This window comes from Segatella copri (assembly GCF_009494835.1).
GTDB classification, from domain to species: Bacteria; Bacteroidota; Bacteroidia; order Bacteroidales; family Bacteroidaceae; genus Prevotella; species Prevotella copri_F.
The window spans coordinates 1-57,671 of record NZ_VZBE01000057.1 but is presented as its reverse complement, the minus strand read 5'-3'; the positions used below and the strand labels follow the sequence as shown (position 1 = coordinate 57,671).

Here is a 57,671-nt window from a genome sequence, read left to right as displayed (position 1 = left end):
ACCGTTGTTCATCTTCACTTCTCCGGCAGGAACATCATTCACGTTCTTGAGCATCTGAGCTATCTTTTTCTTCTTAAAGGTAGTCATCGGTTCCATTTCTTCCTTGATGCCGAAGTTGTCGGCACGGAGCTTAGTAAAAAGGTTGCGCTGAAGAAAATTCATATGCCTTGTTCTTATTAATAGTCAATAATAAAGTTTTGTTCTTCCTGTCAAGAAATCTCTAACGCAGAAGGAGACTCTCCTCTGATTTTTAGAAGTCTTCCTAACTGTATCTCTTAGGATAGCGCAAGAGGATGGCCAGCAGGGCTGCCACACCTATCGCCAGCGGATAGTAGAGATAAGGAAGAATGTCCATCGGACTGAGATTGGCCAGGCCGGCTGCCAGGAGCATCTGCACGCCATAAGGAATCAATCCCTGAACCATGCACGAGAAGGTGTCGAGAATGCTGGCTGCCTTGCGGTTGTCTACGCCAAACCGGTCGCCTATCTTTTTCGAAATATTTCCTACTGTCAGAATCGCTACCGTATTATTTGCCGTACAGATGTTTACCATCGAAACGAGGGCGGCGATAGAAAGTTCGGCTCCACGCTTGCTGTTTACGTGGGCTGTAATCTTGTTGATGATGAAATCGATTCCGCCGTTTTCGCGGATGATTTCGAGCATACCACCTGCCATCATGGCGATGATAATGAGTTCGCCCATGCCGATAATGCCGTTGCCCATGGCTGAGAACCAGCCAAAGAGGTCGTAGCTTCCGGAGGCACCCAGAAGATGACTGCCTATGCCGATGGCGCCACAGAGTAGGGCGCCCAGAGTGAGAACAGCCATTACATTCATGCCGGCAATAGCGGTAACGAGGACGGTGAGGTAAGGCAATACTTTCATGTATTCTACCTCGTTGATGTGGGTTGGGGCCTGAAGACCGACTCCCATGACAGAATAGGCGATGAGCACGAGTACGGCGGCCGGAACCACAATCATGGAGTTGACCTTGAACTTATCGCTCATCTTGCAGTTCTGCGTCTGCGTAGCAACAACCGTCGTATCGGAGATGAACGAGAGGTTGTCACCGAAATAAGCGCCACCTACGATGATGGCGGTCATCATGCCTACGTTAGCATCCATCGAGTGGGCCAGTCCGGCGGCTATCGGAACCAGAGCCACTACTGTTCCCACACTTGTTCCGATAGATACGGAGATAAAGCAGGCAGCCAGGAAGAGTCCTGGCAGAATCATGCTGGCTGGCAGGATGCTGAGCGCCAGGTTGACGGTTGCATCAACGGCTCCCATCGCCTTGGCTGATGCGGCAAACGAGCCAGCCAGCACGTAAATCCAGAGCATGAGCATCAGGTTGTTGGCGCCGGCACCCTTGCTGTATGTGTCCACTCGTTTCCTGACAGGCATTCCGCCGGAAATAGCCACGGCATAAATGCTAGAAATCATGAACGCTACTGTGAGCGAGAGGCTGGTGTCCTGATGGCTGCTGTCTACCGAATATACGGTAAAAGCCACGATGAGGACAATCAGTAAAAATAATGGCGACAACGCCAGCAAACCTTTTTTATTACTCATACTTCTTTTTTCTTTTTAATTAAAGAGTTACTCCATTTTTGAAGATGGAGATTTCACGATAGCCATTATACTCGTTGCGAGCCTCCTCGCCACTTGCTACGGCTATAATCTTATCAATAAACTTGCTTACCAAGTCTTTCATTTCTACACCTTCTACCAGAGCGCCGGCGTTGAAGTCAATCCAGTTTGGCTTGTTCTTTGCCAGATTGCTGTTGGTAGAAATCTTCATTGTTGGCACGAAGGTTCCGAATGGGGTTCCGCGACCTGTGGTGAAGAGAACGAGCTGGCAACCTGCTGAAGCCAGAGCTGTGGCTGCTACAAGGTCGTTACCCGGAGCTGAAAGCAGGTTCAAACCGGTTGTCTCCAGACGGTCGCCATACTGGAGCACGCCGCTTACCGGAGCACGGCCGCACTTCTGGGTGCAACCCAAAGCCTTATCTTCGAGGGTTGAGATACCACCTGCCTTGTTACCTGGAGAAGGGTTCTCGCCAACCGGTTCACCATGGCTCAGGAAGTACTCCTTGAAGTCGTTAATCAGGTGAACGGTCTTGTCGAAGAGTTCCTTATTTTCGCAACGGTTCATCAGAATGGTTTCTGCGCCAAACATTTCCGGTACCTCTGTCAGGATGCTTGTACCGCCCTGAGCTACGAGCCAGTCGCTGAATTCACCTACCAATGGGTTGGCTGTAATTCCGCTGAAGCCGTCAGAACCGCCACACTTCAAACCTACGCGCAGTTTGCTTACCGGAACTTCCTCGCGTTTGTCTTCCTTAGCCTGGGCATAGAGGTTGCGCAGAATCTTCATGCCTTCCTCGAGTTCGTCGCCTTCAACCTTCTGTGTTACAAGAAGTTTGATGCGGTCGTGGTCATAGTCGCCGAGCATCTTCATGAAATCATCTGGCTGGTTGTTCTCGCAGCCGAGCGAGAGAACGAGCACGGCACCTGCGTTTGGATGCAGACAGATATCGCGAAGCACCTTGCGGGTATTCTCATGGTCACCCGAGAGCTGTGAGCAACCGAAGTTGTGGTGCCATGCGTGGATGGCGTCGATGCCTTCGCAGCCTGTTTCTTTCTTGAGGAGTTCTACCAGTTTCTCAGCCACGCCGTTAACGCAGCCCACGGTAGGAACTACCCATACTTCGTTTCTTACGCCTACTTCGCCATTCTTGCGAACGTAGCCCATGAAGGTGCGGTTTTCCTTAGCGATGTTCAGCTGCTCGTTAACCGGGTTGTAGGTATATTCGAGCGTACCGGCAAGATTGGTCTTGAGGTTGTTCTCGTTTACCCATTCGCCCGCCTTGAGACCGGTCTTTGCATGACCGATAGGGTAGCCATACTTCAGGATATCTGTACCCTCGGCTGCATCGTTGATGAGCACCTTGTGTCCTGCAGGTGTATCCTGCAATAATGTGATGGTCTTGCCATCTACTTCAATCGTTTCACCCTTCTTCATAGGGCGCAAGCAAACCACTACCGAGTCGGCAGGGTTAATCTTGATAAAACTTGATTGTTCCATACGTAGTCTGTTTTTTATTTATTGTTTATAATTTATAATGTTCCTGTAAGAATATTCTTCCATGCGGAAACCCTGTTCTGCCCGATAGCCTTAGAGCTGGGTTCTGCGATAGAAATCTACGTTTTCCTTCATCAGCAGCTCGATAGGCATATAGTTTACCGGCGTAACTTTCTTCTTCAGTACGATGGCCTGGAAGAGCGTGTCTACGCAGGAGTAACCCTGCATGTAGGCGTGCTGGGCGATGAGGAAGGAGATGCTTCCTTCGCGCAGACAGCGGGCGTTTTTCTCCACCATATCATAGCCCATGATCTGAACGTCGCGGCGGTTGGTCTTCAGCAGGAAATCGCCCACGATGTGCGCCTTCGAAGTCATGGTGATGCAATGGTGGATGTTCGGATGCATGGCAAAGAACTTCTCCAGCATTTTGACGAATTCAGCACGTGTGCCGCTCAACGGCAGGTCGAGCAAGGTAATCTTCACGTTAGGGAAGTGGTCGTGCATGTAATGGCGGAATCCTACCTCTCGGTTATCCTGCTGCTTGCTGACCACTCTTCCGTCTTTGGTCTGCCTCATGAGCAGGATTTCATCTTCCTTTGCTGCAAGCATCATCAGCATCTTGGCTGCGAAGAAACCGGAACAGAACGAATCCTGGCCGAAGAAAGAGAGCGGACGGAGATCGGGCATGTAGGAGTCGAGCAGGATGAATGGGATGCTTTTGTGATGCAACGCCTCGGTAAACTCGCGGGTTACATCGAGCGATGAAGGCACCACGATGACTCCTTCCGGACTGGCCTCAAGAATCTTGTTGCCTTCTTCGCGGAACGATTCCTCGCTGGAACGCTCATAGAAACGAATCTCTACATCGATATGGAAGTCACGTCGGGTATCTTCACATTTTTTTGCGCCTTCCTCTATTTCCTCCCAGTAAGCCTCCGATTCATGTTTCGGAATCAGCAGGTAGAAGGTATAGGATTTGTTGTAAGCCAGAGCGCTGGCGTACACATTAGGCTGATAATTCATTTCCTTGAGGGCTTTCTCGACCTTGTCGCGTGCAGGTTTCGACACGTTTGGACGGTCGTGCAGAACTCGGTCTACGGTTCCAACGGATACGCCAGCTCTCTCGGCAATATCCTTGATTCTGATTTTTTCGGCCATTGTTTTTTAGCATTACGGGTCTGGTTGCTTCGCGTGTACTTATTATATAAGGAGCCTCTCCTGGGGGCTACGATAGATAAAACGTCGCAGGTACTTCCTAGCTGTGCACAGACCACAATTAGTATTAAGCAATTCTGTTGTGTGCGACCACAAGTACGAATTTTGCCGCAAATATACAACAATTTTTTGAATTGTGCGAAGACACAGCAACTTTTTTGCACGAAAAACAAAAAAAAATGCGATTTTATTTCGTTATTCGAGAAATTATGGTTATTTTTGCCCTCGAAATTGAACGACAACTGATAATTGAACTTCATTTCTCAACTAAAAAGTGGAATTTTAATTTGTTACTCATAACAAACAAAATAAAAACAAAAAAATTAAAACTATCAAACATGGCAAAAATTGTAACATTGGGCGAGATCATGCTTCGTTTATCACCAGAAGGCAATGATCGTTTCATTCAGAGTGAATCACTTCGTATCATCCCTGGTGGTGGTGAGGCTAACGTAGCTGTAAGCTTGGCTAACTATGGTCACGATGCTTACTTCGTATCTAAGCTCCCTAAGCACGAGATCGGTCAGATTGCTGTCAACGGCCTCCGTCGTTACGGCGTTAACACAGAGTTCATCGCTCGTGGTGGTGACCGCGTAGGTCTCTACTATGCCGAGACTGGTGCTTCTATGCGCCCATCCAAGGTAATCTACGACCGTGCACACAGCGCAATTGCTGAGGCTGACCCATCTGATTTCGATTTCGACAAGATTATGGAGGGTGCCCAGTGGTTCCATTGGAGCGGTATTACTCCAGCTATTAGCGACAAGGCTGCTGAACTTACCAAGTTGGCTTGTGAGGCTGCTAAGCGTCACGGCGTAACAGTTTCTGTTGACCTCAACTTCCGCAAGAAGCTCTGGACTTCTGAGAAGGCTATCTCTGTTATGCGTCCTCTGATGAAGTATGTTGATGTTTGCATCGGTAATGAGGAAGATGCTCAGCTCTGCCTGGGCTTCAAGCCAGATGCTGACGTAGAGGGCGGTAAGACTGATGCTGAGGGTTACTACGGAATCTTCAAGGGCATGATGGAGGAGTTCGGCTTCAAGTATGTTGTTTCTACTCTCCGCGAATCTCTCTCTGCTACACACAACGGCTGGAAGGCTCTTATCTATGATGGTAAGGAGTTCTATCAGAGCAAGCACTATGACATCAACCCTATTATCGACCGCGTTGGTGGTGGCGACTCTTTCTCTGGTGGTCTGATCCACGGCCTTCTTACTAAGGAGACTCAGGGCGAGGCTCTTGAGTTTGCGGTAGCTGCTTCTGCTTTGAAGCATACTATCCCTGGCGACTTCAACCTGGTATCTGCTGACGAGGTAGAGAGCCTGGCTGGCGGTAACGCTAATGGTCGCGTTCAGAGATAATTTAAGTGAAGAGGGAAGAGTGAAGAAACATCGTTCGGCTACCGAAGGGAAAGCCAATTCATTTGCTCTTCCTAATTTAACATTTAACATTTAAAATTTAACATTATAATAAGGTAATGGCAAAGTTTAGCAAAATGCAGGTTATGGCAGCCATGAAAGAGACTGGTATGGTACCTGTTTTCTTCAACAAGGATGTTGAAATCTGCAAGAACGTCATCAAGGCTTGTTACGAGGGTGGCGTACGTGTTTTCGAGTTTACTAACCGTGGTGACTTCGCTCACGAGATTTTCGGAGAGTTGGTAAAGTGGGCCGACAAGGCTTGCCCTGAGATGATTTTAGGTGCAGGTACAGTTGTTGATGCCGGTACAGCTTCTCTGTATCTCCAGCTCGGCGCTAACTTCATCGTAGGTCCTAACTTCAACCCAGATATTGCTCCAGTTTGCAACCGTCGTCTGGTTCCTTATTCACCAGGTTGCGGTTCTGTAACAGAAATCAATAATGCTCAGGCTGCCGGTTGCGACGTAACCAAGGTATTCCCAGCAGGTAACGTAGGCGGTCCTTCATTCGTTAAGAACGTAATGGCACCTTTGCGTTGGAGCAACATCATGGTAACAGGTGCCGTAGAGCCAACAGAGGAGAATCTTACTCCTTGGATCAAGGCTGGCGTTCTCTGCGTAGGTATGGGCTCTAAGCTCTTCCCTAAGGAGACTGTTGCTGCTGGCGACTGGGCTGCCATCACAGCCAAGTGTCAGGAGGCTCTCGGTTACATCGCGAAGGCTCGCGCTTAATTTAGACTATTTTTCATCGAGATGCAGATTTCAGCATCCTTTTTTTCCATGTCGCCATCATCAATTCTGGTGGTGGCGGCTTTTTTTCTTTCAGCTTGTTCTCCTGCGAATAAGGCAAGGGTAGATGAGCTGAACGAGCAATCCTATGCTTATCATTATAGCAATCTCGATTCTACTAAAGTGCTGGCTGAGAGAGCTTTGAAGCTCTCAGAAGATTATCCCTCAGGCCGTGCCGAAGCCTATAACAACCTTGCCTTCGTCTGTATAGCCAAGATGGATTACAAGGGAGCCAAGGGATGGCTGAGGAAAGTTGAAAAGGAGAGCGATAATCAGATAGAACTCGCCATTGCCGATGTTCAGAACATGCGACTCTGCCAGAGAGAATCGCACAATAAAGATTTTTATGCTTATCGCGAAAAAGCGATGAGGCGTTTGCGCAGAATTCGCGAAGAGGTGAATTCCATGCCCCCGAGGGAAAGCAAACGTGTGATTTATGCGAAATCTGAATTCTATATTGTGGCCGCCACCTATTTTTATTATGTGGGCTTAGACGAGCCGATGCTTCAGGAGCTTAACCGTCTGGACCCAGATGAGCTGGAACAGGATTCGGCACAATACCTCAACTATCTTTATAATATAGGTTCGGGCGGAGCTATCGTCAAGGAAACCGAAAACGAAATCAATCAGGCGGAATTCGACCGGCTGATCAGCTGCTACATGTTGGCTAGCGACCCTGCCCATCCTTATCCTTACTGGCAGGCTAACGCCCTGCAGTCTATTAGCGAGCACCTCAGAAAAGGAGAGGTGAGCGATTTCCTCATACGCAACAACCTGCCTGCCTTCCAGTATCTCAACATCGAGCAGATGCCAAACAATCTGCTGGCAGGCAACTTTGCCCAGCGTGCCCTCAACCTCTTTTCGAGCTACGGAGATGTTTATCAGACTGCCGGAGCCAATCGTACGCTGGCAGAATGTTTCTGGGATATCCATGATTATTCTTCGTCGCTCGACTGCCTGAATCATGCCCTGAACGACAACAAGGCCATCGAGCAGGCACCCGACCTCGTAGCGTCGATACGTGAAAGACTCTGCCTGGTTTATTCGGCTATAGATGATAAGCAGCAGAGCGATTACAACCGCAATATCTATCTGGATTTGCAGGACCGTTCGCGACAGGACCGCCAGCTGGAGGCACGTGCCGCAGCACTCGACGAGAACGCCCAGCAGCTCAACCTGATGATTGCTGCCGTGGTGGCGATGATTGTGCTCGTGGTGGTTCTGCTCTACGTTTTCGACCACATGAAGCGCAAGAAGATGAAGAACCAGTCGATGGATGAACTGCTTGCACCTTTGCGTGAGTGGAGCGAGAATAACACTAAGAAAATCAACGAATTAAAAGATAAGCAGGAGGAGGTTCACGATGAGCTGAACGTAACCCGACTGCATATAGAAGAAAACAAGAAACGCAATCTGGAACAAAGGGCTAAGATTTCGCTCGTAAACAGCATTACGCCTTTCATCGACCGCATGATTCACGAGGTAAACCGACTCTCCGAAGGGGGCGAAAGCGATGAGGTGCGGCAGGAACGTTACCAGTATATCGCCGAACTCACGGATAAGATTAACCAATATAACAACGTGCTTACGGAGTGGATTCAGATGCGCCAGGGCTCACTCAGCCTGCGTATCGAAAGTTTCCCGCTCCAGCAGCTTTTCGATATTGTAAGCAAGGGAAAGATGAGCTTCCAGATGCAGGGCGTGAAACTCGATGTAGAACCTACCGATGCCGTGGTCAAGGCCGACCGCATCCTTACGCTCTTCATGATCAATACCATAGCCGATAATGCCCGCAAGTTTACACCCGAAGGCGGAAAGGTAACCATTAGCGCCAAGGTTTCTGACTTCGTGGAAATCAGCATCTCAGATACCGGAAAGGGTATGGACGAGGAGCAGCTGGCGCATGTCTTCGACCGGACCTATACGGGCGGTCACGGCTTCGGACTGCTCAACTGCAAGGGCATCATAGAGAAATATAAGAAGGTGAGTTCGCTCTTTGCCGGCTGCCAGATTAAGGCAGAAAGCCAGTTGGGCGAGGGGAGCCGCTTCAGTTTCCGTCTGCCTAAGGGCATCGCCCGCCGAACCCATCAGCTGCTGGGCATCATCATCATGCTCTTCGTGCTGCTGTCGGCTTCGGTCCAGCCTTGTGAGGCTAAGAAGACCAACGACATCCGCCAGCGCCACAATCATCACAAGACGAACGTAGATGCCAATCTCCAGCGTGCCGACGATTTTGCAGATAGCGCCTACTTCAGCAATATCAACGGCACCTACCAGCGCACCCTGGCCTTTGCCGATTCTTCGCGCCATTATCTCAACGCGTTCTATCTGTCGAAATATCCCGACGGCAAGTATCTCATGGTGGCTCATCCGGATGTGGGAATGGCGGCAGAACTCTCCTGGATGCGCTCCGGGCTGCCAACCAATTATCACGTCATCCTGGACCTGAGAAACGAGTGTGCCGTGGCTGCCCTGGCGTTGCACCAATGGTCGCTCTACCAGAGCAACAACAAGGTTTATACCCAGCTGTTCCGCGAGATAAGTGCCGATAATACGCTCGATAATTACGTGCACACGATGCAGCAGAGCGAGAACTCGAAGACCGTGGCCGTGGTGCTGCTCATCCTGTTGCTGCTGCAGTTGCCGCTGGCTTATTATCTGCTCTATTACCGCCACGTGCTGAGCTACCGGTTTGCCATGATTGAGCAGACCAAGGCAAAGCGTACCGACGAGGCTGAGCAGGAATCCCTGAAACTGGAGCTGATGACCGATGAGCTGCATAGGGCTGAATATGAGAATGATAAGCTTCATATCTCCAATTCCGTGCTCGACAACTGTCTGTCTACGCTCAAGCACGAAACGATGTATTATCCGTCGCGCATCCGCCAGCTCATCGATTCGCAGCCCAATGATGTAGATTCGCTCAAGGAACTGGTAGCTTATTATAAATCGCTCTATTCTCTGCTCAGCGCCCAGGCGATGGAGCAGGTAGAAGGCAACATCAAGGCAGATGATTTCCTGAACCGCTATCTTGTTTCTCTGATGCGCAGCAATTCCAAGAATTACCATACCGGAGTGGCTGAGATTCCGGGTTCTGCCTACGTGAGATATTGGATTGACCAGCAGGATGTGGCCTATGATGCTGCGCTCCACGCCCAGCTCTTCACCCCTCTGACGGGCGATTTGCGCTATCTCCTGTGCCGGCAGATTGTGAGGGAACTGGGAGAGATTACCAATCTGCGCGGCTGCGGCATCAAGGCTTGCCAGGGCGATAAGGGTTGCCTCAGGATAGAGGCCGTGCTGCCGGCACGCATCAAATGGAAAATTTTAAAATCATAAGAAAATAAAAATATCAGAAAATGGAAAATTTTAAAGTCATCATAGTAGAAGACGTGCCCCTGGAACTGAAGGGCACAGAGGGTATCTTCAAGAATGATATTCCAGAGGCTGAAATCATTGGTACTGCCGAGAGCGAAATAGCCTATTGGAAACTCATCAAGCAGCAGTTGCCTGATCTGGTTCTGCTTGACCTCGGACTGGGCGGTTCCACCACGGTAGGCGTAGAAATCTGCCGCCAGACCAAGGAGCAGTATCCTGACGTGAAGGTGCTCATCTTTACAGGAGAAATTCTGAACGAAAAACTCTGGGTAGATGTGCTCGATGCGGGCTGCGACGGCATCATTCTGAAGAGTGGCGAACTCCTTACGCGTGGCGATGTGGCGAGCTGCATGGGAGGTAAGAAACTGGTGTTCAACCAGCCTATCCTTCAGAAGATAGTAGACCGTTTCAAGCGGAGCGTAAACAGCCAGCTGATGCGTCAGGAGGCTCTGGTGAATTATGAGATTGATGAGTATGACGAGCGTTTCCTGCGCCATCTTGCGCTGGGTTACACCAAGGAGCAGATTACCAACCTGCGCGGAATGCCTTTCGGCGTAAAGAGTCTGGAGAAGCGACAGGCAGAACTGGTTCAGAAACTCTTCCCTGACGGCAACCACGGCATGGGCATCAACGCCACCCGCCTGGTGGTAAAAGCCTGCGAGCTCCGCATCCTCGATATCGACCATCTGCAGGCAGATGAAGAATAACTCGTTTCAATAAGTGCTTTTTAAAGAATGTATAAGAAAGTATTGGCCTATCTGGCATTATCGTTGGGAATAGCCGAAGTAGTGGTGATTCTGGTTTCGTGGCTGCTTACAGCTGCGATGCCCGAGTCGTTCACCCATTCGCTTACCAGCCCCGAGGGCATCCGCTGGTTTACGGGCCATTTTGTAGACCATCTCACCTCAGTATGGCTCGTATGGCTGGTGCTCATCAGCATCACCATCGGGGTGGTAAAGCAGAGTAGGGTGCTCCATTTCGACCATACCCAGTATCGCCAGCGCACGGCCTTGCGCCTGATGCTCATCGAGTTGTGCATCTCTGCAGGTATCATGCTGGCGCTCACACTCTTGCCCCATGCCATTCTGCTGAATGCCGTTGGAACCCTCTTTCCGGGTCCGTTCACGCATAGTCTCATTCCGTACATCTGTTTCTCGGTCATGGTGATGAGCATGAGTTACGGCATCATGAGCGAGAGCATCAAGGGCATCAGTCAGGTTTATGATGCGATGAATCAAGGCATCCGCCTCCTGTCGCCCTGCTTTCTTTTCTACATTCTCGTGATGCAGCTCTATACATCCATCCTCTATGTAATGGAGTAAAATAAAAGCCCCCGATGCTCGTTTCCTAGCATCAGGGGCTCTTTTCTTATTGTGGTAAAATCAGGGATTCCTGTTCGGTTTTTCGGGGAGTTCGCTTACTCCAAACCGTCTCCTTCATTACCGCCGGTGGTTCCGCCGCCTTCGGTATTTCCGCCGCCCGGGGTGTTATCCGAACCGCCACCACCACCTGGGGTGTTGTCAGGGTCTTCCACATCGCCCTTATCGTCGGAGGTAACGTTCTTCACCACCTTTCCGTTGCGGTCGTAACAGGTAATCTGGATGGAGGTTTCCTGCAGCTCGCGCTTGATGTCAACGCTTGGGGTGAAGATTACACGGCGGTTGGTAATCAGACTGGTAGCCACTTCGCCTACGGTAGGCACACTCTTGGCTCTTACGCCGAATCGCATGGTTCCCAATCCTGGAACGGCTACGGAATGGCCTTCGGTACACCACGCCTTGATAACCTCGCCTGCTGCATCCCAGCAAACCTGCATCACGCCCACGCTAACGCCGCTTCTGATAGCAGCCTCCTTGATAACCTTGCTCTCTGAGAGCTTGTTGTAAAGTTCGGTACCGAGGATGAATCTGTACTGACCCTTCATTTCGCCTACTTGGATAAGGGTCTCCTTTGCTTTCAAATTAATTGCCATAATCTTTTGAATTTTAAATTGTTATAAACTATCAACTCTAAAACTACCTGATGGTGATGGTTGGCACGTAGTAGGTAGAATCTACTTTGGTGGAGATGTTGTTCTCCTGATGTTGCCGCTGGTTCTTTCCGATTACGAGTCCTGCCGTGCAGGAGCTGGATAGGAAGGTGACGATGGCTGAGCAAATCGCCACGATGAGATACCGGATGAATGCCTTCATGTTCTGGTTCATGATTTTTTTCTGCCCCCTGTTAAGTTTCGCTTTTTCCTCTTTCCTCAGATTTCTCTTAGAAGAAGTACTTTGCGAAACGACTCGTTTCGAGGCTTGGAGTCTTGGTTTCATTTTCTTTTTTATTTTCCCAATTAGGGAAATATTTTTCTCCAACTGGGCAAGTGATTTTGCGCGCTTTCTGAATCACGATGCAAAGATACGAAATCCCGATTTATCAGGTGTGCGATAGCGTGCGATACCATGCGATATCGGAACATTTTCTGAATAAACACTCAACATTCAACATTCAACATTAAAAAAGCCTCCGTTCCCAGCGATTCTATCGCTGGTCCGTCACCCGCCAAGTCACCACTCACCATTAAAAACTATCCCGGTTCCCCGAGGTTATCGATAATAGCCTTTACCTGCTTGGGCGTGAACGACTTGCAAGTCTTTTCATACCCCATCTCCTGCAATTCATCCCAGAGCGGTTGGCAACGGCGAATCCAACTCATGAGATGATTTACGGCTGTGCGTGGCATACTCTCAGGAAAGTACATCAGTCCCAGTTCCTTCTTTGTATACGAACGGTTTATAAAATCTTCCATAATCTTAATTTTTTAATCATTTGTTTATCGGCTCCTTGCTCCCGGAAGTTGCAGCAACCCCTAAAAGATAGTATTCGCTGAAATCCTTGCAGCCCGGTGGCAACTGGTGGTGAACCAGCTGGGGGAGCATCTCCCTGAGTTGCATGAAGAGGCTTTCGCCCGGCACATCCTGATCGGGAAACATGTGGAATTCCACCTGATACAGTCTTCCGATATCCGTCAGCAGCTGCTTATCCTCGGGTTTGAGAAGCGTGGCAGAAGGGATGGCAATCGCCTTATGTCCGGCAGAAAGCATCGCCCAGCAATCGCTACATCCCTCCGTAATAAACAGCCTATCGCCCGGTTTCAGTCTCTTCACAACCGGCAGATTATAGATGCTGCATCTTGCGCCGTAAGGGAACCGGAAGCGGGGAGCATCCTGCTCCTTTTCTTCGCCCGGCCTTTTTTCTTCAGAAGAAACATTCTCCTCAGAAGAACCACCTCCCGATGAAGATTTTTTCTTCGTGTAATCCAGGTTCCTGTTCTGGATTCCTATAAGCCGCCCATCGGTATCGAAGTAAGGAATCTGCAACCAGTTGATGCCCTTCTTATCCGTCCATGAAGTCAGTCGGCACCAGTTCACCACTCTCCAGTCAATCTTCCTCTCCTCGAAGAGAAATCTCCGAGCTGCCTGGTTGAGCCAGGGATGTTCGAAGAACCTAACATACCTGCTTGCATCGAAGGAAGATTTCCCCGAATTATCACCCGAAGAAGAATCACCGGATGAAGAGCCTGAGGAAGAATCCTCCTCCAGCTGAATCTGATGTTCCCCAGCGAGCCATCGGCAAGCCGACGGGAAATCCTTCCCCAGGTATCGCATCACCAGGTCGATGGTGCCGATGGAACTCCTCATGCAGACATAGCATCTGCAGCTGTTCTTGGTCTTGCTGAACGTAAGGCTGGCGTGGTGGTCGTCATGGAAGGGGCAGAGCGCCTTATGGTGCTCTACCTTCATCCCCATCTCTTTCGCAACCTTCTCTATCGGAAGTTCGCGCAGTTTCTGTATCTCATATTTCTCCATTCATTTTTCTTTTTATAGAATTATGTTTATTTCTTCTCCTTCGCCTCCGGCGTGCCCGTAAGATACTCCTGCGTCTTCGTGTAAAGCCCCGTCTGGCTGCAATAGGTGATGAACTTGCGATGCACCCACTTGTAAAGTTGGTTTTTCGTGCCCTCCTTTGTCTTTCCTTGCGAAATGCGGAGTGCTTCAAGCTGCGCCTCGTTAAATGGATTAGGCAGATTATCGAGCAGATTCTTCGGCCCTCTTCTCTGAGCCTCGCTCACCGAGTCAGCATCCTGGTTCAGCAAATCTGAGAAAAGCTGCGCCTTGCTCCAAAGATCGTGATACACCAGCCACTCCACCAGCTCGCCCATCGACTTCGTCCAAGTCTGGTTATTCAGCACCCAGAGCAGGCAACCCGCCTTCCACGCAGATACGATGGAACGCTTCGAAATGTCCCAAAATACATCGTCGTCTGTCAGGTCGGCAAGTGTAGCCATATCCTGAGCTAGCTGGTCAGTAAGTTTATTCAGCGGCTTGATGATGAACCTGCCCTTGCAGATGCTTAGCTTCACAATATACTCATCCAGCTTCTTATAGAATGCCTCATCATATTTTCCCTGTCTCGGAATTCTGCCGTCACGTCCCATTCTCGCCTTATACGAGAACACCATTCGCCCGAATGTACCATTGAAGAGCTCGTTCTTATAGAACTTGCGGGTTGCATACGGAGTGGAGGAGATGGTGAGGTTGGCACGAAGCACCGGATTACCGGTCACGCCATCGGCTGTAGCTCTTAATGCTCCCGATCGCTGGCGGTCGTAGATATTGCGCAGCATCTGCGAAATCTGCTTGTGCCCGCCGCACATCCTGTCGGCCATCTCCACCTCGGGCAGATTGAGGTATTGTGTTCTGTTACCCAACTTCTCGCATCCCATGGCGTTCAGAATAAAGGCCGCATTGGTTACATCAGCAGGTGGAAACCAGAAACTCACGTCGGGTCTTATAGGCTTTTCCTTGTTTGCCGACTTGGATTTTATCTGTTTCTGCCACTCCACGAGTTTCTCCAATTCCTTTTCATCGTGTTCTCGGAAGTTTCGGCAGATGGCTTCCACTAAGTTTCCCAATTGTCCTTTATTGCAGCCAGAATCGGCAACGAGATTGGCCATCATGCCACATGATTCCTTCCAACTGAGGTCGGGATACTGAAATTCCGTGCCGCTGACCTGCGCTCCAAGAATAGGAAAGAGCATCGGAACAAGGGGTTCGTGCATGTCTTTTGATACCTGAGAGAGCAAAAGTTGCACACATTCCGTTCCTTTTCCCAGCTTTGGCATCTTCGGAGCGGTACTTTTTGTAATGTCGTACTTTAAATTTGTCTTCTTCATTTTTCATTAATGTTTTGATAATGAGCCTTTTAGGGAAAATGAGGGCTTCTAGAATCTTCCAATTCCAGTTCTTCCAATTAATTTTTCGAGGATTCCATTTCCTTATATTATATATATAACTATCTATATATTAAGTAGTTATAGAATTTATAAAAAGGGAATTTGTCTTAAAACACCCTTTTTGGAATATTGGAAGAACTGGAATATTGGAAGATTTTAGTTGAGCCTGTTACCGGCACCCCCGAAGTCCCCATTTCCTCTAGAAAGCCTCGACTCCGTTTATCTGTCATCACTCTTGCCGCTAATGATACGCAGCTCGTTGGCGGCACCCTGGCAGAAATCCTGGAAGGTGAATCGCTCTGAGAACTGCGGGCGGTTGAAGGTAGGGTAGAGCGTACCGTCTTTCTTCCGGTTTACGTTGATGTACTTTCCTTCATACACGTGCGGATTTCTCTGCACCACCTTCTGCAGTTTCTTCTCCTGGTCATTCTGCACAAAGGTGAAGTGGTCTTCTCCATCGTGCGTAATAGCTCCATCCAGATACTCGCCAACGGCCATGCGCCCTGGCTCCTTAGTCATCAACTTGAGGTCGATACCCAATTCTGTGTTTGGGTAGAATCCCTTTCCGGCCTTACCTGAACTTTCGTTCATATTGTCATTTAATACTATATTCATTTTTACTTGAGTATTAAATAAGCCTCTCTGGTACGATGACGTTCGAAGAGGTTTCCCAGTCATCTTTTCTAGTACCATCATTCCCCATTTTGTGATTTGCAACTCGCCTGATGGGTAGTCATCTTGTTATCAGATGACGGGTGCAAAGATAGGAAAAAAAGGAAATGCTCATGGCCGAAAAAATCTTCTTTCGCCAGGCTGAGGAATGAAAAGGAATGAAAAGGAATGGAAAAGGAAAGAATCAAGGAAAATAAGGGGAATGAACTCTGATGAATTTGTGTTTTTCAGTTTTTATAGGAGAAAACATCGTTTTTCCGCTCAGATTTTCTATCTTATCGAGGAAAATGAGCGGAAAAACGGGGAAATTGTGCGGAAAATCGGGAGATTTTGGCGGAAATACTTGGAATATAATCGGCTCCAACAAGGAAGATGAAAGGTTATAGTTTCATAGCATTGTTTATTGCCTTGTTCCAATTGTCTTTCTTGGTCTTATACAATTCATGTTCGTGAAGTATCTCCCACAGAGGACCTTTGAAAGATTTATCATAGTCAGAAATCTTTTTTTCATGAATGTATTTTGCTGTAATCTTGGCTATTGTAGAATCAGAACTGGTGGCTTTTACCTCTTTTATATAGGCAATGATATGAGCCAGTTGGTCTTCGCCTGTATAGAAAAATGGTTTCAAGTCTTGGATGAGTTTTCTGTTCATACCCTCATACTTAATGGTATCTTCAATCAGTTGCGACAACCATTTGTCGGGGTTATCTATATAGCCCAGTATGTAGATTTTGATTTCTTCGTGCTGATGTTCTGGAAGTTTTGAATTAATATCTTCGAGAATCTGACGATAATTTATATCATGTGATTTAAGATTCCCAGTCAGACGATGTGCCCAATGGTCGTAGTCGTCTTTTTTGTCATAACATAGGAAAAGCAGATAGGCTACCCATGTTATACTTACACTCGTGGCTATTTTTGCATCGGCATTATTTGCGCTAGAGTCGTATTCACGTAGGCGACAGAAAAGATTGTCGAAAGCATTCTCAAAGTCATAATCTACAGAGTGCTCCCTGATATCGTCTATCATATTTACTACTTCTACGAAAAATTCGATGGTTGAGAACCGCATGGTATTCATGCGGCTCTCATATTGCTTACAACTCTTCTCAATCACTTTTAAGATGATATGATCCCTGAACGAATTACTTACGAGGTCTTGAGAGTTTTTTAGGAGGCGTTGTTGCATCTGTAGTTCTCTTTATGTCATTTATACTATTCTTGAGCCATTCTTCTAGAGTGGATACATCTTCGGTTTCACTTATAGAAGAACCTATCTGGAAATTCTCTATAGCTCTCTCTGGGAGAAAGTACATAGGCACTACTTCTTCGTTGAGGCATATGATACCGCTTTTGCTCAACTTTACTTTTATCTCACACTCATTGTTTTCTATAAACTGATTGATATAGAACACTTTATCTATAGTATTTCTTATGCTCTGGTCGCTAGCATTTTTATCGTATTTGTATCCGGCAAACACCTCTTTTGCATCATTCTCCATGCCATCTTCTATAAAGCCATTGATATTGCTGTTGCGGGTATAATCTGAATGATTAGTGTTTTCTTTATCACGTTTAGCCGTCAGGCAAACCTGGATTACATAGTCGTTGTTTTCTCTGCATTTTCTTTTTACAACATCCCATGCTTTTGCTTGCATATATATTTCTTCAAAGTTGACCATATAGCCAAGATGCTTGATCATACGATCGAAGTTCTGCTTTAAAATCTTGGTTATCTTGTCTATTTTTCCATAGAACGCACCTGCTTTTTTCTCAATGGCTACATAATGCAATCCTGGCTGATTGATAAAGATGATTAGGCAATGGGGAAATGATTGTTCTATAGTTTCAGCATAGTCATCAACAGCGTTGGTTGTGGTACCTGTAGGCAAGGTTCTTTTCAGATCTTTGTCATCGTTGAGTCTAAACACGATAATATCTTTGCATACGGCAAAGGTATCATTCCGCAAACTGACGTCAGCCTTACCTTTTTTCATATACATGGTTAACTTCTCTCCGACATGAAATAGGTTACCAAAATGTGTGCTGATTTTTTCTTCAGCTACTCTCTTTTCAGGTATAGTATCAGGATCTTCCTGGAAGCTATATCTATAAAAAACAAATTTCTGTTGCTTCATTTTTGTTATTATTTTATAGTTAGCAAGGGTAAACGATGCTTTACAGATACAAAAGTAATAAAAACATCTTAATTAACAAAATATTATTGTAAAATAATAAGGAATGGATATAAAAAAGAGAGAGATTTTGTTTTTATTTGGTGAAAAATAAAAAAAACATTTTATTTCTTGTCAGTTTCTTCGTATTTTTTACGTCTGGTTTAGCCTAAGTCGCATCCTGATTCCCCCTCTCGCCCCCGTTCCAAGCGATTCCATCGCTTGTCCCTTATCCCTTCTCCCTCCACCCAGCCTCCTCTCCAAGCGCCTCCATTTTCCCTATCTCCATTCCGCAATCCTTTCCGCCATCTCATTCAGTTCCAGGCATTGTTCCCTGGTAATAGTCTTCTTCTCCATATGGTAATTCCAGGGGCTAATCTGAAGCAGCAGCCCCTCAGAGCAGGCATAAAAACTCTCCCCGCAAGGCTTATACAACCTTGGGAACCCGTTCTCCCTCAAGAGTACAATACGGTACCCCCGGTTCATAGCCTCGCGCAAAACCTCCTTCTCCTTAGTCGAGATAGCAGCACTCACCAGCACGCCACCACGTTCTCCGCAAGCCAGCCATTCCTCGCGCAAGCGCCTCAAATCCTCCTCAGAATACCGGCGATGTACAACGACCGCCACCTTATCAGGAATATCGAGCAAGAAACAGTTGCCCACCATCTGGCATCTGCGACCCGCCACCTCTTTATTCTGCATCACGGTAAAAAGCCCCGGGTTCATCCTCTTCACCATCAGTCTTCTCGGGTTATCATCCAAGTATTTCTTCCATCCCTCCAGTTGTCTCTCATGTAGCAGAACCTTGTCATTATACCCCAATTCAAAGAGCCCCTTCCTTGGTGCCCTATTCATCCCATAAATCCTCCAGTAAGCCTTGTTGCATCCCATCTTAAACCCCTTTATCACCATTCCCAGCGACCCCATCTCTTTCTCTCTTTTCGCCGTCATCCCAATCGAGCCCGCCTCATTCTCTCCAATTTGAGCCTGGTTAGCCCCTCCAGCCGAAGCCAAGTTAGCCCCTTCTGTTTGAGCCTGGTTAGCCCCTTTAGTTTGAGCTAAGTTAGCTCCTTTGGTCAAAGCCGAAGCCTGTCCCCCTCGAGCCTCCGTTCCAAGCGATTCCATCGCTTGTCCCCCTCTCAAGTCCTCCTTCACCCTCACAATCAGGTGAATATGATCAGGCATGATGCAAACCCTCCAAACCTCCACCTGAGGGTAATATTTATGAATCTTCGGAATCTCTTCCTTCGCGATGGCAATCCCCAGTTCAGAAAGCATCACTTTCGGCGCATCACTATCCCCAGGACGGGCATCCACCCGTCCCCACAGTTTCCCCAGCAGAGGCATGCGTCCCTCCACCACAAGCGTCAGCATATAAGTACCCCTTCCATGGTAATCATGCCATGGGCTTCTGCGTTTCATGGAGTGCTGGGTTTCATGCACCCTCAATCCTCTAGCTATAGCTTCATCTCTATCCATAATAAAATAAGTAAAAAGTAAATAATTAAAGCTCCCGCCCCCCCCCGTTTCTCCTGCAAGCCCGCCCCTTCAGCAAAGAAGCAAAGAAGGGAGCAGTCCCCCTCTCACCCCCATTCCAAGCGATTCCATCGCTTGTCCCTCATCGCTTGTCCTTCATCGCCAATCTTCACCATTCATCCCTGCCTTCTCTCTTCACTATCTCCTTCACCCGTTCCTCTATTTTCCTCCAAGGTTGCCCCAGGTTTACCGTCCTCACAAAGATGCGATGCCCCGTCTCCTTATACCTATAAGAAAAGTCGAAATCCTCATCCACGGTAGGGTAGACCAAAGCTCCGCAAGCATTCATAGTATGCGGCTTGCTCCGGTCTTCCTGGTTCATCACGTAAGAAAGAATCTGCGAGAGATGATCCTTGCGAACCTTCTCCCTGCCGCCAAACTTCGAAACCAGCGCCTCGCGGTAAAACTTGGCATCAAGAATAAGCTTCTCCTGCGTATTCGGATTAAAAAGCGTCACGTCGGTTTCCATCATCGGTAGAGCCTCGCCAGCCTCCTTAAACATCATCCCGAAAGGTGAAAGCTGGAAATCAATATATTCCCGATGCACCTCAGGATACTCATCCCGGCAATTCTGCTTGCAGAAATTCATGAGGAATCGCTCAAAGATGCAGTTCATCCGGAAATCATCCTCCGTGAAATCCAAAAACTCCAGTCTGCCATCCTTATCCTTGCAGGGAAGGGTAGAGTCCCAAATCAACCGGCAGATATTAAGAACCAGCTTATAAAACCCGCTAAGCCTATGCTGAAGAAGCCGCCCCAGTAAACCTTCTGTAACCCGAATCTCCTCAATATGAGGAAATTTTGCCAAAGTCTTTCGCAACCTGGCTCTGATATCCTCATCAATTCCCTCTATCCTCATCAGTCTTTTCAAGGTAGAAAAGATAACCCGGTTGATGACTACATCCTGCGTAAGCTCATCTACCTGGCAGATGGTTCTGCCGTTCAGATGCTTACCGCTTTTCAAAGTCTCAGCAAGATTCAGCTTGCCACGAACGCCCTCCACTTCCTGCTCCTCAAACCGATACGCTCTCAAAAGTCCTTGGCGCAAAAGCCTATCGCAGGCGTTGAGCAAAACAGTTGACAATAGGTTCTCCAGCGAATGGCATTTCTCGCCATCCACCTTTACCTTGTCAAGCTGGTCGCTTACGCCCCAGGCATAACAGAGCAGATAATACAGATTTTCAATTGGAATTTTCTGTTGCATTTCAGAACTTCAGTTTGTTGCAGATTAACTCATATTTATCCTCATCATCAAAGCAGATTTCACGAAGATACGGAAACAATTCATACTCACAGATATCGTTCCACCAGACAGAAAAATCTTCACAACCCTCTGCCTGACAGAAATAACTGTGCCCGATTTCCAGCCCTCGGTCGATGGTAGAAATCACCTTGTTGGCAGATTTTACCTTGCTCACTACCAGCTCCGCATTCTTCTGACTGATGCCTTTTTCTTCCAAAAAATTGATGAAGGCTTCGTTGAATTCCGGCTTGATAGGGCAGAAGCGGAACCGGCGCCGCAGGGCGTAATCTACGATGGCTAGCGAGCGGTCGGCCGTGTTCATGCAGCCTATCAAATAAACATTCTCGGGTACAAAGAAACGCTCATCATCCTCGTTGCTGTAGGTCAGCTTAATGGCGTATTGCTTCTTGCGTTTGTCGGCCTCTATCAGCATCATCAGCTCACCCAGAATCTTGCTGATGTTTCCTCGGTTTATCTCGTCGATGATGAAGACAAACTGCTGGTCGGGCGAACGTCTTGCCTTGCTGCAGAAGTCAAAGAAAATGCCATTCCTCCGTTCAAAGCCGCCCTCCTCAGAAGGACGGATGCCCTGCACGAAATCCTCATAGCTGTAGGATTGATGAAACTGCACCATCTCGATATTCTCATCCTTCACAAAGCCAATCAGCTGATAGGCTATCTTTCTAGCCAGAAAGGTTTTGCCCACACCAGGTGCTCCCTCTAGGATGATGTTCTTCTTTGCCTTCAGCAAGGAAACAATCTTCTTGAATTGGCTGGCGCCGATGAATGGCTTATCTGGGTCTTTATCAAACTCGTAAACAGGTTTGCCTTTCAGACCTTCGCAGAAGTTCAGAAATTCGATGTATTTTCTTACGTGGCATCTCAGGCTTGTCATTTGGTGCCTCTTGCCGTAGTCCAGTTCTTCGTCTATTCTGCTTGTCAGGAGTTTGCTCACTTCTGTGGCATCCTCTGCTTTCTTGATTTCCAATACCGAGTTTACCCCGCAAGCCTCTTTCGCTACCTTGCAGATAACCTTGTTTGAGCCTACGCTGGCATAGCCACCGGGCTTGGTTTTGTCTATTTTCAGAAATTCCAGAAAGGCTTCCTTTACCTGTTCCTGGCTTTTCCCTTCTAATTTAAAAATATTCTTGTCTGCCATATTTATTGTCTTATTTATAAGTTGTTTTGTAATTATATTTTTAGTTGGATCTAAGAAGATCTAAATCCCATGGGTATCGATCTAAGAAGATCTAATTGATTTGTTCATTTCGATAGGAACTTCTATCTTTGCAACGTGTTTGATAATTATATTGTAGAATTTAACAACGAAAATTATGGAAAAACAATGGATTTCAACTATTGAGCTGCTTAACTATCTGAAGGAACATCCTAATAAGGAGAAAGAATGCAGACTCAGTTTGGGCTATGGTCTAGGTTCCACCCATTATTGGTATTGGGACCCCGAGACAAACATGTTCATGCACTCCCGCGACTGGGATTTTGAGCCTTATACCGCAAGTCAAGTGGTTAAATGGTACGGGGAAGGCAAATGGAAGATTGAACAATGAATCATCCCGTAACCATGGCGTTGCTTCTTGTTGGGGAGCTTCGCAAGCGGGATTTATTGGAAGACGTAATTCTAGCAAATGACATTGGTAATCTTCGGGTTTGCACGCATTGCGGGAAGTTGATGAATGAGGGATGGACGTGTGTAGATTCTCCTTATTGTTCGGATAAGTGCTTGCTGGCTGATAATCCAGACCTTGATTTGGATAATCTGGCAAAAATGACAGAACAGGAACTGGATGCGTCTGAAATTTTCTGGACAGCATGGGAAGGCTGATAGTCTTCTCGAATTCTATTAGAGTGGGGGTGAACAAAAAGTTCATCCCCTTATTTGTTTTTTCTGCCATAAATCCTGATTTTACATTGCCCTTTCTCTTTATTCTACCTCCTCGCACATCGCCATCTCTGCGCCACGATAAATAACAACGAGCTGATGAAGCTTCGTTCTCTTTACTGATTCGCGCACGATGTCGCTATCGGCGTAGCGCCTTACCTGAGCAGAGGCTTCCTCGAAGAGATGGTTCAACTGCTCATCGCTGGTGCCCGGCTTACAATATTTCAGCTCCACGATGTAGGAATCTTCCATGTCCTTATAAATGTCGCAGAGGGGTAGGAGGAATATGTCGGCATAACCGCCATCGTTGTCCAGTTCCGAGATTGGACGGTAGAACTTGCATTGGCTCGTCATCGCCAGGGTGAAACCATGAACGTAGGCCTCGCCCTTCTGCTTGTCGCGCTGGGAAGAGAAGCGCTTCAGGCAATCGGCTATGTAGGCGAAGTAGGGCTTGAATGCGCCTTCGTAGGCAAGCTTGCTCTCCAGTTGGGTCTTGTCGTATTGCTCAAATGTGAGGTCATTCTCCTTATAGGTATCCAGCAGATAGGTGTACATCTGGTCTCGTACCACCTCGTTGGGAACCACAAAGCGGGTGTTGCCCTGGTAGGTGCCGCCTATCGTTACCATGCCGAAATAGAAGAGCAGACTCAGAAAATTGTCCGGGTCGTTGATGCGCTCGGCGGGGAAATTCTCCATCAGGGTTCCCGTGGTGAATCCCTTGGTTACAATATCCTGTATGATGCAGGCATCGTGGGCAAACTCCTTATCGTGGCGGATGAGCATGCGGATCTTGTCGTAATCGATGCGGATGTTGGTTTCCAACATGCTATCAGGAATATCATAATCGTTGCGAATGTAATTGTCCACAAAATTGAGCACCATCACGGAGTTGTACATGGTTGTCTTGCCATATCTTCTGATGCTGAAACAATAATTATCATACCATGGTTTCATCACTTCTATAAGCTCATCCACGCTATGGCGGAATGGCAGCACGCTAGAGTAATAAGCCAGCATTTCACGTACTTCATCCTCGGTAAATCCTACCATCTCGTTGAACTCAGGAGATAGGGAATAGTTGGTTCCAATGTTGAAACCGCTGGTCAGATCATCCATGGTTACGGGGCTTACTCCTGTAACGAAGACTCTACCCAACGAATCTCCTGCAGCTCCCTTGATTGTGTCGAAGAAATGGCGCAAATATCCCTCGCCGTGAGTCTGCTCGCGGTATCGGGTTTCATGCTCTTTGTGGGCAAGAATCTGATTGGTAAAATGATCGTACTCATCGATGAAGAGATAAATCTTCAAGCCTGTTTCTGCACATTTGTCGCATAGAAATCCCAATTGGGCAACGGCATCTTCCTTCTGGTTCATCTCTTCCTTTATGCCCGGTGGCAACAGGTGGGCGTATCTGCTGCAGAAGGAATTGAACTTGTTGTTGCAATGGGCATCAAGTCCCTTTTTATAATTATCCAATCCTGCTGAAATCATGGCAAAATTCAGATGCAGGATAAGATAACTGTTGCGTTCGGGGGTAGGATTTTCTCCGATGTAAAGTTTCCCGAAGAGGCTTTCGAACTGATCTTTCTTATTGATGTCGTAATAGTTTTCGAGCATGGAGATTGTAAGGCTCTTTCCGAAACGGCGAGGGCGTATGAAGAAGAAATATTTGTTTGATTCTTCTATATTCTCAATGAAAGGAGTCTTGTCAACAAAGTAGCAATCTTCCTTGATAACATCCTCGAAATTCTGCATTCCATAAGGGATGCGCTTGCGATAGATTCGCTTTTGTCTTTCTATTTTTGCCATAATCGAAACCAACTTTTTGTTTTATGCCGCAAAGTTAAGATTATTATTTGGAATAAGCAAAGTTTTTTGAGCATTTTTCTTGGTGGTTTATCAAAAATGTGTTATTTAGCGCAGGAAAACTGAAGGAACCTGAATGACATGTGTAACAGACGTGTTTTGACCTCCTTTTTTTACTTTCCTCTTTTTAATTCTAACCGGTATTATGGTAAATAGGCGTTATGAGAAAAAGAGGTGAAATTCGGAACCTGAAAATGGAAACGGTTCACCCCTTTCTGAGTATATCTTTTTTGAGTAACTCTTTTCTGAGCATTTCTTTCTGATCTTTTCTTTTTATTCTGAGATGAATCCTGATTTCAATATTATGAAAGCTTGGGGTTCATCTCAGAACAGAATCCTACATCATGCCCGTAAGACGCTGGATGGCGATGACTGCCTGATTGTATTCATTAATCGCATCGGCATGCTTCATCAGAACATCGATGGTTTCCTCGATGACATTCACATATTCTACATACGAAATTTCGCCATTTTCATATTCTATCGCACTCAACTTCGAAATTTGCGCAGAATGAGCCTGATTGTTCTGCTCGTAATATTTCAGACGGTTGGATGCTGCCTGGAGACGCTTCGTACAAAGACGGAAATCGCGCTCTTTTTCTGTCTGCTCCTGGCGCATTTCGATTTCAGCCAATTCGCGGTCTTTCTGGGCTGCCTTTACTTTTGCCTTCGTAGAACCGTAAAATAAAGGGATGCCTACGCCAATCTCGAAACCGAAGAAATTGCCCTCGGCAAATCTCGAACGGTCTATGTTGTATGGATTCCAACTGGAAATGACACATTGGGTGCGCAAAGATAAGGATAAACTTGGAGCAAAACCTGATTTGGCTGCCTTGATTTCCTTATCGAGAGCGATGAGCTTGTCCTGCTGGTAAATGCCGTCGGCAGACTGCTGATAATTATAGGAATTGAGATTCTGGGCTGCGATGGCCGAGAGATTCTCTTCTGCCGGTTTTATGGGCTCCTGCGTGTTGAGCTGCGTCATGAGGTCGATTTGCAGGCGCTCGATTTCGCTCTTTACATCTGCCATTTCCAGACGGTTTTCGTTGCATTTGCGGTCGGCTGAGAGATATTCCAGCTGGCGGCTCTCTCCTGCCTTGTAACGCATTTCTGCAATCTGGCTGTAACGCTCTAATACTGAGTCGATTCGCTCCAATATCTGGAGTCTGTGAGTCTGATAAAGCATCTGATAATAGGTGTTGGCGATTTCAGCCTTCAGTTGCTGGCTAACCACGTTCAGGCGACTCTTTTCTGCCTGGGTTTCAGCCTTCAGCTGGTTGCGGCGTGAGGCGTAGACGGTAGGAAAATCGAGGCTCTGGGTAAAGGTAAAGCCGTTGTCCGATTCGCCACCCGTAGCAGGGTTTTGAGAGAAAGCAACCCCGGTTTTATCCAGTTCCCAAGCCGTGCCTTGCATCACCTGCGCACGCTCTACCGACTTCTTTCCTGCCTGCATCTGAAGGTTCTGCCTGGCAGCCAAATCGAAACATTCCTGCAGGGTAACTTTCCTGCCCGCAATATGAGCATCAAAATGCTGGGCTCCGACTGTGGCTGGCAGCAGGAGCAGGATGGCGGCAAAGCAAGCCACCACCCTATTCTTTGTTATCTTTATTCTGTTCATTATTTTCATATCTTGAAATCTTACTTTTTCGTAAACATCTTATAGATGGCTGGCAGAACCAGAAGCGTAAGGAGCGTGCTGGTAATGAGACCGCCTATTACAACCGTAGCTAAAGGACGCTGGACTTCTGCTCCGTCGCCATGGGATAATGCCATCGGGAGGAAACCCATAGAAGCTACCAGGGCCGTCATCAGAACCGGACGGAGACGAATCATACAACTGTCAATAATTCTGTTCTGAATAATAGCCGCCAAACTTGCGTCATTCTCCTCAGGAACCGCTGCCGCCTGCTTCTGTATCTGGTTCATCTGACCTATCAGCACGATGCCGTTGAGAACCGCCACGCCAAAGAGGGCGATGAAACCTACGCCCGCCGAAATGCTGAAAGGCATTCCGCGCAACCAGAGCGCCCAGACGCCACCTATCGCAGCAAGCGGAATGGCGGAGAACACGAAGAGGGATTCGCGCAGATTCTTAACCGTAGCGTAGAGCAGCAGCAGAATGATGATGAGCGCTACCGGAACCACGATTATCAGGCGCTGGGTGGCACTCTGAAGATTCTGAAACTCGCCACCATAATTATAATAGTAGCCCTCAGGCAGCTTCAGCTTCTCATCAAGGATGGACTGAATATCCTTCACGGTACTCTGCACGTCCCTACCCTTCACGTTGAAACCTACGTAGATGCGGCGGGCACCATTCTCATGAGAAACCTGAGCAGGAGCCGGTTCGTAAACCACATCAGCCAACTGAGAAAGCGGAATACTCTCGCCACCAGCCAGCGGAATACGGAGCGACTGAAGCGACTGGAAGTTGCGCTCCTTAGGGTCAAGACGCAGAACGATGTCAAACTTTTTATCGCCTTCGTACACAGCTCCAGCCGTAGCGCCCGCAAAGGTGGTTTCAAGAATGCGGTTGATTTCGTCAACAGTTACCCCATAAGCCGCCATGCGTTCATGGTTATATTTTACCTGAATCTGAGGCAATCCGGAAACCTCTTCCACGAAGATTCCACTCACGCCCGGCACATTCTTTATCATTCTTGAAACCTTATCAGCCTGCTGGGTAAGCACATCGAGATTGTCGCCAAAAATCTTAACCGCTACATCCTGCTTGATGCCCGTAAGCAACTCGTTGTTACGCATCTGGATAGGCTGCGAAATCTCAGCTTCCAAGCCCGGAATCGTCTTCAGGGTTTCTTCCATCTTCTCCATCAGTTCGGCGGTAGTTTCTGCCGAAGTCCATTCAGCTTTCGGCTTGAGCGCCACCATGATGTCGGCCCTTTCTACCGGCATCGGATCGGTAGGAATCTCGGCGCTACCTATGCGGCTCACCACCTGCTTGATTTCAGGATATTCAGCCTTCAGAAGTTTCTCAGCCTTGGAGCAGCTCTCTACCATCTGCGAGAGCGAAGTGCCCTGCGACATGCTCATTTCTACCGCAAAATCGCCCTCTTCCAGACTCGGAATGAATTCGCCACCCAGGAAATGGAAGGCTACTGCGCTCATGCAGAAGAGCGAAACGGCGCCGGTAATCACATCCTTATATCGCGCCAAGACCCATTCCAGAACCGGTCGATACCAGCCCTGAAGTTTCTCTATCATTCTGTCGCTAAAGGTTTTACGCACATGTCCCTTCTTGCTCAGGAAGAGCGCACTCGCCATCGGAACATAGGTGAGCGAGAGGATGAAGGCACCCAGGATGGCGAAGAAAACGGTAAGCGCCATCGGACGGAACATCTTGCCCTCGATGCCCACAAGCGTCATCAGCGGAATGTAAACTATCATGATGATGATTTCGCCAAATGCCGCACTCTTGCGGATGCGCGAAGCGGAATCATGAACCTCCTCATCCATCTCTGCCTGAGAAAAACGGATGGGAGTATCGGCAGAATTTCTCGCCTTCCGCTCAATACTCTTCACGCCCAGATGGGCCACAACAGCCTCTACGATAATGACGGCAGAATCGACTATCATACCGAAATCGATGGCTCCGAGCGACATCAGATTGCCGTCGATTCCGAAGGTCTTCATCATGCCGAAAGCAAAGAGCATGCTGAGCGGAATGACGCTCGCCACAACCAGTCCGGCACGCCAGTTGCCCAGGAAAATAATCAGCACGAAGATGACGATGAGTCCGCCTTCAGTCAGGTTTCGGGCGATGGTTCCCTCTACTCGGTCAACCAGGTGGGTTCGGTCGATAAACGGCTCGATAACCACGCCCTCGGGCAGAGATTTCTGAATCTGCTCTATGCGCAGCTTCACATTCCTGATAACCTCCTGAAAGTTTTCGCCCTTCAGCATGATGGCTATTCCGGCAACCACTTCGCCCTCGCCATTTCGGGTAACGGCTCCGAAACGGGTGGCATGACCCAGCTGAACCTTCGCCACATCACCTATCTTAATAGGAGTGCCGTTTACGGTCTTCACGGCGATATTTGCCACATCTTCCAGACTCTTCACCACGCCTATGCCGCGGATGAAATACTGGTTGGAATTTTCCTCTATGTAACTTCCGCCCGTGTTGGCGTTATTCTTTTCGAGCGCATCAAACACCTCGCTCACAGTCAGATTGCTGGCGTTGAGCTTATCCGTATTGATGGCCACCTCATATTGCTTCACATAGCCTCCCCAGCCGCTCACTTCCGCTACGCCCGGGGTTCCCGAGAGCTGTTTTCTCACAATCCAGTCCTGGATGGTTCGCAGCTGGGTGAGCGAATATTTGTGCTCGTAGCCCTTCTCGGCGCGCACGGTATAATGGTAAATCTCGCCCAGTCCGGTAGCAATCGGTCCCATCTCGGTTTCCACATTTTTGGGCAAATCTTTCTCCACCTGGGTCAGCATCTGGCTCACCTGCGAACGTACCCAGTAGATATCTGCATCATCATCAAAAACGAGGGTGATGACCGAGAGTCCGCTTCGCGAGATGCTTCTGCGCTCCTTGAGTTCGGGGATGTTGGCGAGCGCCATTTCTACCGGAGTAGTTACGTATTGCTCCACCTCCTGCGCTCCGAGCGAAGGCGCCTGGGTGATAACCTGCACCTGATTGTCGGTAATATCCGGCGTGGAATCGAAAGGAAGATGGATGAGCGAAACGATGCCCCAGATGACGAGGGCTATCGTGAAAACTCCCACCACCAGCTGGTGGCGGATGGAGTAAGTAATCAGTTTCTGAAACATAATCTGTTTTTCTTTAAAAAGCTCTTTATTGATGAAAAGCTCACCTTATATTAATGCTCATCCGCATGTTCGCCCGTGAGCGAAGCCAGATAATATGCATTTTCTGTCACAATCTTCTTGCCCTCCTGCTTCAGATGTTTGCAGAGTTTTACCTCGGTATAAGTTCCATCTGAAACGCCCGTAATAACCTCGTGGCGGGAGAAACTGTACTCGCCCTTCTCTGGCTTGCCGTTCAGAGCGAAGACAAACTGCTTGCCGTCGGTACTGACGATGGCCTTGGAAGGAAGGGCGATGCACGACTGGCTGCCCGTAGCTATCTTGCCGCTTACGTACATTCCGTCGAAGAGTCGGGCTGAGCCGTGAACGCCGCTGGTTTTAAGAGACTGTGCATCTATTTTTACATGAACAGCAACTGATTTCGAATTATCGTTAAAGTATTGGTTTAAACCATAGATATGGCCGACGAGCTTGATGCCCGGCTGATTGGTAAGCGAGAGATAAACCTTATTGCCCGGCTTTACCTTCTGCAAATCTTTCTCAAAAATGTTCAAATCGCACTCTATCGCCTGGTTGTTCTGAATCTTCATGAGCGGAGTCTGCATGTCGGCAAAGCTGCCCAAGCTGGCTGTAATCTGCGAAACCGTACCCGCAATCGGAGCACGCAAAGGGAAGGCTGTGGTAAACTTGCCCCTGGCTACGGCGGCGGTAGAAATGCCCATCTGGGCAAGCTGCTTGCCGATGCCGATGAGGTTGGCGTGGGCCACATGATACTCCTTAGCTGCCTGCTGCGCATTCTTCTTGACGCCAGCTCCGGCCTTGTTCAGCAGTTTCTGTCGCTCCAGGTCGGCAAGTGCCAGTTCGCACTCCTTGCTGGCAGAAAAATATTCGCGTTGCAGACTGACCACATCTGTATTTTCGACCAGCGCCACCACCTGTCCGCGCTTCACATTCTGTCCTTCCTTCACGTAGATAGCCTTCACCACGCCACCCATGAGCGAAGCCACATCGCCCTTGTTCTGGGCGCGCAAAACGAGCTGACCGTTGGCTGCAATCGTAGCATCCATCACGCGGTCAACCGCCTCGCCCATCTTCAGATCTACAGCATCTACCTGTTTCTGAGAGAGCGGAATATTGTCAAAATCCACCTCTTCATGTTCATGCTCATGTCCGTGTTCGGCAGCATGAGCCTCTGCTCCGGCGTGGTTTGAGAAAAAGGTGAAACCACCCCAGGCTAAGATTGCCGCAACGGCAACCACCAATATTCTTTTCATTTTTTCTTCTTTTTATTGATTAATAATTTCGGGTGAAAAAGTACGCACTTTTCCCTGCAACCCGGTTGCAAAAGCTGCATCCTGGTTGCTCTAACTGCAGAAAATCAACAAAAAGAAGGAGGTCCTCGCCTACTGATGGCCGTTTCATCAACACAAGGAAGGCTGGCTGCAAACTGCTGCCAACGCACGCAAATAATCGACGAGGTAGGGATAAACAAATACTCAGAAGAAAGTACGGAAAGAAGATGGTTACCATCTAAAAGCTGCTTCTGGATGTTCTTCACAATCTTGCCGTTGGTTACAAAATGGTGCATCTGATGCACGCGGCAACCATCGTTTTCATTCTCATGATGCTCAGTATGCTCATCGTTGAGCTTACCATCCTGCTGGCAACGTTCTACAACCATACATATACGCCCCATGTGATGATGATGCATCACCACCGTAGAGAGCAGCACACTCATCGTGGCCACCAGGAGGCTGAATAAGTATAGTTTCTTCTTTGCCATTTTATTCTGTTTCCAAATTTTAGGATTGCTTTATTCTGTCGGCAAAAATACATTAAAAGTACGAAATAGCCAAGTAAAACTGAGAAAATTAGCATTTTTTCTTAAAAAAATTAAAACCGAGTACCCTTAAAGCCCTTTGAATACGTAATATGATTAGTTTTTAGTAACTTTGCAACATAAAATTAAAAAATAGAAATGAAAAAAGTATTTTTAATCTTTCAATTACTCCTTGTAGTAATGCTGGCTCAGGCGCAGATGATGAACCCTGTGAAGTTCACCAGCTCGCTGAAAACAGACGGAAGTGCTGTGGCCGAAATCGTGTTTAGCGGAAAAATCCAACCGGGATGGCACGTCTACTCTACCGGTTTGGGTGGCGATGGTCCGATTTCCGCTTCGTTCAACGTAAACAAGCTTGAAGGTGTTGAGCTCGTAGGAAAACTTCAGCCACGCGGCAGAGAGATTGCAAAGTTCGACCCTCTCTTCGAGATGAAACTCCGTTATTTTGAAGGTAGCGTTACCTTTGTACAGAAGGTGAAGTTTACCCAACCAAATTATCATATTGATGCCTATCTGGAGTATGGCGCCTGCAACGACCAGAACTGTATGCCACCAAGCGAGGCTGGTTTTAAGAAGAGTGGCAAATCGCCAGCCGTTGATGCTCCTGCAGCTGGAGCAAAAGATGCTCTGAATGCAAAGGCGATTGATCCTGCTCTTGCTGCCAAGATGAAGGCCGATTCGCTGGCAAAGGTTGCAGCCCTGGCTCAGACCGACAGCGCTACTCAGCCCGTAGATTCTGCAGCTTTGGCATCAACTATGGAAAATCTGAACGTCAAGGACTTATGGAAACCGGTTGTTAAAGAACTTCAGGCATTTGGCGGAGCTAATGATATCGCCAACCATTCGCTCTTCTATATCTTCTTCATCGGTTTTGTGGGCGGTCTGCTTGCGCTCGTCATGCCTTGCATCTGGCCTATCATCCCGATGACCGTAAGTTTCTTCCTGAAGCGTGCTAAGAACGATAAGAAGAAAGGTATCCGCGATGCGATTACTTATGGTTTGAGCATCGTAGTCATCTATCTGGTTTTGGGTCTTGCCGTAACAGCCATCGCAGGTCCTAGCACCCTGAATGCGCTCAGCACAAGTGCCGTTTTCAACATCATCCTCTTCCTCCTGCTTGCCGTTTTCGCCTTCTCGTTCTTCGGTTGGTTCGAAATCAAATTGCCTGACAGTTGGGGAAATGCTGTAGACAACAAGGCTTCCAGCACCACGGGTATGATTTCTATCTTCCTGATGGCTTTCACCCTGGTATTGGTCAGCTTCTCATGTACAGCTCCTATCATCGGTTTGCTGCTGGTTCAGACCGTAACATCCGGCGACTGGCTCGCTCCTACCGTGGGAATGTTCGGTTTTGCGCTTGCTCTGGCGCTCCCATTCACCCTCTTCGCCCTCTTCCCATCATGGTTGAAGTCGGCTCCTAAGTCGGGTTCGTGGATGGAGACCATCAAGATTGTGCTCGGCTTCGTCGAGCTTGCCTTCTCTCTGAAGTTCCTCTCTGTAGCCGATCTGGCTTACGGCTGGCACATCATGGACCGCGAGGTATTCCTCTCTCTCTGGATTGTCATCTTCGGTCTGTTGGGTCTCTATCTCATCGGCAAGCTGAAGTTCCAGGTTGATGCAATCGGGGGCGATATCAACAAGCCTATGCCTGTAGCCTGCATCATGTTGGGCCTCTGCTCTTTGGCATTCTCGGTTTACATGATTCCAGGTCTCTGGGGTGCTCCTTGCAAGGCTGTGAGCGCATTTGCTCCACCTATTAATACACAGGACTTCAACCTCAACACCAAGACCGTAGAGCCTGCTTACAAGGATTATGAGTTGGGAATGGCTGCTGCCAAGGCTTCCGGAAAACCGGTATTGCTTGATTTCACGGGTTATGGTTGTGTAAACTGCCGCAAGATGGAGGCTTCTGTCTGGACAGATCCATCGGTTGCCGATAAGCTGACAAAGGATTATGTTCTCATCTCACTTTATGTAGATGACAAGACTCCTCTTCCTAAGCCTATGGAGGTAACGTTTAATGGCGAGAAGCGCACCCTGCGAACCGTTGGCGACAAGTGGAGTTATCTGCAGACAAGCAAGTTTGGAGCTAATGCCCAGCCATTCTATGTGGCTATTGACAACGATGGCAATCCTCTTGCAGCAGCCTTCAGTTTCAAAGAAGATGTTAGTGCTTATCTTGACTTCCTGAATAAGGGTCTGGATAATTACAGAAACAAATAATGTTTTTGATTTAATAGTTCAAATAAGGCCGGTATTAGTTCTTTAAGTAGATTTATGAAGGATAATTTCATTAGGTTAGTTAATTGAAGGTAGATTTATTTAGGATTAATACTTTCCCCCGACAGGTAATGGTTTCCAAGCCTTCCTGTTGGGGGATTTTTTTGTATAGGCACCAAAAAATAAAGGCACAAAAAAAATAGGGCCTGTTTCACAACAGACCCTAAACATACTTACTAAAACTAAATTAACCACTAAAAAAACTAATATTTTTTAATCCTAGAAAATAAGGTGAATAACACCTTTAATCTAAAAACCTAATCTATGACACGAAATCATCCCGATTTCTTGATTGCAAAGATAGGGCTTTTATATGAAACCGCCAAACTTTTTCCCAACTTTTTTTCTAAGAGTGGGCTTTTTTATCGGGATTTCACATTATTTAATCAATAACTCCCCTACCTTCACATTTTAGAACTTGTAGCCAACTGTCATCAGCAACTGATGGCGCTTGTTGTCAACCTTGGTTGCATTAACAGAACAGCCCATATCCTCAAAACTTTCGAATGGATAGAAATCTCCCTTCTGGGTAGAATACTGATAAGCCACATCAATAGCCAAATTCTGGTAATTGAAACCAATACCTAAAGTAAAACGGTTTGTTGCCTTCCAGTTGGTATAATCAGCAGAAGAAGCGATGTAAACGCCATTACTATCAAATGTCTGATCGCGCAAAGCATTATCCTTGTACATTGGCGATACATAATTATAACCTAATCGGATTGACAATATGTCAACAGGCTTAATCTCTGCACCTAACTTCAAGGTACTTACACCTTGCAGGTTCAATTGAGTATCGTGATTCATAGCCTCATCACTACTACTGCTCTCATAATAGTCTCCCCAATAGGAATCATAATAACCACCATCCTTCACACGGTTGTCCATATGATCGTACCAGGCATATTCATAAGTTGCACCAAGTGCCAGATAATTTCCTATAGTATGACCCAAGCTGGCGCCCACCTTCCATGGTGTATTGAGACGGAAATCATAATCTATACTCTGTCCCTTACTACCCTTGACATAACAAGGCTGCTGACTTCCATCTTTTTCCTCATAGGTAGCAGGATCATTATTTCCCGAAATAGTAATATCATTATCGCCACTAACTGTGAGATCATAGAAGATAGGACTATTAAAATAAGCACCTATACGGAAAGGAGAATCCTTGACTGGACGGAAGATAACACCCGCCTTCACATCAAATCCTGTTCCAGTAATCTTCAACTGCTCAAATGAATCCATTATATTGCCATCAACGAAGTCTTCAGAATAAAGAGAATTACTATTGTAATGAACATCATGAAGTCCGACTGTCAAACCAAGCCAAACCTGATTATTAAGCGAGCCACTAATGTTGAAATCATAGGTGCCAATATAACCATGCTGATACTGACCAAACAAATACTTATTAGCCTCAGCATAAGCCAAACCACCATCAGTAGGAACAGTAAACAAACCAGGCTGATAGTTTCCGGAATTATCCTTGTATCCACCAAGGTTAGCATCCTGGCTGGTCCAACCCGCATACTCCTTGAAATTCTTAGCTGCAGTTATCTTGTTAAGAGAAACATTCTTTAAAGCTCCAGCAGCATTCAGAATCTGTCCAAAGTCGGCACTCTTTTGATAATTGAAAGCCAGATTCATCCAATTGGTGCCTTTGTTTTTCGGACTCCATACGATACCAACCTGGTCGAAGGTTGGATGACTCTTTTTACCATTAAAAGTAATACGAGCATCATTATACTCCGTATAATTCTCTGCATCTGTCTGGGCGATAACTCCTGCTGTAAGAGTTATTTGGCTTTTACGGAAAAGACCAATACCAGCAGGGTTACTGCTGATAGTGGAAATATCGGCGCCCAAAGCTTCCATAGCACCACCCATACCCACATAGCGGGCAGTACCAGTAAGCTGGGGTGCAGCCAACTTAGCGTCCTGATAAGTTTCTTGCGCAGCAGCCGTCATGCTAGCCATGAGCATACTGGCAAAGAATATATGTTTTAAATTATTCATAATCTTCTCAAATACTAATTATTGTTATCAATTTATCTTTTTCCTCCGAAGCTGCCGCCACCAGAGCGACCACCACCGCCTCCGAAGCTACCGCCACCGGAACGGCCGCCACCTCCGAAGCTACCACCTCCGAAATTACCGCTACTGTTACTAAAGCCAGAATTACTACGACTACCCCAAGAAGAGTTATTATTAAAGTTGCCGATATTCTGACGCTGGCCAAAACTACGGTTAGAACCACTACGACGTGAATAAGTATTACGATTATTACCGCCAACACCTGTATACTGGTGATTAGAACCATCAATACGACCTGGGTTGTTGTAGCGAATGTTGCCTGCAAAGCCACCATAGCTAACATGCCCGATTACCGGACCTCCCCAATACCAAGGATTGTAGTAGCCGCCCCAGCCATAATACCAAGGGTCGTACCAGCCACCATACCAGCCGCAGTAACCATAATACCATGGATCATACCAAGGGTCGAACCAAGGATCATACCAGCCGGCATAATAGCCGTAGCGCCAAGGATTGTGCCAGCCCCACATGCGGCTGCGCCAGTAGTAAGGACCGTAACCATAATAATCGTAGAACCACGGATCATAGAATCCGTCCCATCGGCTCATCTCGCGTGTGCGTACGAAATCCTCATCCCTGTCAGCATACTTCTGGGCGAAGTAAGCATCATCATAAATGCTGTCTGGCGCCACACCCTTGCCCACATGGAACTGGATAATGTCGTTGCCAAGGGAATCTTTCCCTACATTCTCATAATGGCTGAAGATTCTGCCGCCTCGATTGTATTCATCAACCGAACGGTCGCTTCCGCTCCAAAACAGCCGATAAACACTATCTCTACGTGCCCGCTGCTCAGCATACTGGCGCTGGAGCAGAGCCCGTCTTTCAGCCTTTTCTTTGGCCTCCTTCTTCGGATTGAAGTAGAGGTCATCGTCCTGTGCCATCGAAGTGAGTGGCATCGCAGCTGCGATAAGGACTGCAAGAAGATACTTTCTTTTCATATTCTGTTCTCCTATTTATTTTTTTCCATTTTTCTCTTTCCAGATCCATCATAAACCATCAGGAAAAATACTCCAGAAAGAGCCATTTCCTGATTATATAATAATCTGGATGCAAAAATATTGCTTATCTTTATGCAAAAATACAGAATTTCCCTAAATAATTGTAGGTTTTCCCCTATTTTTTTATAATTTTGCAGAAGATTTAAAACAAATCTAGCTTTTTTGAACATTCGAAGGCGTTTTTAGACAAGAAATTAATACAAATTAAATATGAAATATTTAGTAGCAACATTCACTATTGAAACGACTGCCGACTTGATGCAGGCCACTCAGGATCTGCTTGCCGATGGTGCAGCCGAAGCCGGATTTGAATCTTTTGAAGAAACAGAAACCGGACTGGAAGCGTATGTGCAGAAAGAACTCTTCGACAAGGAGATGCTGGATGCCTATATTGCTGATTTCCCTATCGGGGATGCGAAAATTACCTACGAGGTGAAAGATGCAGAAGACAAGGATTGGAACCAGGAATGGGAAGAACAGGGATTCGAACCAATTTATGTGGACAACCAGGTGGTGATTTACGATGCGAAACATCCCGAACTCTATCCCGATACGAGCAACAGACCCGACATGATAGAAATTGGTATTGAGGCGAAACTGGCGTTCGGAACAGGAAACCACGAAACCACACGCATGATCATTTCGCAGCTGCTCCATATGCCTATCAGAACCAAGCGCATCCTGGATTGCGGAACGGGTACGGGAATCCTTGCCCTCACCTGCTCAAAACTCGGAGCGAAAGACGTGGTAGGCTACGATATTGACGAGTGGAGCGTGGAAAATGCCAAGCATAATGCCGTGCTCAACGGCGTAACTAACATGGAAGTACTCTTTGGCAACAGTCAGGTAATCAACCACATCAGCGGCGTTTTCGACCTGGTTCTAGCCAACATCAACCGCAACATTCTGCTCGACGACATGCGTGCATTCCGAAGCGTGATGAACATCGGCGGAACCCTGGTTCTGAGCGGCTTCTACGAAGAAGATATTCCTGTACTCCTGGAGAAAGCAGAAGAACTGGGAATGCATGAAATAAACAGACAGATTGACAACAATTGGGCCTGCCTTGTCTTAGGTTCATAAAGATTCTTTTCTGATTCTAAACATTCAGAACGAAAAATCTGAAATCAGAAATATCAGATTAAAACATACGAATAAAGGTTGGATTTTCGCATATTGCCAAAAGTCCAACCTTTATTCCATGAATTTCTTTTCATTATTATTGCTTCCTATGCAGAGCTGCTTGAGCTCATAATAACTGCCGTTGTAAATATTGAAATCTACGTAGCCTTTAATGCCCGGCAACTTGCCCACATCCGTATGCTGCCAGAACTTCCATTTGCCCTTATACTGAACCTTGTCAACATAATAGTGGGCTATCCAGTAAGGATAATCTTCGAAGACAGGCGCACTCAGATATTGCTCCTTGAATTTATAATAGGTGTAGATGATAGGTTTAACATGATACTTATCCTCTACAATATGCAGCCAGGTAAGCACATCACGCTGGAAATCCTCCACACTCTTATCTGCCGGCTTATGTTCAATATCCAGTACCGGAGGCAAATCGCCATCCGTAAGATGAACCTGGTCTAGGAAATAATAAGCCTGTTCTCGGGCTGTCGACTTATTGCTCCAGAAATGATAAACACCCCGGATGAAACCGAAATCGCGAGCCTGATTAAAGTTCTCGCGGAAATTCTCATCGAGCCGTGAAGAACCTTCCGTACTCTTGATGATGACGAAGCGCACAGGACAACCCTTGATCATCGCATTCTTGAGCTGTTCCCAGTCTATCTTGCCCTGATAATGAGAAATGTCGATTCCATGAATCTCGTAACCTTCAGGATATTCTGCATCGCCATAAAGCGCACGCCATCGGAAACCAGTTGGACCTACAAAGAAATGATAGAACAGAAAGACATAGAGCACGATAACCGCCATTCCGCCTATCCACCACGCCCAACGGGGATAGCGTTGCAAAAAAGAAGACGAACGCCTTCTACCACGGGAGCCGCCACGCCGAGGAGTTTTCTTTCTCGCCATGGCACTCTTTTTCTGTGAAGAAGCCGTTCGTCTTGTTGACATATAAAAAAATATTTATTCTATTTTTTACTTAGCCTGCTCCAACTGGAGAGTCTTTGTGGTCTGGTCGCAAACCTCAGAAGGACCCCAGTACTGGATAGGACCTGGATAAACGTAAGCTGTTTCCTTAGCCCACTCATCGCGCTTAGAAGCGAAGAACTTGAATGGAGCACCATCCAGCTCAACGAGAGCCTTGCGGATAACTGGCTTGTTAGCACCATTACGACGCTCGATGTTCATCATCATAGTGATTGGCACACCACCTGCAATCCACTCTGCTGCAGGAGCAGTTGTGTTCTTGATGATTGACATGTAACCGGTCTTGCCGTTAGCGATAAGGCGTGAAGCGTTGAAACCGAGTGAGTAGCAGTAGTCAGCATCGTAGTTAGAAGGAGCTGCGCAACGTCCCTCGTAACCGAAGAAGTGGTGCTGTGCAGAGAACTTACCAACAAACTTGCCTTCCTTCTTCCATGCAGCCAACTTCTCAGCTACCATGCGAGAAAGCAACTTCTCTGTCTCGATGAGAGAAACCTGTACGTTTCCGTGAGGGTCGCGGTCGAGGCAAAGCTGGCGAGCTACGTCAGCTGGCAAAGACTCCAATACTGCGAGGTTGTCCTTAGCGATGGCACCCTTAACGAATGCAATCTGCTCCTCAGCACTTGCAAACTCACGGCTCTCGCCTGTTGCAGGGTCTGTAAGAACCTCGTTCAATTCTGCGATGAGCTTCTTGATAGCTGGGATGAACTCGATCAGGCCCTCTGGGATGAGAACAGTACCGAAGTTGTTGCCCTCAGCAGCACGGTTAGCTACTGCAGTTGCAATATAAGTAACCACATCATCGAGTGACATTTCCTTAGCCTCTACCTCCTCTGAAATCAAGCAGATGTTTGGCTGAGTCTGGAGAGCGCACTCAAGAGCGATGTGAGATGCTGAACGACCCATCAGCTTGATGAAGTGCCAGTACTTACGTGCTGAGTTACAGTCGCGCTCGATGTTACCGATGAGCTCAGAATATGTCTTGCAGGCTGTATCGAAACCGAAAGAAGTCTCAATCTGCTCGTTCTTCAAGTCGCCGTCGATTGTCTTAGGGCAACCGATTACCTGTACGCCATACTTCTTAGCAGCATAGTATTCTGCGAGAACGCAAGCGTTGGTATTTGAGTCGTCACCACCGATGATGACAAGTGCCTTGATGCCGAGTTCACGAAGAATCTCAATACCCTTCTCAAACTGGTCTTCCTTCTCAAGCTTGGTACGTCCGGAACCGATGATGTCGAAACCACCAGTATTGCGGTATTCGTCCATGATTTCAGAAGTAATCTCCATGTACTTATGGTCAACGAGACCACCAGGACCGAGGATGAAACCATAGAGCTTGTTAGCTGGGTTGAGAGACTTCACACCGTCGAAGAGACCAGAAATCACGTTGTGACCGCCAGGAGCCTGACCACCTGAGAGGATAACACCTACGTTGAAAGCAGGAAGTTCCTTAGCCTCACCTGCCTCGAATGTAATAACAGGCATTCCATAAGTGTTAGGGAACAACGCCTTGATTTCATCCTGATTACCTACTGACTGTGTTGCTGCACCTTCAACTGCCTTTACTGGGCCCTGGAGAGCCTTAGGCAATTTTGGCTGATAAGCAGCTCTTGCAATCTGCAATGCACTTTTTTCCATAATTCGTTTTTTATTTTAATTAGTTGAAACTTCAAAAACATCTGCAAAAATAACTCTTTTCTGCGAGATACGGAAAGAAAAATGCTAAAAATGCGTTAATAGATACATTTTTTCCCAAAAAATGATGTTATTTCAAAGAAAATGATTATCTTTGAGCGATATTTTTAATTATTCATTAATTAGGAGAAAAGAATTATGGCTAATAAAAGAGATTTAAAGCGCACGATCAACTACATTACAAGCGAACTTTTCGCCGAAACAGTAGCTGCATCTTTGTATAATGGTAAGCCTACACAGGAAGATGTGGATGGCATTCTTTCAGCTATCGTCATGATCAACGGCGATTACATCAGCCGCGTGTCTCACCCGGAACCGGGAATCACGAAGGGTGAATATTATAAGAAACTCACAGTCGACTTCAACAAGCAGGTGAGCGAAATCATCGACCAGATTTCAAACCTGGCATAATCCTTTCATCATCAGAATCAGGAAATACACCTATTTAAATATATGGTAAAAGGAATTTGTCAATGGATATTGTATAAGCGCTTGGGCTATAAGAAAATCATCACCCAGGAGCTTCCTGAAAAGTATATTATCTGCATGGCTCCGCACACCAGCAACTGGGATCTGATCCTAGGCCAGCTCTTTGCCCATGCTGAGGGAATCAAATGTAATTTCCTCATGAAAAAGGAATGGTTCTTCTGGCCGCTAGGTCCTATCTTCAGAAAGATGGGAGGTATTCCTGTGTGGAGAAGCAAACATACCAGCATGACGGATAATCTGGCTGCAGAAGCGGATAAGCGCAAGGCTTTCGGACTGTGCATTACGCCCGAAGGTACCCGCTCGCTCAACCCGGAATGGAAAAAGGGATTCTATTTCATAGCCCTCAAGGCGCATCTGCCTATCCATCTCTATGGGCTTGACTATGAGAAGAAGGTCATCCAATGCACCAGGCAGATTATCCCGTCAGGAGATGTTGACAAAGACATGCGTGAAATCAAGTTGTACTTCAAGGATTTCAAAGGAAAGAAACCGGAGAAGTTCACAATCGGAAATATTGATTAAACCTTAGAAGATAACGGTTTAGTCAGCTATTAAAGAAGGAGTATTCGTAAAGTGAAACACCAAAACATAACATATTGTTTGATAAGCAGTTTGCTGTTAGCCGCTGGAGCTTCGCTTCAGGCTAACGGCAAATCGTTTTTTCCTATCTACGACGAGGCTAACAGCGGCGCATGGCAAGGCATAGATTATGATGGCGACCCATGGGTCTTTAATGTTTCCCGCCCTTATTTCGTTACGGCAGGACTACAGAACAGGCACCTTTCGCTATGGGCCTCGCACGGACGGTATTATTATGCCGACAGAGATGTATGGAAATGGCAACGCCCTAACCTGTTTTGCACAAACGAAGATCTTTTTACCCAAACCATCGTCGTGCCCTACCTCATCCCGATGCTCCAGAATGCGGGAGCCATCGTCTTCACACCCCGTGAAAGAGACTGGCAGAGGAACGAAATCGTCATCGATAATGATGATGCTGTCAAGTCGGTTTATTATTTCGAAAAGGAGGCGAGCAAGCGATGGAAAAAATGCGATTCGCTCGGTTTTGCCAACCGCTACCGACTGAAAGATGGGGAAAATCCGTTCCGCATGGGAACCGTGAGACAGGCGAAGGCTACCAAGCGCAAGAAAACTAGCCAGGTAAGCTACCAGCCCCGTTTCAAGGAAGCCGGCAAATACGCAGTCTACGTAAGCTACCAGTCGCTCCCCAAGAGCGTGAGCGATGCAAAATACATCGTTTATCACAAGGGCGAAGCCACGGAGTTTTCCGTTAACCAGCGCATGGGCGGAGGTACCTGGGTTTACCTGGGCACCTTCGATTTCGACAAGGGCTGCAACGAGTTCAACCGGGTAGTCTGCACCAACAAGGCTTCACGCCGTGGAGTAGTAACTACAGATGCTGTCCGCTTTGGCGGCGGCATGGGAAACATAGAGCGTGGCGGTTACACCAGCGGATTGCCCCGTTGCCTGGAAGGAGCCAGATACTACGCCCAATGGGCTGGCGCTCCTTATAAGGTTTATGGAGGCCGAAAGGGAGAAAATGATTACGCCGACGACATCAACACCCGTTCGCTGATGACCAATTGGCTGGGCGGCGGTTCGGTTTACATGCCTGCCAAAAATGGCAAGCATGTGCCTATAGAACTCTCGCTGGCACTTCATAGTGATGCGGGTTACAATAAGGACGGAAAATCTACCGTTGGAGCCCTTGCTATCTGCACTACAGATTATAACGACGGAATACTGAACAGCGGAATCTCCAGATTCACATCCAAGGATTTCGCCAGGGCTTTGCGCGATAATCTCGTTACGGATCTGACGGCTCAGTTCGGAGAATTCGGCAAACGCTACCTATGGGACAGAAACTATTCTGAAACCCGTCTGCCGGAAGTTCCGTCGGCTATTCTCGAGATGCTTTCGCATCAGAATTTCCCTGACATGAGAATTGCTCAGGATCCGCTCGGAAAATTCTATATCGCACGCTCCATCTACAAAACTATCCTGCGCTTCGTAAACAGCAATCATGGAACCCGATACGTGGTCCAGCCGCTGGCTCCGCAGAACTTCAGCGTTACGCAGAACCAAGGCGTTGCCCTACTCTCATGGACTGCCCAGCTGGACAAGACGGAACCATCTGCCCGCCCTACTTCTTACATTATTTATAAGGCTGAGGGACAAGGCGGTTTTGACAACGGAACCATCGTGAACACCACCCGCTGCCAGATGCAGCTGGAACCGGGCAAGCTTTACCATTTTAAGGTGGCTGCGGTTAATGCAGGAGGAGAAAGTTTCACCACCGAAACCCTCTCTGTGCTCTATAATCCTGCTGCCAGCAAGTCTGTGCTCATCGTAAACAATTTCCATCGCCTTGCCTCTCCGCAGGTCGTGGATGATGAGGAAAAGCAGGGATTTGACCTCAATCAGGATCCGGGCGTAAGCTACGGACTGACGGCGGGATGGAGCGGCAAGCAACAGGTGTTCGACAGAAGCAGAATGGGCAACGAAACCAGTTTCGGACTCGGTTTCAGCGGCAACGAAATGATTGGTAAGTTTGTGGCAGGCAATGACTTCAACTACGTTCAGGCGCATGCTACAAGTATTGCGGCTTCGGGCAAATATAATATTTCCAGCTGTTCGAGCGAAGTCATCACCAGCGGCAGGGTTCAGATGAAGAACTATCAGGCAGTTGACCTCATCAACGGACTGGAGCGCCATGACGGCTATACTCACGCCTTCTTCAAGTCGTTCACGCCTGCCCTGCAGAACAGCATCAGGCAATACGCCAGCCAAGGCGGCAGAATCCTGATAAGCGGTTCTTACACCGGAAGCGACATGCAGACTGAAGAGGAACAGGCGTTCCTGAGCGATATTCTGAAACTCAGCTATGAGCCTACAGGTTCTACGGCCATCACCAGGGACATCAATCCCGAAGATTCAACCGTAACAGAACGAGACAGTATTGTCTACACTTCGCCTAACGTCAAGGGTTTAGGTCTGCAGTTCAGCTATTATAACGAGCTGAATGCTCAGCATTATGCGGCAACCCATCCCGAGATATTGAAACCGGTTGGCAATTACGCCTTCACGGCGATGCAATACGATACGGGAACGAGTGCGGCGGTTGCCTACAAGAGCTCTACTTACCGCAGCTTCGTCATGGGATTCCCGCTGGAATGCATCATCGACGAAAGAACCCGCACCAGCGTGTTGCTCGGCATTCTCAAATTTCTGACAGATTAAATTAAAAGTAAAACAGATAAAAAATTTTAAGCTTATGTATAAGATTCAAGCCAACCAGTCTGGCACTCGCTCTATCGAAGTGAGCGACCAGCATTTAGAGACCATCGAAAAGTATCAGTTACTCCGCAACCTCGTAGACAGCAACGGCATTATCGACGAGGAAGTGCTCGATAAACTGAAACTTAATGTGCGTTCACTCCTCGAGAGCAGCGACATCAAGGATAAGGAGTTGCTCGATCTCTGTCTCGACGTCATCTACAATCAGAACATGAAGGCGCTCGGTCTTCACAACCTCGTTCTGCTCTACGTAGACTGGAAAGACAAGAAGCAGGCTGAGGCTGCAGCAGATGCAGAACCAGACGCAGTAAATGATTAAAAAATATTGAATGGATTATAAGTTAACAGATTTCTTACCTACCACCAAGAAAGAATGCGAGTTGCGCGGATGGGACGAACTCGACGTCATCCTCTTTTCAGGAGATGCTTACGTTGACCACCCATCCTTCGGCCCTGCCATCCTCGGACGAATACTGGAAGCCAACGGCTATCGGGTAGCCATCGTTCCCCAGCCCGACTGGCACGGCGATTTCCGAGACTTCAAGAAACTCGGTCGCCCTCGCCTCTTCTTTGGTGTTTCTCCGGGTGCCATGGACTCGATGGTGAACCGCTACACGGCCAACCGCCGCATGCGTAGCGAGGACGCTTTCAGTCCCGACTCCCGCCACGACATGCGCCCCGACTATCCGTCTATCGTCTATACGCAGATACTGAAGAAACTCTTTCCCGACGTACCTGTAGCACTAGGCGGTATTGAGGCTTCGTTGCGCCGCATCAGCCACTACGACTATTGGAAAGACGAGCTCCGCAAGTGCATTCTCTGCGATTCGGGCGCCGACCTCATTCTCTACGGAATGGGCGAACGTTCTATCGTTGAACTGGCCAATGCCTTTGCAGAAGGCAAGACGCTTAGCCAAATCCACGAAATGCCGCAGGTGGTTTTCTACTGCAAGGAAAGTGAGATTCCGGGCGGTTTCAAGGACGATGACATCATCCTCCACAGCCACGAAGAATGTCTCCACAACAAGAAGGGACAGGCTGAGAACGTGCGCCATCTGGAGGAAGAAGCCAACAAGATGCATGCTCAGCGCATGATTCAGGAAGTTGACGGCAAATATGTAGTGGTGAATCCGCCTTTCCCGCTGATGACTACCGCGGAACTGGATGCGGCTTTCGACCTGCCTTATACGCGTTTGCCTCATCCTAAATACAAGGGCAAGACCATTCCTGCCTACGAGATGATCAAGTTCTCCGTGAACCTTCATCGTGGCTGTTTCGGCGGCTGTTCTTTCTGCACCATTTCTGCCCATCAGGGTAAATTCGTGGTTTGCCGCAGCAAGGAGAGCATTCTGAAGGAGGTGAAGAAAATCATCCAGATGCCTGATTTCAAGGGCTATCTGAGCGATTTGGGCGGTCCTTCTGCCAACATGTACGGAATGCACGGCAAGAATCAGAAAGCCTGCGAAGTGTGCAAGCGCCCGTCGTGTGTAAACCCTCAGATTTGTCCGAACCTCAATACCGACCACAGCAAGCTTCTGGAGATTTATCATGCTGTAGATGCTTTGCCGGGAATCAAGAAGAGTTTCATTGGTAGTGGTGTGCGCTACGACCTTCTGCTGCATAAGAGCAAGGACGAAAAGGTGAATCAGGCGGCTAGAGAATACACGCGCGAACTGATTACCAAGCACGTAAGCGGCCGACTGAAGGTGGCTCCCGAACATACGAGTCCGGAGGTTTTGAAGTTCATGCGCAAGCCATCGTTCGACCTCTTCTACGAGTTCAAGCGCATCTTCGACAAGATCAACAAGGAAGAAGGTCTGAACCAGCAGATCATTCCTTACTTCATCAGTTCGCATCCAGGCTGTCATGAAGAAGACATGGCCGAACTTGCCGTCATTACGAAGGGACTGGATTTCCATCTGGAGCAGGTGCAGGATTTCACCCCTACTCCTATGACCATTTCTACCGAGACCTGGTACACGGGTTACGATCCTTACACCCTGGAGCCGGTCTTCAGCGCCAAGACTCAGAAAGAGAAGCTTGCCCAGCGCATGTTCTTCTTCTGGTACAAGCCTGAAGAGCGCCGCGCCATCGAGAGTGAACTTCGCCGGATAGGCAGAGCCGACCTCATCGACAAACTCTACGACAGGAAGAGCATGGGTGGCAGTTTCAAGGGTAAGAAGACGCATTATGACGATAAGGCGATAGGTTCTACATACGATAATCCTGGTGCAGGAAAAGGTGCTAAAGGCAAGCGTGGAACTGGCAGAAATGCGTCTGACCGCTATGCACCAAAGGGTTTCGGAAATGTAGGCTGCTATGATGAAGATAAATATCTGAACGAAGGCCGCCCATTAAGCGGAGGTGCCGGCTTCTTCAAGAACAAGAAGAAAAAGAGCTTCAACCCTAATTTCGACAACGACAACCACAGTCGCAAGAACCGCTACAACAGCGGGGATAAGAACGAACGCGGCGGCCGTGGAAATCAAGGTCGTGGAAATCAAGGAAGAAATGAAGGTAGAGGCAGAAGAAGATAAATGCTAAAAAGAGGGTGAATCATATATTTATGACTCACCCTCTTTCATATTATATACTGAACTTTTCCAAAATAATTTAGTACTGTCTCAAAGCACCGAGTAATTCAGCATTCTCGCTCTTGTTTCCTATCGTAATTCTCAGACAGTTGCCACACAACTGAACCTTGTTGCGGTTTCTTACGATAATGCCTTGTGCCACCAGATAATTATAGATGGCATTGGCGTCGGTCATTTTAGCCAGGAAGAAGTTTGCATCAGTAGGATAAACCTTCTCGCAGATAGGCAGATCCAGGAATGCAGCCATTACCTTAGAACGCTCCTGCAGGATGTTCTTCACCCATTCGTCAACCTTCAGCGGATTCTTCATCACTTCCAGCGCATGCTCCTGAGTAAGCAGATTGACGTTATAAGGATATTTCACCTTATTGAATATGTCAACAATCTCCTTGCTCGCAAAAGCCATTCCCAAACGGAGGGCTGCACAGCCCCATGCCTTACTCATGGTGTTGAGCACAATCATGTTGGGAAATCTGTCGAGTACGCTGCGGAATGTGCGCTCCGAAGAGAAATCGCTGTAGGCTTCGTCGATGATGACAATACCCTGGAATTTCTGCAACACCTCTACGATAGCCTCGCGGTTAATGTGATTACCCGTAGGATTGTTCGGACTGCAGAACCAGATAACCTTTGTCTGTTCATCGCAGGCTGCCAGCAGTTTTCCGGCAGAAATTTGATAATTTTCATCAAGCAATACAGAACGATACTCCACATCGTTGATGTCTGCACAAACTTCATACATTCCGTAAGTAGGTGCAATCGCTACTACATTATCCTTGCCCGGGCGGCAGAATACACGGTAAACCAAATCGATGGCCTCGTCAGAACCGTTGCCCAGGAAGATTTTCTCTTCAGCCACACCCTTAATCTTGCTGATCTGCTTCTTCAGTTCAACCTGCAGCGGATCAGGATAGCGATTGTAAGGGTCATTATATGGATTTTCGTTGGCATCGAGGAAGACGCGGGCATTTCTGCCTGCAAACTCCGTACGGGCGCAACTGTAAGGTGCCAGATTCCAGATGTTCTCTCGGCACAAATCTTTCAATTCTTTCATTTTTCTTTCAAAAGCTATTAAGAAGTATTTTTACAACTTCCCTTTTTACCCTATTGTTTCAAACTGTTCACTCTCAGTCTCATCGCATTGGCATGAGCTTCCAATTGCTCATTTTCCGCCATGGTCACTACAGCATTTCCAATGTTACGAATACCTTCTTCTGTAAGATGCTGGAAGGTGATTTTGCGATTATAACTGTCCAGGTTCACTCCGTTGTAAGCCAAAGCATAACCATGGGTTGGCAAGGTATGGTTCGTACCGCTTGCATAGTCGCCTGCACTTTCGCACGCATAGTTTCCGAGGAATACACTACCTGCATTCACAACTTTTTCTGCCAGCTGCTCGTAATCGGCTGTGGCGATAATCAGATGCTCCGGCGCATAAGTATTACAGAGGTCTATTGCCTCCTCTTCAGTCTTCACGAGGATAAACTTAGAGTTATCTAACGAGGTTTGTGCCATCTCCTTACGTGGCAAACGTTCAAGTTGTACTTCAACTTCATTCTTTACATCATCCAACACCTTTTCAGATGTAGTAATGAAGAAAACCTGAGAATCGAAACCATGTTCAGCCTGCGACAACAGGTCGGCAGCAGCAAACACAGGGTTGGCTGTTTCGTCGGCAATAAGACAAACTTCAGACGGACCGGCAGGCATGTCTATAGCCACATCGTGCAGGGAAACCTGCTGCTTGGCAGCCATGACAAACTGGTTGCCCGGACCGAAAATCTTATAAACCTTAGGCACGCTCTCCGTACCGTAAGCCATGGCTCCGATAGCCTGAACGCCACCCGCCTTAAAGATCTTGCTTACGCCCGCAATCTTTGCCGCCATGAGGATAGCCGGATTCACCTTGCCCTCTTTATTAGGAGGAGTACACAGTACTATTTCTTTACATCCCGCAATCTTGGCAGGAGTAGCCAGCATCAGAACGGTGCTAAAGAGAGGAGCAGTACCTCCCGGGATATACAATCCCACCTTCTCTATAGCCACACTCTTCTGCCAGCAGGTTACACCAGGGCAAGTTTCAACCTTTACACCATCAAACTTCTGGCTATGATGGAATGCGGCAATGTTATGATGGGCGAGGTGCAAAGCGTCTTTCAGTTCTTGAGAAACCATTTTCTCTGCCTCTTCGATTTCAGCTTCAGTCACAGCCAAAGAATCGAGATGGGCATGATCAAACTTCTCCTCGTAACGCTTCACGGCTTCGTCGCCATGGTTTTTCACATCGTCGAGTACACCTTGTACGGTCGCATTCAGCTGCGAAACATCCAGGTGTGGGCGTTTTACAATCTCGCTCCATTCCTCCTTTGCAGGATACTTTATTACCTTCATCCCTATTATTAATATTTAATTATTAATGTTTAATGTTTGGTTTTTAACGCATAATGTCTCTAAATAAACATTACACATTAAACACTACACATTATTATAATATCATCTTTTCGATTGGTGTTACCAGGATGCCCTGAGCACCGAGTTCCTTCAACTTGCCTATGATTTCCCAGAAACGCTTCTCGTCGAGCACAGTGTGGATAGAGCACCATTCCTCATCAGCCAATGGGATAATCGTAGGACTCTTGATGCCTGGCAATACTTCTGTAATCGCCTGAATCTTTGCCTTAGGAGCATTCATCATCACGTACTTCTTGTCCTGTGCAGAACGTACAGCCTCAAAGCGGAACAGCATCTCGTTCAGAATCTGATGCTTCTCCTCGTCCATGTTCCAGTTGCCGATGAGCAGAGCCTCGCTCTTCATCACCACCTCAACCTCAGCAAGATTGTTGCTGACCAGAGTAGAACCTGAACTTACAATATCGAAAATACCGTCAGCCAAACCGATGCCCGGACTGATTTCTACAGAACCCGTAATGACATGGATGTCGGCATTGATGTTGTTCTTCTTCATAAACTTGCGCAGGATGTTAGGGTAAGAAGTAGCAATCTTCTTGCCGTTGAACCATTGCAATCCCGGATAATCAATCTTCTTAGGAATGGCGAGGCTCAGGCGGCACTTGCTGAAACCCAGACGGTCAATAATCTGCGCATTCTCTCCACGCTCAACAAACTCGTTCTCGCCCACGATTCCGATATCTGCCACACCAGAGGCTACGCTCTGAGGAATATCATCATCACGAAGGTAGAGAACCTCGAGAGGAAAGTTGCTTGACTGCACCAGAAGGGTGCGTTTAGAGGCGCTTACTTTGATGTCAGCCTCTGCTAAAAGATTCATGGTGTCGTCGAAAAGACGACCCTTGCTTTGTACTGCTATTCGTAACATATTTCTATATTTTGTTTGAAAAACATTGCAAAAGTACATATTTTTATTAGAATAAACAAATAATTTCTCACTTATGTGCAAAATATTTCGTACTTTTGCAGCTGAAATGAAGAATAAAGGATATTTATACGCATTATATGCACTATTTTTGCTCGCTGCCTGTGCCGACAAGAAACCGCAGCAGGAGCTTACGCCATGGGGAACTCCTGTAGGCGAAATGGAGCATGCTGACAACTCTGATGGGGCTGATGGTGATGAAAAGAAACCAGCTTCAACCAGCAAGGGGCTTTCGCTCGAAGATATTCAGGCCAATGGTGAGCTCATCATGCTTACCGTTAACGGCCCTACTACCTATTATGATTACCGCAGCCACGGAATGGGACTGCAATATCTGCTCTGCGAGAAGTTTGCCCAGCAGATCGGCGTGTCGTTACGCGTAGAAGAATGTAAGGATACGGCTGAAATGGTACGCAAACTGGAGAAGGGAGAAGGAGATGTGATTGCCGTGCCCCTACCCCGAAAACAGACCAGAGGCAACCTGCTGTTCTGTGGTGTTACGCCCGACAGTACCCGAACCCAATGGGCTGTGCAGAACGGTAACAAGAGTCTTGCCGACACCCTGAACGGCTGGTTTAAGCCTAAGCTGATTGCTCAGGTCAAGCAGGAAGAATCGTGGCTGCTTTCTTCTGCCAGCGTGCGCCGCCACGTTTATTCACCATTTCTGAACCGTTCTAAGGGTGTTATTTCCCGCTACGACCACCTCTTCCAGCGCTATAGCGGAACGGCTCGCATGGACTGGCGTCTGATGGCTGCCCAATGTTATCAGGAGAGCTGTTTTGACCCGAATGCGAAGTCATGGGCTGGAGCTTGCGGACTGATGCAGATTATGCCAGGCACGGCTGCCCATCTGGGTTTGCCGATGAGCATGATTCATGAACCTGAGGCGAATGTGGCTGCGGCAGCCAGATATATGGCGGAACTGCAGGGGCATTTTTCTGACGTGGGCGACCCGTCCCAGCGCATGCTTTTTGCCCTTGCTGCTTATAATGGTGGCTATTTCCACATCAGAGATGCGATGTCGCTGGCTCGCAAACATGGTCAGAATCCGCACAATTGGGGCGTAATTCGCAATTATATTCTGCGCCTTTCTCAACCGGCTTATTACACAGACCCGGTGGTGAAATACGGTTACATGCGAGGCACGGAGACGGTAGATTATGTGGATAGAATCAGAGCCCGCTGGGGTGAATACAGCGGTGGTTCAGGCTTCCATGAGAGTCTTCGTGGCAGCGGTATGGGCAGCGGTTCCTTCCATGGAGCCCCTGTTAAATCCAAGCGCCACTACCAGAATAAGTACCATATATAATATAAATAGGGAACGCAGTGCGTTCCCTATCTGTTTATTACTTGTAACCTATAGGATGGTAATCCAGATACTTTCGTCTCGGTCGCGCGCCGCAGTCATGGCGTTGATGAGCCGCTGCAGCCAGATGCGGGAGTTCACCACCATGCCCTCGAACTTGTTCTCTCCAACAAGGATGCAGCCTTGTGTGTCGTCAGGATAATTGCCTGCATGGATGCGGATGCCCTCGAAATTCGGCACACCCACCAGCAATGGCAGCCAACGCTTGAATCTTGGAGAATACGATATGACCACAGGATAAGTACCCTCAGGAATGGCAGTATGGCCAGGTACCTTACGAGCCTTCACGCCGCTCTTGCGGCTATAGCGGGCATCCACTTTCTCTGGCTTTAGCTTGATACCCAACAGATTGCGCCATGTAGGCTCCATGGTTTCACAGAGATATGTATCCTTGGACAACAGCTGGCTGTCAAAGGTATGAACCAATGTACACTTGTCGTCCTTCTTCTTGCCGGGTAGCGAGTTACGCTTTACACTACTATCGGACAGCAGATAGAGTCTGCCGATGGTATAAGTTCCTTTTTTAGCTATACGCTTTAATACTATTTCCATTTGCTTGAATGTTAAGTGTTAAACTATTTTGCGTTAAAACATCTCAGGTCGAGTCCGTCAGAACGGAATAATAGCTTCTTAAAACTGAATAACTGAATACTGAACACCTTTCCGCCTTGCTTTCCGTCAGCTCCGTCGGCATTTACTCCCTTCGGAGGAATTTTCTCGATATAATGACGGTTCACCCAGTTTCTCAGCATCGTCGCCGTACCCTTCTTTCCGAAGTCGTTCTGCAGACGCACCATTTCTGCCTGCGCATAAGTGAAGGTGTCAGGCAATTGCTGCAGCAGGTTGGCAGGTCCTCGCTTGCTCGATTTCTCTCCTACCTCATTAGCCTTGGCTATGCTGGCGCCAAAGAAAATCATCTTGCACCACAGGTCGTAGCTCTCGCTCCATCTGATGAACTCTTCTATTTCGGGTTCCCATTTGCAGCCGTTTGCCACGTATAGCACACAAGCCTTGAGAAAGGCAATTACGTTGCCACGGAAGGAGAGATTCTCGAACACCCTGTTTTGCGACATGCGCGAAAAGTCGGCGTTCTCATCCTTCAACTTTTCTGCCAGGGCAGAAGCCTCAGCGCAGTCTATCCTACCCGACGCCTTGCACAGATTCTCTATGTACGGTCTGAGCGCCTCTCTGAAGGCTTCGTCGTATTCGCCGTATACTGGCATTTCGGCACCGATTTCCCGCTCCGGGATAGTACAGAAGTTGATGCGGCTGATAGGTCCGTCGGTGAGCACCTTTGAGAAATATCGCTGCCCCAGCTGGACGGTGGTCGATGCATTCCAGTTGAACCGGATGGTGACGCGCTCTGTGATACTCGATGTGCCCACGCGGGTCTGGCCGTATGAGTTCCCGGGATCAAAGGCAAGGCACATAATCTTGAACTGCTGGTTGCCCTGTCCCTTGAGGGCATCGAACTGGTCTATCTCGTTGAGCGTTGTATAGAGGAAATGCTCCTGAGCCTCAGCCGTGCGCATGACGAATGCCGGGTTGGTCATATCGGCATCTATCTCCTGGATGATGAGGTTTTCCGGGCGCTTGCGCTTATCCTTGTTGGCACCCTTTCGTGTCACCTCTTCTTTCCATTCCTTCTCCCGTTGCAGGTTCTCACGGTCGCGCTGCCTGATGTCCTCCATAATCATGTTGATAGGCATCTGCACACAGTTCTTGCCTGCGCCCGTACCCGCCAGCAGACAGCACATCAGGGTAGCCTCATGCTCCACATTGTCGATGTACTTGAAGGTGGTCTTGCAGAGGTGTGTAGCAAGTGGCGGGAAGATGGCGTGTGCCACGGCTGGCTTGTATACGTCCGGGGTCTTTGATAGCAGCAGCTCCACGAGTTTCGGGAGATGTTCGGGCATCGGAGGCGGTACTAATTTATCATCTTCCGCATTGATATCCGTGCCGCCCTCGGAACTCTCGGCTTTTAACGCCACGGCATCCCTCTGGGAGAACTTCTCTGCCTGGGCATTGATGCGGATCACGGCTTGCGACATCGGCTTCGAACTGTCACCATATTTCGCATAGAAGTCGTGGATGAGCTGCTGGCAGTCATTCTCCTGATAATAGCTCGGCATTCTCTTCGCCACCACCTTCATCAGCTCCTCCTCACTCATCACACGAGAAGCGCCAGCACTCATAATGGCGAGCAGGGAGGAATGCCTGGACCCCACGGTATCAATATTCATCCCCTTCAGTCCTGCGGATTCCTGGAAGAGGTCGAAGGCTATGAGATTCTTCCCACTGGCAGAATCAGAATGAATCTGTGTCATCCGTGGAATCTGTGGGAGATTCTCATGTCCCACAGATAACACAGATTTCACAGATTTTCCTGCACCAGAAACCTCCCCAGAATGTATCTGTGTCATCTGTGAAATCTGTGGGAGATTTTTTTTGCCGTCAATCGTCAGCCCACGCTTGAGAAAAGCCTCTCTGCGGGCTTTAATCTCCTCTGCGGGCAGCACCTCGTACCAATGGGGCGAGCGATAGATTTCCGACTCCTTGTCGGTAATGAAAAGCATGCGCTCTGGCGTGATGCAGCTCTCGTCGTAGGGCACGCCCAGCGCCTCGCAATAGGCTCGCTGCGTCTCCTCGATAGTCATGCCGATGGGCATGCGGATGTCGATATGCAACTTCTTGCGGGCTGAGTACTCCAGATGCAGCAATGCTCCGTTCCAGATGGTGTCGCTGCAGTTCAGCTCACGTGCCTTCTCTATCGCCTTGTCCACATATTCCTTGTCGTCCACGTCGATGGTAGTTTGGAAGAGGAAGCTTTCGGGCACAGCGTTCTTCTGCGAGCGTCTGTTGTCTCGGAACTGGTAGTAGTGAGCGCAGCGGAAAGGCAGCTGCTTCTTCAGTTCATCGTTACCCCCACGGATGGCAGATACCAGGTCTGCCATCCAGGGATAAGCGATGGTCTTGTCGTAGACCGAGAGTGGCTGGGAGCTTACGCTCCCCTTATTGCCATTCTTGTACGGATTATATGCTATAATATGTTTCATTTTTTTTTGAATGTTGAATGATTCATTATCAATTCCCCTTGATGTCTGCCTCCTTGAATCCGGCAATCAGTTCCTTGTGCTCTACCTTGAGGTAGCGCAGCATGTCCTGCTTGTCCAGGTCACGGCTAAAGGTATAGTTCACCTGCACCGTGCGCTTGGTGGTGCGCACCACGGCATGCTTGGTCTTGAAGATTTCCTCGAAAAGCTTCTCGCCCGTACGCTCGTAAGGCTTGAAGTCGAACTCATCTCCTCCCTTCTCGCCAGAGCATACCATTCTGCCCGGTATCACCTTAGGCTGTTCGCAGATAACCTCGGTATCGTTCCATGGCGCCTTGCGGAAGGCGATGGTGCCGTTTTCCTCACTGATAATGGCTCCGTCCACCTTCTGGGCGTTGAGGAGCTGCTTCTTTGCTGCTTGTTTCATAATCGTAATAACTTGTTTAAAAGATGAATAATGTCAGTTGATTCTCATATCGTTGATATACAGGCCGTCGGCAGCATATCGGATGTCCATCGGTTTTTCCAGAGGGTCATAACAGACTCTTTTCATCATGACACATTCATAACGCCAACATCTGTCCTCGTCCTCCATCACAGGCTGGATAAAATCCTTGACCCACTTGTAAAACAACTTACGCTCAGGATCCTTCGAACAGCCTATCGTCATATCTCTCACCACCTGAGAGTCTACGAATGTCATACTTCTCCAAGCCAATTTACTATTTCGATTTACCTTGTCAGCATTGCCAAAGAATTCACCGAAAAACAAACGAGGTTTAAAATCCTTCGGAACCTTTTTGGTTTCCGCTTCCACGTATATTTCTACCACTTTTCCCTCCGTGTCGGCTAATACTGGGAACAATTTATCTCTGCCGATATCTGTGATGGCAACCAGGTCCTCGATGCAAAAGAACAATCCTTCTTCGTTGTTCACCACTCTCAATCCGCCATACTGCGGATGATAAAACACATAAGCGTTTCCTTCCATATTTATATAATGTTTATGAGTTGGACTGCGAGATGTTCGCCAAATTTCAGTTTCAGGAACGGTACCGGATTCCTATAAACAAAAAACGCCCGCAACCAGACTTTACTTGTCTGATTACGGGTGCAAAGATAGGGCAAAAACACCTATGGGAAAAATAGGAAAAATAGGATTAATATTTGTCCCATAAAAAAAAATCATCTATGGGCAAAGAAATCAGCCACTTTATCATCCATTTCTTTATTTTTCATGTCCTCACAATGATTGAAGACATTGTAGAACGATTTAATCGTAGCTTCTCTTCGTATATTGCAATCCTCAGTAAGAAATCTATAAATGGCATTGGCACTAACGATGTGCTGCGGTGCCAGGATGCCCTTTCTTCTCCAATATCTGATAAACGCAAATATTGCGATATTCAATGGTGAAGACTTGCTCGCACTGGTAGACATAGAATTTAGGCCATTTAGGGTGAGAAATTCTATAAATAAAGAGGCTTGCTCGGCGGTGGTCTCTTCATCTTTTAAAGAAGATGCTTCATCAGACACAAAAAGGTATTCTTTTTTTCGGCCGATTCTGATACCATTATCCAATGGTTTTCTATTCCTTTGCTCCAGGTATTCATAATAGCCATCCAGAGTGGCGATATAAGCATCAAGCCTAGGAAGTTCAGCTTCAACCAAATGATTGTCTATTCTGTTAAAGGTCTCCAAGTATCGACGTAATACGAGCGCATCATGATAATCTCTTTCCTGCATGGCAACATCTACCAGTAAGTGTGCGTGTATGCTCATATCCATAGGAGGGAACGCCTCAAATTGTAAGTATACTCAATAAACTTGCTGTTGCCATTCAATTGAATGACCACGCAAAAAAGGCCGAATCGCCCATACTTCAGTATCAAGCGCAAGAGCTTGATTATAAATCTCCCCATAATTCGAAATTTATATTAGTTAGAAATTAAGTTCTTTGTCGCTCGTTCCTTAGTAGAGGACGTTAGAATTTGTTTGCGCTAACAATTTTGCTGGTACAAGCAAATGCCAGGAGAACTATAAGGGAATACACCCTTAGGGGACAGTTGGTCTCCGATTTCATCATATTTTACTTTCTTTTTTTAGGTATTTATTTATAGATTAGAACTAGCCTCAAAATGAGTTCGCTAACACATAATGAGGCGGAAAAACTCACTTATATATTACTTCATAAAAGCCAGCAAGTCCTTTCCCTTATGCATAAGGTTGAGAACCACTACGGCTTGCATTCCGTAAATTTTCTTATATCTTTCTTTCATCTCATACAGCATGGTAAGCTTGGATTCCCTTTCCCTTACATATTTCTTATAGTTCTCCACCGCCTCTATTTCTTGGTAAAGATAATAGCCGATGATGTAGCAGAATTGTCTGATGGTCTCAAAAGATTTTGAGGTATCTTGCTGTCTTAGTTCTCTAATGGTATCGTAAGAAGGTCCAAACTCCAATTTTATTATTGTGGGGGTTGTGATTTCCTCCACTAGTATGTGGTCAAGGAGTGCTCCCACTTCCTTGACAACCTTGCCTCTCATATAGCCGTCGGCATATGAATTCATGTAACTACGTCCTTTTCCCATAATTTCTTTTTTTAAATTTCGGTGTGAAATTACAAAGAAAGAGCGAAATAAAGGGGTGTACTACGATTCCTTAATACGTAATATGAGTACTATTATTTTTCTGATTTTTAGATTTTTGACAAAAAAAGAGGGAAAAGTGAGCATTCTTGCAGCATCACTTCTCCCTGTTACTTTTATGGAATTTTTATGGTAGGTGCAGCACTCTGCACTGCTTATTTAACTTGATTATAACATTTGGCAAAACCAGCAAGGCTGATACGCTTTACGATTGAACCTGCCACTTTATCGTAGTATTTCAAAGATAGATAATTACTCTTTTTGAGTTGGTCTGGTTCAAGGGACAGATAGAAATAGCTAAAAAATCCATCAGTATCGATTTTACCATCATCTCCATATCCTTCAAAATACATGGTTGTATCATAACAATAGTTCGTTAATAATTCAATAATGTGCTAAGCAGCTATACGCTGTAAGCAC

50 protein-coding genes (1 of these 50 running past the window's edge) are annotated in these 57,671 nt (G+C 47.4%); 15 read left to right on the top strand and 35 right to left on the bottom strand.

Going from position 1 to position 57,671, the window contains the following annotated elements; genetic code table 11:
- The 4 genes from F7D47_RS08875 to F7D47_RS08860 all read right to left on the bottom strand — a co-directional run.
- A protein-coding gene (locus F7D47_RS08875; RefSeq protein WP_118080082.1) for a hypothetical protein crosses the window boundary here: on the bottom strand, window positions 1-162 show its 5' end (the start). The gene continues 534 nt to the left of window position 1, outside the view; the window shows 162 of its 696 coding nt (coding positions 1-162); it begins with the start codon at window positions 160-162; its stop codon lies off the left edge, out of view.
- Between the two features lie 100 nt (window positions 163-262).
- On the bottom strand, window positions 263-1,573 hold the full coding sequence (locus tag F7D47_RS08870) for a Na+/H+ antiporter NhaC family protein (protein WP_153085918.1): 1,311 nt from the start codon (window positions 1,571-1,573) through the stop codon (window positions 263-265).
- Window positions 1,574-1,592: 19 nt separating this feature from the next.
- A complete protein-coding gene (locus F7D47_RS08865; RefSeq protein WP_153085917.1) occupies window positions 1,593-3,089 on the bottom strand; it encodes a UxaA family hydrolase in 1,497 nt (498 codons plus the stop codon).
- A gap of 90 nt (window positions 3,090-3,179) precedes the next feature.
- Complete coding sequence (locus tag F7D47_RS08860) at window positions 3,180-4,244, bottom strand: LacI family DNA-binding transcriptional regulator (protein WP_153085916.1); 1,065 nt, start codon at window positions 4,242-4,244, stop codon at window positions 3,180-3,182.
- A 395-nt stretch (window positions 4,245-4,639) separates the two neighbouring features.
- Here F7D47_RS08860 and F7D47_RS08855 point away from each other — a divergent pair, with 395 nt between their 5' ends.
- The 5 genes from F7D47_RS08855 to F7D47_RS08835 all read left to right on the top strand — a co-directional run bounded on the left by F7D47_RS08855 (window position 4,640) and on the right by F7D47_RS08835 (window position 11,207).
- Window positions 4,640-5,662, top strand: a complete 1,023-nt coding sequence (locus F7D47_RS08855; RefSeq protein ID WP_118085816.1) for a sugar kinase — start codon at window positions 4,640-4,642, stop codon at window positions 5,660-5,662.
- A 116-nt stretch (window positions 5,663-5,778) separates the two neighbouring features.
- Entirely contained in the window at window positions 5,779-6,450 is a 672-nt protein-coding gene (locus F7D47_RS08850) for a bifunctional 4-hydroxy-2-oxoglutarate aldolase/2-dehydro-3-deoxy-phosphogluconate aldolase (protein ID WP_006846600.1), read from the top strand.
- Between the two features lie 21 nt (window positions 6,451-6,471).
- Window positions 6,472-9,846: a sensor histidine kinase gene (locus tag F7D47_RS08845; protein WP_228113411.1), complete on the top strand. Its 3,375-nt coding sequence runs from the start codon at window positions 6,472-6,474 to the stop codon at window positions 9,844-9,846.
- Window positions 9,847-9,866: 20 nt separating this feature from the next.
- Window positions 9,867-10,592 carry a DUF5932 domain-containing protein gene (locus F7D47_RS08840; protein WP_006846602.1) on the top strand — a complete coding sequence of 242 codons (726 nt, stop codon included), beginning with the start codon at window positions 9,867-9,869 and terminating at the stop codon, window positions 10,590-10,592.
- Window positions 10,593-10,619: 27 nt separating this feature from the next.
- Window positions 10,620-11,207: an AbgT family transporter gene (locus F7D47_RS08835; RefSeq protein ID WP_006846603.1), complete on the top strand. Its 588-nt coding sequence runs from the start codon at window positions 10,620-10,622 to the stop codon at window positions 11,205-11,207.
- Window positions 11,208-11,302: 95 nt separating this feature from the next.
- Here F7D47_RS08835 and F7D47_RS08830 read toward each other — a convergent pair whose 3' ends face one another.
- The 11 genes from F7D47_RS08830 to F7D47_RS08780 all read right to left on the bottom strand — a co-directional run bounded on the left by F7D47_RS08830 (window position 11,303) and on the right by F7D47_RS08780 (window position 21,948).
- Window positions 11,303-11,857, bottom strand: a complete 555-nt coding sequence (locus F7D47_RS08830) for a hypothetical protein (RefSeq protein ID WP_006847179.1) — start codon at window positions 11,855-11,857, stop codon at window positions 11,303-11,305.
- 43 nt (window positions 11,858-11,900) lie between these two features.
- Window positions 11,901-12,089: a hypothetical protein gene (locus tag F7D47_RS08825; RefSeq protein WP_040552569.1), complete on the bottom strand. Its 189-nt coding sequence runs from the start codon at window positions 12,087-12,089 to the stop codon at window positions 11,901-11,903.
- 365 nt (window positions 12,090-12,454) lie between these two features.
- Complete coding sequence (locus F7D47_RS08820) at window positions 12,455-12,676, bottom strand: DUF4248 domain-containing protein (protein WP_118190624.1); 222 nt, start codon at window positions 12,674-12,676, stop codon at window positions 12,455-12,457.
- Between the two features lie 16 nt (window positions 12,677-12,692).
- Entirely contained in the window at window positions 12,693-13,736 is a 1,044-nt protein-coding gene (locus F7D47_RS08815) for a CHC2 zinc finger domain-containing protein (RefSeq protein ID WP_153085914.1), read from the bottom strand.
- Between the two features lie 26 nt (window positions 13,737-13,762).
- Window positions 13,763-15,103: a hypothetical protein gene (locus tag F7D47_RS08810; protein WP_228113410.1), complete on the bottom strand. Its 1,341-nt coding sequence runs from the start codon at window positions 15,101-15,103 to the stop codon at window positions 13,763-13,765.
- 279 nt (window positions 15,104-15,382) lie between these two features.
- The gene (locus F7D47_RS08805) at window positions 15,383-15,778 is read right to left on the bottom strand and encodes a hypothetical protein (RefSeq protein WP_228113212.1); all 396 of its coding nucleotides are present in this window, start codon (window positions 15,776-15,778) and stop codon (window positions 15,383-15,385) included.
- Between the two features lie 437 nt (window positions 15,779-16,215).
- The gene (locus F7D47_RS08800) at window positions 16,216-16,953 is read right to left on the bottom strand and encodes a hypothetical protein (RefSeq protein WP_153095751.1); all 738 of its coding nucleotides are present in this window, start codon (window positions 16,951-16,953) and stop codon (window positions 16,216-16,218) included.
- Window positions 16,954-16,981: 28 nt separating this feature from the next.
- A complete protein-coding gene (locus F7D47_RS08795) occupies window positions 16,982-17,974 on the bottom strand; it encodes a hypothetical protein (RefSeq protein WP_006847187.1) in 993 nt (330 codons plus the stop codon).
- Between the two features lie 315 nt (window positions 17,975-18,289).
- Window positions 18,290-18,865, bottom strand: a complete 576-nt coding sequence (locus F7D47_RS08790; protein ID WP_153085912.1) for a hypothetical protein — start codon at window positions 18,863-18,865, stop codon at window positions 18,290-18,292.
- Window positions 18,866-19,655: 790 nt separating this feature from the next.
- Window positions 19,656-20,750 (bottom strand): 5-methylcytosine restriction system specificity protein McrC, encoded by a 1,095-nt coding sequence (locus tag F7D47_RS08785; protein ID WP_153085911.1) that lies wholly within the window; start codon window positions 20,748-20,750, stop codon window positions 19,656-19,658.
- A 1-nt stretch (window position 20,751) separates the two neighbouring features.
- A complete protein-coding gene (locus F7D47_RS08780) occupies window positions 20,752-21,948 on the bottom strand; it encodes an AAA family ATPase (protein WP_153085910.1) in 1,197 nt (398 codons plus the stop codon).
- Window positions 21,949-22,123: 175 nt separating this feature from the next.
- On the opposite strand from F7D47_RS08780, the gene F7D47_RS08775 reads away from it, so the two are divergent.
- Window positions 22,124-22,357, top strand: coding sequence for a hypothetical protein (locus tag F7D47_RS08775; protein WP_119229135.1), 234 nt, complete (start codon window positions 22,124-22,126; stop codon window positions 22,355-22,357).
- Window positions 22,354-22,632, top strand: coding sequence for a hypothetical protein (locus F7D47_RS08770; RefSeq protein WP_153085909.1), 279 nt, complete (start codon window positions 22,354-22,356; stop codon window positions 22,630-22,632). Before F7D47_RS08775 ends, F7D47_RS08770 begins: the two co-directional genes overlap by 4 nt.
- Window positions 22,633-22,731: 99 nt before the next feature.
- Here the strand turns inward: F7D47_RS08770 and F7D47_RS08765 are convergent, their stop codons facing one another.
- The 5 genes from F7D47_RS08765 to F7D47_RS08745 all read right to left on the bottom strand — a co-directional run bounded on the left by F7D47_RS08765 (window position 22,732) and on the right by F7D47_RS08745 (window position 31,132).
- The gene (locus tag F7D47_RS08765) at window positions 22,732-24,498 is read right to left on the bottom strand and encodes an ATP-binding protein (RefSeq protein ID WP_153085908.1); all 1,767 of its coding nucleotides are present in this window, start codon (window positions 24,496-24,498) and stop codon (window positions 22,732-22,734) included.
- 394 nt (window positions 24,499-24,892) lie between these two features.
- Entirely contained in the window at window positions 24,893-26,173 is a 1,281-nt protein-coding gene (locus F7D47_RS08760; RefSeq protein WP_194252630.1) for a TolC family protein, read from the bottom strand.
- A gap of 20 nt (window positions 26,174-26,193) precedes the next feature.
- Entirely contained in the window at window positions 26,194-29,352 is a 3,159-nt protein-coding gene (locus F7D47_RS08755) for an efflux RND transporter permease subunit (RefSeq protein ID WP_153085906.1), read from the bottom strand.
- 50 nt (window positions 29,353-29,402) lie between these two features.
- Entirely contained in the window at window positions 29,403-30,623 is a 1,221-nt protein-coding gene (locus tag F7D47_RS08750; RefSeq protein ID WP_153085905.1) for an efflux RND transporter periplasmic adaptor subunit, read from the bottom strand.
- A gap of 104 nt (window positions 30,624-30,727) precedes the next feature.
- Window positions 30,728-31,132, bottom strand: a complete 405-nt coding sequence (locus tag F7D47_RS08745; protein ID WP_153085904.1) for a hypothetical protein — start codon at window positions 31,130-31,132, stop codon at window positions 30,728-30,730.
- A gap of 195 nt (window positions 31,133-31,327) precedes the next feature.
- Between F7D47_RS08745 and F7D47_RS08740 the strand changes: the two genes are divergently transcribed.
- Window positions 31,328-33,412 carry a protein-disulfide reductase DsbD family protein gene (locus F7D47_RS08740; protein ID WP_153085903.1) on the top strand — a complete coding sequence of 695 codons (2,085 nt, stop codon included), beginning with the start codon at window positions 31,328-31,330 and terminating at the stop codon, window positions 33,410-33,412.
- Window positions 33,413-33,880: 468 nt separating this feature from the next.
- On the opposite strand, the gene F7D47_RS08735 is transcribed toward F7D47_RS08740, so the two are convergent.
- From F7D47_RS08735 to F7D47_RS08725, 3 genes are read right to left on the bottom strand one after another with little or no spacing between them, the layout of a single operon-like run.
- Entirely contained in the window at window positions 33,881-35,488 is a 1,608-nt protein-coding gene (locus tag F7D47_RS08735) for an OmpP1/FadL family transporter (RefSeq protein WP_153085902.1), read from the bottom strand.
- 32 nt (window positions 35,489-35,520) lie between these two features.
- On the bottom strand, window positions 35,521-36,507 hold the full coding sequence (locus F7D47_RS08730; protein ID WP_153085901.1) for a hypothetical protein: 987 nt from the start codon (window positions 36,505-36,507) through the stop codon (window positions 35,521-35,523).
- A gap of 11 nt (window positions 36,508-36,518) precedes the next feature.
- Window positions 36,519-36,737 carry a hypothetical protein gene (locus F7D47_RS08725; RefSeq protein ID WP_153085900.1) on the bottom strand — a complete coding sequence of 73 codons (219 nt, stop codon included), beginning with the start codon at window positions 36,735-36,737 and terminating at the stop codon, window positions 36,519-36,521.
- A gap of 40 nt (window positions 36,738-36,777) precedes the next feature.
- On the opposite strand from F7D47_RS08725, the gene prmA reads away from it, so the two are divergent.
- Window positions 36,778-37,650, top strand: a complete 873-nt coding sequence (gene prmA, locus F7D47_RS08720) for a 50S ribosomal protein L11 methyltransferase (RefSeq protein WP_153085899.1) — start codon at window positions 36,778-36,780, stop codon at window positions 37,648-37,650.
- Between the two features lie 111 nt (window positions 37,651-37,761).
- On the opposite strand, the gene F7D47_RS08715 is transcribed toward prmA, so the two are convergent.
- Together F7D47_RS08715 and F7D47_RS08710 are read right to left on the bottom strand one after the other, a co-directional pair.
- Window positions 37,762-38,613 (bottom strand): glycoside hydrolase family 25 protein, encoded by an 852-nt coding sequence (locus tag F7D47_RS08715; protein WP_153084235.1) that lies wholly within the window; start codon window positions 38,611-38,613, stop codon window positions 37,762-37,764.
- 66 nt (window positions 38,614-38,679) lie between these two features.
- The gene (locus F7D47_RS08710) at window positions 38,680-40,329 is read right to left on the bottom strand and encodes a diphosphate--fructose-6-phosphate 1-phosphotransferase (protein WP_117586173.1); all 1,650 of its coding nucleotides are present in this window, start codon (window positions 40,327-40,329) and stop codon (window positions 38,680-38,682) included.
- Between the two features lie 195 nt (window positions 40,330-40,524).
- On the opposite strand from F7D47_RS08710, the gene F7D47_RS08705 reads away from it, so the two are divergent.
- From F7D47_RS08705 to F7D47_RS08685, 5 genes are all read left to right on the top strand, one after another.
- Entirely contained in the window at window positions 40,525-40,797 is a 273-nt protein-coding gene (locus F7D47_RS08705) for a hypothetical protein (protein WP_117586172.1), read from the top strand.
- Between the two features lie 42 nt (window positions 40,798-40,839).
- A complete protein-coding gene (locus F7D47_RS08700; protein WP_022121200.1) occupies window positions 40,840-41,397 on the top strand; it encodes a 1-acyl-sn-glycerol-3-phosphate acyltransferase in 558 nt (185 codons plus the stop codon).
- Between the two features lie 90 nt (window positions 41,398-41,487).
- Window positions 41,488-44,136, top strand: coding sequence for a fibronectin type III domain-containing protein (locus tag F7D47_RS08695; RefSeq protein WP_153085898.1), 2,649 nt, complete (start codon window positions 41,488-41,490; stop codon window positions 44,134-44,136).
- Between the two features lie 34 nt (window positions 44,137-44,170).
- Window positions 44,171-44,512 carry a hypothetical protein gene (locus tag F7D47_RS08690; protein ID WP_117586171.1) on the top strand — a complete coding sequence of 114 codons (342 nt, stop codon included), beginning with the start codon at window positions 44,171-44,173 and terminating at the stop codon, window positions 44,510-44,512.
- A gap of 10 nt (window positions 44,513-44,522) precedes the next feature.
- Complete coding sequence (locus F7D47_RS08685) at window positions 44,523-46,730, top strand: YgiQ family radical SAM protein (protein ID WP_153085897.1); 2,208 nt, start codon at window positions 44,523-44,525, stop codon at window positions 46,728-46,730.
- Between the two features lie 76 nt (window positions 46,731-46,806).
- On the opposite strand, the gene hisC is transcribed toward F7D47_RS08685, so the two are convergent.
- The 3 genes from hisC to hisG form a co-directional block, all read right to left on the bottom strand.
- Window positions 46,807-47,841: a histidinol-phosphate transaminase gene (gene hisC / locus F7D47_RS08680; protein ID WP_118152483.1), complete on the bottom strand. Its 1,035-nt coding sequence runs from the start codon at window positions 47,839-47,841 to the stop codon at window positions 46,807-46,809.
- Window positions 47,842-47,891: 50 nt separating this feature from the next.
- Entirely contained in the window at window positions 47,892-49,178 is a 1,287-nt protein-coding gene (gene hisD / locus F7D47_RS08675) for a histidinol dehydrogenase (RefSeq protein ID WP_117586169.1), read from the bottom strand.
- 94 nt (window positions 49,179-49,272) lie between these two features.
- Window positions 49,273-50,124 (bottom strand): ATP phosphoribosyltransferase, encoded by an 852-nt coding sequence (gene hisG, locus F7D47_RS08670; protein ID WP_153085896.1) that lies wholly within the window; start codon window positions 50,122-50,124, stop codon window positions 49,273-49,275.
- Window positions 50,125-50,230: 106 nt separating this feature from the next.
- Here hisG and F7D47_RS08665 point away from each other — a divergent pair, with 106 nt between their 5' ends.
- Window positions 50,231-51,490, top strand: coding sequence for a transglycosylase SLT domain-containing protein (locus F7D47_RS08665; RefSeq protein ID WP_153085940.1), 1,260 nt, complete (start codon window positions 50,231-50,233; stop codon window positions 51,488-51,490).
- Between the two features lie 48 nt (window positions 51,491-51,538).
- Here F7D47_RS08665 and F7D47_RS08660 read toward each other — a convergent pair whose 3' ends face one another.
- The 7 genes from F7D47_RS08660 to F7D47_RS08630 form a co-directional block, all read right to left on the bottom strand.
- Window positions 51,539-52,099 carry a DUF5675 family protein gene (locus F7D47_RS08660; RefSeq protein WP_006849330.1) on the bottom strand — a complete coding sequence of 187 codons (561 nt, stop codon included), beginning with the start codon at window positions 52,097-52,099 and terminating at the stop codon, window positions 51,539-51,541.
- A 23-nt stretch (window positions 52,100-52,122) separates the two neighbouring features.
- Window positions 52,123-54,603: a hypothetical protein gene (locus F7D47_RS08655; RefSeq protein WP_153085895.1), complete on the bottom strand. Its 2,481-nt coding sequence runs from the start codon at window positions 54,601-54,603 to the stop codon at window positions 52,123-52,125.
- Between the two features lie 28 nt (window positions 54,604-54,631).
- Complete coding sequence (locus F7D47_RS08650) at window positions 54,632-55,027, bottom strand: hypothetical protein (RefSeq protein ID WP_153085894.1); 396 nt, start codon at window positions 55,025-55,027, stop codon at window positions 54,632-54,634.
- Window positions 55,028-55,060: 33 nt separating this feature from the next.
- On the bottom strand, window positions 55,061-55,591 hold the full coding sequence (locus F7D47_RS08645; RefSeq protein ID WP_153085893.1) for a hypothetical protein: 531 nt from the start codon (window positions 55,589-55,591) through the stop codon (window positions 55,061-55,063).
- Window positions 55,592-55,785: 194 nt separating this feature from the next.
- Entirely contained in the window at window positions 55,786-56,382 is a 597-nt protein-coding gene (locus F7D47_RS08640) for a hypothetical protein (protein ID WP_153085892.1), read from the bottom strand.
- A gap of 401 nt (window positions 56,383-56,783) precedes the next feature.
- On the bottom strand, window positions 56,784-57,194 hold the full coding sequence (locus F7D47_RS08635; protein ID WP_006849335.1) for a hypothetical protein: 411 nt from the start codon (window positions 57,192-57,194) through the stop codon (window positions 56,784-56,786).
- A 212-nt stretch (window positions 57,195-57,406) separates the two neighbouring features.
- Complete coding sequence (locus F7D47_RS08630; protein WP_153085891.1) at window positions 57,407-57,604, bottom strand: hypothetical protein; 198 nt, start codon at window positions 57,602-57,604, stop codon at window positions 57,407-57,409.
- Window positions 57,605-57,671: the final 67 nt, after the last annotated feature.

Coding starts and splice junctions, on each gene's coding strand:
- F7D47_RS08870 (WP_153085918.1), bottom strand. CDS start 1,573: ATGAGTAATAAAAAAGGTTTGCTGGCGTTGTCGCCATTATTTTTACTG.
- F7D47_RS08865 (WP_153085917.1), bottom strand. CDS start 3,089: ATGGAACAATCAAGTTTTATCAAGATTAACCCTGCCGACTCGGTAGTG.
- F7D47_RS08860 (WP_153085916.1), bottom strand. CDS start 4,244: ATGGCCGAAAAAATCAGAATCAAGGATATTGCCGAGAGAGCTGGCGTA.
- F7D47_RS08855 (WP_118085816.1), top strand. CDS start 4,640: ATGGCAAAAATTGTAACATTGGGCGAGATCATGCTTCGTTTATCACCA.
- F7D47_RS08850 (WP_006846600.1), top strand. CDS start 5,779: ATGGCAAAGTTTAGCAAAATGCAGGTTATGGCAGCCATGAAAGAGACT.
- F7D47_RS08845 (WP_228113411.1), top strand. CDS start 6,472: ATGCAGATTTCAGCATCCTTTTTTTCCATGTCGCCATCATCAATTCTG.
- F7D47_RS08840 (WP_006846602.1), top strand. CDS start 9,867: ATGGAAAATTTTAAAGTCATCATAGTAGAAGACGTGCCCCTGGAACTG.
- F7D47_RS08835 (WP_006846603.1), top strand. CDS start 10,620: ATGTATAAGAAAGTATTGGCCTATCTGGCATTATCGTTGGGAATAGCC.
- F7D47_RS08830 (WP_006847179.1), bottom strand. CDS start 11,857: ATGGCAATTAATTTGAAAGCAAAGGAGACCCTTATCCAAGTAGGCGAA.
- F7D47_RS08825 (WP_040552569.1), bottom strand. CDS start 12,089: ATGAACCAGAACATGAAGGCATTCATCCGGTATCTCATCGTGGCGATT.
- F7D47_RS08820 (WP_118190624.1), bottom strand. CDS start 12,676: ATGGAAGATTTTATAAACCGTTCGTATACAAAGAAGGAACTGGGACTG.
- F7D47_RS08815 (WP_153085914.1), bottom strand. CDS start 13,736: ATGGAGAAATATGAGATACAGAAACTGCGCGAACTTCCGATAGAGAAG.
- F7D47_RS08810 (WP_228113410.1), bottom strand. CDS start 15,103: ATGAAGAAGACAAATTTAAAGTACGACATTACAAAAAGTACCGCTCCG.
- F7D47_RS08805 (WP_228113212.1), bottom strand. CDS start 15,778: ATGAATATAGTATTAAATGACAATATGAACGAAAGTTCAGGTAAGGCC.
- F7D47_RS08795 (WP_006847187.1), bottom strand. CDS start 17,974: ATGAAGCAACAGAAATTTGTTTTTTATAGATATAGCTTCCAGGAAGAT.
- F7D47_RS08790 (WP_153085912.1), bottom strand. CDS start 18,865: ATGAATAGGGCACCAAGGAAGGGGCTCTTTGAATTGGGGTATAATGAC.
- F7D47_RS08785 (WP_153085911.1), bottom strand. CDS start 20,750: ATGCAACAGAAAATTCCAATTGAAAATCTGTATTATCTGCTCTGTTAT.
- F7D47_RS08780 (WP_153085910.1), bottom strand. CDS start 21,948: ATGGCAGACAAGAATATTTTTAAATTAGAAGGGAAAAGCCAGGAACAG.
- F7D47_RS08775 (WP_119229135.1), top strand. CDS start 22,124: ATGGAAAAACAATGGATTTCAACTATTGAGCTGCTTAACTATCTGAAG.
- F7D47_RS08770 (WP_153085909.1), top strand. CDS start 22,354: ATGAATCATCCCGTAACCATGGCGTTGCTTCTTGTTGGGGAGCTTCGC.
- F7D47_RS08765 (WP_153085908.1), bottom strand. CDS start 24,498: ATGGCAAAAATAGAAAGACAAAAGCGAATCTATCGCAAGCGCATCCCT.
- F7D47_RS08760 (WP_194252630.1), bottom strand. CDS start 26,173: ATGAACAGAATAAAGATAACAAAGAATAGGGTGGTGGCTTGCTTTGCC.
- F7D47_RS08755 (WP_153085906.1), bottom strand. CDS start 29,352: ATGTTTCAGAAACTGATTACTTACTCCATCCGCCACCAGCTGGTGGTG.
- F7D47_RS08750 (WP_153085905.1), bottom strand. CDS start 30,623: ATGAAAAGAATATTGGTGGTTGCCGTTGCGGCAATCTTAGCCTGGGGT.
- F7D47_RS08745 (WP_153085904.1), bottom strand. CDS start 31,132: ATGGCAAAGAAGAAACTATACTTATTCAGCCTCCTGGTGGCCACGATG.
- F7D47_RS08740 (WP_153085903.1), top strand. CDS start 31,328: ATGAAAAAAGTATTTTTAATCTTTCAATTACTCCTTGTAGTAATGCTG.
- F7D47_RS08735 (WP_153085902.1), bottom strand. CDS start 35,488: ATGAATAATTTAAAACATATATTCTTTGCCAGTATGCTCATGGCTAGC.
- F7D47_RS08730 (WP_153085901.1), bottom strand. CDS start 36,507: ATGAAAAGAAAGTATCTTCTTGCAGTCCTTATCGCAGCTGCGATGCCA.
- F7D47_RS08725 (WP_153085900.1), bottom strand. CDS start 36,737: ATGTTCAAAAAAGCTAGATTTGTTTTAAATCTTCTGCAAAATTATAAA.
- prmA (WP_153085899.1), top strand. CDS start 36,778: ATGAAATATTTAGTAGCAACATTCACTATTGAAACGACTGCCGACTTG.
- F7D47_RS08715 (WP_153084235.1), bottom strand. CDS start 38,613: ATGGCGAGAAAGAAAACTCCTCGGCGTGGCGGCTCCCGTGGTAGAAGG.
- F7D47_RS08710 (WP_117586173.1), bottom strand. CDS start 40,329: ATGGAAAAAAGTGCATTGCAGATTGCAAGAGCTGCTTATCAGCCAAAA.
- F7D47_RS08705 (WP_117586172.1), top strand. CDS start 40,525: ATGGCTAATAAAAGAGATTTAAAGCGCACGATCAACTACATTACAAGC.
- F7D47_RS08700 (WP_022121200.1), top strand. CDS start 40,840: ATGGTAAAAGGAATTTGTCAATGGATATTGTATAAGCGCTTGGGCTAT.
- F7D47_RS08690 (WP_117586171.1), top strand. CDS start 44,171: ATGTATAAGATTCAAGCCAACCAGTCTGGCACTCGCTCTATCGAAGTG.
- F7D47_RS08685 (WP_153085897.1), top strand. CDS start 44,523: ATGGATTATAAGTTAACAGATTTCTTACCTACCACCAAGAAAGAATGC.
- hisC (WP_118152483.1), bottom strand. CDS start 47,841: ATGAAAGAATTGAAAGATTTGTGCCGAGAGAACATCTGGAATCTGGCA.
- hisD (WP_117586169.1), bottom strand. CDS start 49,178: ATGAAGGTAATAAAGTATCCTGCAAAGGAGGAATGGAGCGAGATTGTA.
- hisG (WP_153085896.1), bottom strand. CDS start 50,124: ATGTTACGAATAGCAGTACAAAGCAAGGGTCGTCTTTTCGACGACACC.
- F7D47_RS08665 (WP_153085940.1), top strand. CDS start 50,231: ATGAAGAATAAAGGATATTTATACGCATTATATGCACTATTTTTGCTC.
- F7D47_RS08660 (WP_006849330.1), bottom strand. CDS start 52,099: ATGGAAATAGTATTAAAGCGTATAGCTAAAAAAGGAACTTATACCATC.
- F7D47_RS08655 (WP_153085895.1), bottom strand. CDS start 54,603: ATGAAACATATTATAGCATATAATCCGTACAAGAATGGCAATAAGGGG.
- F7D47_RS08650 (WP_153085894.1), bottom strand. CDS start 55,027: ATGAAACAAGCAGCAAAGAAGCAGCTCCTCAACGCCCAGAAGGTGGAC.
- F7D47_RS08645 (WP_153085893.1), bottom strand. CDS start 55,591: ATGGAAGGAAACGCTTATGTGTTTTATCATCCGCAGTATGGCGGATTG.
- F7D47_RS08640 (WP_153085892.1), bottom strand. CDS start 56,382: ATGAGCATACACGCACACTTACTGGTAGATGTTGCCATGCAGGAAAGA.
- F7D47_RS08635 (WP_006849335.1), bottom strand. CDS start 57,194: ATGGGAAAAGGACGTAGTTACATGAATTCATATGCCGACGGCTATATG.
- F7D47_RS08630 (WP_153085891.1), bottom strand. CDS start 57,604: ATGTATTTTGAAGGATATGGAGATGATGGTAAAATCGATACTGATGGA.